Annotated in this window: 59 protein-coding genes, 1 tRNA gene and 2 pseudogenes (1 of these 62 running past the window's edge); 44 read left to right on the top strand and 18 right to left on the bottom strand. The window is 70.5% G+C overall.

The window, feature by feature from the left end; all coding sequences use genetic code 11:
* From ACFULQ_RS23645 to ACFULQ_RS23575, 15 genes are all read left to right on the top strand, one after another.
* Positions 1–728, top strand: the 3' portion of a protein-coding gene (locus ACFULQ_RS23645; protein ID WP_383546920.1) for a DUF4097 family beta strand repeat-containing protein. Its footprint begins 85 nt before the window's first position; 728 of the gene's 813 nt are visible here — the last part of the coding sequence; the start codon falls outside the window, past its left edge; the stop codon is at positions 726–728.
* A gap of 101 nt (positions 729–829) precedes the next feature.
* A complete protein-coding gene (locus ACFULQ_RS23640; protein WP_284437187.1) occupies positions 830–1,120 on the top strand; it encodes a hypothetical protein in 291 nt (96 codons plus the stop codon).
* Positions 1,117–1,977: a protein spdB gene (locus tag ACFULQ_RS23635; RefSeq protein ID WP_383546918.1), complete on the top strand. Its 861-nt coding sequence runs from the start codon at positions 1,117–1,119 to the stop codon at positions 1,975–1,977. Before ACFULQ_RS23640 ends, ACFULQ_RS23635 begins: the two co-directional genes overlap by 4 nt.
* The gene (locus tag ACFULQ_RS23630) at positions 1,974–2,345 is read left to right on the top strand and encodes an RRQRL motif-containing zinc-binding protein (RefSeq protein ID WP_383546916.1); all 372 of its coding nucleotides are present in this window, start codon (positions 1,974–1,976) and stop codon (positions 2,343–2,345) included. Before ACFULQ_RS23635 ends, ACFULQ_RS23630 begins: the two co-directional genes overlap by 4 nt.
* A gap of 83 nt (positions 2,346–2,428) precedes the next feature.
* Entirely contained in the window at positions 2,429–4,657 is a 2,229-nt protein-coding gene (locus ACFULQ_RS23625; RefSeq protein ID WP_383546914.1) for a cell division protein FtsK, read from the top strand.
* A gap of 141 nt (positions 4,658–4,798) precedes the next feature.
* On the top strand, positions 4,799–5,050 hold the full coding sequence (locus ACFULQ_RS23620; protein ID WP_383546913.1) for a hypothetical protein: 252 nt from the start codon (positions 4,799–4,801) through the stop codon (positions 5,048–5,050).
* A gap of 17 nt (positions 5,051–5,067) precedes the next feature.
* The gene (locus ACFULQ_RS23615; RefSeq protein ID WP_329597851.1) at positions 5,068–5,262 is read left to right on the top strand and encodes a hypothetical protein; all 195 of its coding nucleotides are present in this window, start codon (positions 5,068–5,070) and stop codon (positions 5,260–5,262) included.
* Between the two features lie 20 nt (positions 5,263–5,282).
* A complete protein-coding gene (locus ACFULQ_RS23610) occupies positions 5,283–5,750 on the top strand; it encodes a hypothetical protein (RefSeq protein ID WP_383546912.1) in 468 nt (155 codons plus the stop codon).
* A gap of 14 nt (positions 5,751–5,764) precedes the next feature.
* Complete coding sequence (locus tag ACFULQ_RS23605) at positions 5,765–6,052, top strand: hypothetical protein (protein WP_383546910.1); 288 nt, start codon at positions 5,765–5,767, stop codon at positions 6,050–6,052.
* 90 nt (positions 6,053–6,142) lie between these two features.
* Positions 6,143–6,901: a DNA methylase gene (locus ACFULQ_RS23600; RefSeq protein WP_383546908.1), complete on the top strand. Its 759-nt coding sequence runs from the start codon at positions 6,143–6,145 to the stop codon at positions 6,899–6,901.
* Complete coding sequence (locus ACFULQ_RS23595) at positions 6,898–7,776, top strand: bifunctional DNA primase/polymerase (RefSeq protein WP_383546907.1); 879 nt, start codon at positions 6,898–6,900, stop codon at positions 7,774–7,776. The genes ACFULQ_RS23600 and ACFULQ_RS23595 overlap by 4 nt, the downstream gene beginning before the upstream one ends.
* Before the next feature lie 64 nt (positions 7,777–7,840).
* A complete protein-coding gene (locus ACFULQ_RS23590; RefSeq protein ID WP_383546905.1) occupies positions 7,841–8,095 on the top strand; it encodes a hypothetical protein in 255 nt (84 codons plus the stop codon).
* An 11-nt stretch (positions 8,096–8,106) separates the two neighbouring features.
* On the top strand, positions 8,107–9,651 hold the full coding sequence (locus ACFULQ_RS23585; protein WP_383546941.1) for a YfjI family protein: 1,545 nt from the start codon (positions 8,107–8,109) through the stop codon (positions 9,649–9,651).
* Between the two features lie 338 nt (positions 9,652–9,989).
* Complete coding sequence (locus ACFULQ_RS23580) at positions 9,990–10,217, top strand: helix-turn-helix domain-containing protein (protein ID WP_383546903.1); 228 nt, start codon at positions 9,990–9,992, stop codon at positions 10,215–10,217.
* A gap of 85 nt (positions 10,218–10,302) precedes the next feature.
* Positions 10,303–11,580: a tyrosine-type recombinase/integrase gene (locus ACFULQ_RS23575; protein ID WP_383546902.1), complete on the top strand. Its 1,278-nt coding sequence runs from the start codon at positions 10,303–10,305 to the stop codon at positions 11,578–11,580.
* A gap of 117 nt (positions 11,581–11,697) precedes the next feature.
* Here ACFULQ_RS23575 and ACFULQ_RS23570 read toward each other — a convergent pair whose 3' ends face one another.
* The 3 genes from ACFULQ_RS23570 to ACFULQ_RS23560 all read right to left on the bottom strand — a co-directional run bounded on the left by ACFULQ_RS23570 (position 11,698) and on the right by ACFULQ_RS23560 (position 12,995).
* A complete protein-coding gene (locus ACFULQ_RS23570; protein WP_383546900.1) occupies positions 11,698–11,898 on the bottom strand; it encodes a DUF397 domain-containing protein in 201 nt (66 codons plus the stop codon).
* Between the two features lie 9 nt (positions 11,899–11,907).
* Entirely contained in the window at positions 11,908–12,414 is a 507-nt protein-coding gene (locus ACFULQ_RS23565) for a DUF6082 family protein (protein WP_383546940.1), read from the bottom strand.
* Positions 12,415–12,923: 509 nt separating this feature from the next.
* Positions 12,924–12,995: transfer RNA gene (locus ACFULQ_RS23560), tRNA-Cys, on the bottom strand.
* Between the two features lie 258 nt (positions 12,996–13,253).
* Here ACFULQ_RS23560 and ACFULQ_RS23555 point away from each other — a divergent pair.
* The 4 genes and pseudogenes from ACFULQ_RS23555 to ACFULQ_RS23540 all read left to right on the top strand — a co-directional run bounded on the left by ACFULQ_RS23555 (position 13,254) and on the right by ACFULQ_RS23540 (position 17,741).
* Complete coding sequence (locus ACFULQ_RS23555; protein WP_383546897.1) at positions 13,254–14,708, top strand: MFS transporter; 1,455 nt, start codon at positions 13,254–13,256, stop codon at positions 14,706–14,708.
* A 14-nt stretch (positions 14,709–14,722) separates the two neighbouring features.
* Positions 14,723–14,882, top strand: a pseudogene (locus ACFULQ_RS23550) (type II toxin-antitoxin system death-on-curing family toxin); the annotation flags it as partial.
* Positions 14,883–15,016: 134 nt separating this feature from the next.
* The gene (locus ACFULQ_RS23545) at positions 15,017–16,807 is read left to right on the top strand and encodes a DEAD/DEAH box helicase (RefSeq protein WP_383546895.1); all 1,791 of its coding nucleotides are present in this window, start codon (positions 15,017–15,019) and stop codon (positions 16,805–16,807) included.
* Positions 16,808–17,099: 292 nt separating this feature from the next.
* Entirely contained in the window at positions 17,100–17,741 is a 642-nt protein-coding gene (locus ACFULQ_RS23540; protein WP_031041623.1) for an IclR family transcriptional regulator, read from the top strand.
* A gap of 172 nt (positions 17,742–17,913) precedes the next feature.
* Here ACFULQ_RS23540 and ACFULQ_RS23535 read toward each other — a convergent pair whose 3' ends face one another.
* A complete protein-coding gene (locus tag ACFULQ_RS23535; protein WP_383546893.1) occupies positions 17,914–19,467 on the bottom strand; it encodes a PucR family transcriptional regulator in 1,554 nt (517 codons plus the stop codon).
* Between the two features lie 113 nt (positions 19,468–19,580).
* Here ACFULQ_RS23535 and ACFULQ_RS23530 point away from each other — a divergent pair, with 113 nt between their 5' ends.
* From ACFULQ_RS23530 to ACFULQ_RS23520, 3 genes are all read left to right on the top strand, one after another.
* On the top strand, positions 19,581–20,402 hold the full coding sequence (locus ACFULQ_RS23530) for a chorismate synthase (protein ID WP_383546892.1): 822 nt from the start codon (positions 19,581–19,583) through the stop codon (positions 20,400–20,402).
* Positions 20,399–21,508: an o-succinylbenzoate synthase gene (menC, locus tag ACFULQ_RS23525; RefSeq protein ID WP_383546891.1), complete on the top strand. Its 1,110-nt coding sequence runs from the start codon at positions 20,399–20,401 to the stop codon at positions 21,506–21,508. The genes ACFULQ_RS23530 and menC overlap by 4 nt, the downstream gene beginning before the upstream one ends.
* A 198-nt stretch (positions 21,509–21,706) precedes the next feature.
* Positions 21,707–22,498 carry a PDZ domain-containing protein gene (locus ACFULQ_RS23520; protein WP_383546890.1) on the top strand — a complete coding sequence of 264 codons (792 nt, stop codon included), beginning with the start codon at positions 21,707–21,709 and terminating at the stop codon, positions 22,496–22,498.
* Between the two features lie 59 nt (positions 22,499–22,557).
* On the opposite strand, the gene ACFULQ_RS23515 is transcribed toward ACFULQ_RS23520, so the two are convergent.
* The 3 genes from ACFULQ_RS23515 to ACFULQ_RS23505 all read right to left on the bottom strand — a co-directional run bounded on the left by ACFULQ_RS23515 (position 22,558) and on the right by ACFULQ_RS23505 (position 23,932).
* On the bottom strand, positions 22,558–22,740 hold the full coding sequence (locus ACFULQ_RS23515; RefSeq protein WP_383546889.1) for a hypothetical protein: 183 nt from the start codon (positions 22,738–22,740) through the stop codon (positions 22,558–22,560).
* 11 nt (positions 22,741–22,751) lie between these two features.
* On the bottom strand, positions 22,752–23,327 hold the full coding sequence (locus ACFULQ_RS23510) for an ArsR/SmtB family transcription factor (RefSeq protein WP_383546888.1): 576 nt from the start codon (positions 23,325–23,327) through the stop codon (positions 22,752–22,754).
* Between the two features lie 125 nt (positions 23,328–23,452).
* Positions 23,453–23,932: an Lrp/AsnC family transcriptional regulator gene (locus tag ACFULQ_RS23505; protein ID WP_383546886.1), complete on the bottom strand. Its 480-nt coding sequence runs from the start codon at positions 23,930–23,932 to the stop codon at positions 23,453–23,455.
* 126 nt (positions 23,933–24,058) lie between these two features.
* Between ACFULQ_RS23505 and hppD the strand changes: the two genes are divergently transcribed.
* From hppD to nthA, 4 genes are read left to right on the top strand one after another with little or no spacing between them, the layout of a single operon-like run.
* A complete protein-coding gene (gene hppD / locus ACFULQ_RS23500) occupies positions 24,059–25,204 on the top strand; it encodes a 4-hydroxyphenylpyruvate dioxygenase (RefSeq protein WP_383546884.1) in 1,146 nt (381 codons plus the stop codon).
* A gap of 41 nt (positions 25,205–25,245) precedes the next feature.
* Positions 25,246–25,527 carry a hypothetical protein gene (locus tag ACFULQ_RS23495; RefSeq protein WP_383546882.1) on the top strand — a complete coding sequence of 94 codons (282 nt, stop codon included), beginning with the start codon at positions 25,246–25,248 and terminating at the stop codon, positions 25,525–25,527.
* Complete coding sequence (locus tag ACFULQ_RS23490; protein ID WP_383546880.1) at positions 25,520–25,828, top strand: SH3-like domain-containing protein; 309 nt, start codon at positions 25,520–25,522, stop codon at positions 25,826–25,828. The genes ACFULQ_RS23495 and ACFULQ_RS23490 overlap by 8 nt, the downstream gene beginning before the upstream one ends.
* Positions 25,815–26,402, top strand: coding sequence for a nitrile hydratase subunit alpha (gene nthA, locus ACFULQ_RS23485; protein ID WP_383546879.1), 588 nt, complete (start codon positions 25,815–25,817; stop codon positions 26,400–26,402). The genes ACFULQ_RS23490 and nthA overlap by 14 nt, the downstream gene beginning before the upstream one ends.
* A gap of 10 nt (positions 26,403–26,412) precedes the next feature.
* Here the strand turns inward: nthA and ACFULQ_RS23480 are convergent, their stop codons facing one another.
* Entirely contained in the window at positions 26,413–27,918 is a 1,506-nt protein-coding gene (locus ACFULQ_RS23480) for a tetratricopeptide repeat protein (RefSeq protein ID WP_383546878.1), read from the bottom strand.
* Between the two features lie 92 nt (positions 27,919–28,010).
* On the opposite strand from ACFULQ_RS23480, the gene ACFULQ_RS23475 reads away from it, so the two are divergent.
* Positions 28,011–29,417: an FAD-binding oxidoreductase gene (locus ACFULQ_RS23475; protein WP_383546877.1), complete on the top strand. Its 1,407-nt coding sequence runs from the start codon at positions 28,011–28,013 to the stop codon at positions 29,415–29,417.
* 16 nt (positions 29,418–29,433) lie between these two features.
* On the opposite strand, the gene ACFULQ_RS23470 is transcribed toward ACFULQ_RS23475, so the two are convergent.
* Positions 29,434–29,910 carry an SsgA family sporulation/cell division regulator gene (locus tag ACFULQ_RS23470; protein WP_383546876.1) on the bottom strand — a complete coding sequence of 159 codons (477 nt, stop codon included), beginning with the start codon at positions 29,908–29,910 and terminating at the stop codon, positions 29,434–29,436.
* A 253-nt stretch (positions 29,911–30,163) separates the two neighbouring features.
* Here ACFULQ_RS23470 and ACFULQ_RS23465 point away from each other — a divergent pair, with 253 nt between their 5' ends.
* Both ACFULQ_RS23465 and ACFULQ_RS23460 read left to right on the top strand, forming a co-directional pair.
* Entirely contained in the window at positions 30,164–31,819 is a 1,656-nt protein-coding gene (locus tag ACFULQ_RS23465; protein ID WP_383546874.1) for an RDD family protein, read from the top strand.
* 89 nt (positions 31,820–31,908) lie between these two features.
* Entirely contained in the window at positions 31,909–32,541 is a 633-nt protein-coding gene (locus ACFULQ_RS23460) for an RDD family protein (RefSeq protein ID WP_383546872.1), read from the top strand.
* 144 nt (positions 32,542–32,685) lie between these two features.
* Here the strand turns inward: ACFULQ_RS23460 and ACFULQ_RS23455 are convergent, their stop codons facing one another.
* Positions 32,686–32,946, bottom strand: coding sequence for a hypothetical protein (locus ACFULQ_RS23455; protein ID WP_383546870.1), 261 nt, complete (start codon positions 32,944–32,946; stop codon positions 32,686–32,688).
* A 336-nt stretch (positions 32,947–33,282) separates the two neighbouring features.
* Here ACFULQ_RS23455 and ACFULQ_RS23450 point away from each other — a divergent pair, with 336 nt between their 5' ends.
* Both ACFULQ_RS23450 and ACFULQ_RS23445 read left to right on the top strand, forming a co-directional pair.
* Positions 33,283–35,631, top strand: coding sequence for an immune inhibitor A domain-containing protein (locus ACFULQ_RS23450; RefSeq protein WP_383546868.1), 2,349 nt, complete (start codon positions 33,283–33,285; stop codon positions 35,629–35,631).
* Between the two features lie 114 nt (positions 35,632–35,745).
* Positions 35,746–36,087: a hypothetical protein gene (locus ACFULQ_RS23445; RefSeq protein WP_356460900.1), complete on the top strand. Its 342-nt coding sequence runs from the start codon at positions 35,746–35,748 to the stop codon at positions 36,085–36,087.
* A 49-nt stretch (positions 36,088–36,136) separates the two neighbouring features.
* Here ACFULQ_RS23445 and ACFULQ_RS23440 read toward each other — a convergent pair whose 3' ends face one another.
* From ACFULQ_RS23440 to ACFULQ_RS23430, 3 genes are read right to left on the bottom strand one after another with little or no spacing between them, the layout of a single operon-like run.
* On the bottom strand, positions 36,137–36,928 hold the full coding sequence (locus ACFULQ_RS23440) for an ABC transporter permease (RefSeq protein WP_383546866.1): 792 nt from the start codon (positions 36,926–36,928) through the stop codon (positions 36,137–36,139).
* On the bottom strand, positions 36,925–37,905 hold the full coding sequence (locus ACFULQ_RS23435) for an ATP-binding cassette domain-containing protein (RefSeq protein WP_383546865.1): 981 nt from the start codon (positions 37,903–37,905) through the stop codon (positions 36,925–36,927). The genes ACFULQ_RS23440 and ACFULQ_RS23435 overlap by 4 nt, the downstream gene beginning before the upstream one ends.
* Positions 37,906–37,940: 35 nt before the next feature.
* The gene (locus ACFULQ_RS23430; RefSeq protein ID WP_383546863.1) at positions 37,941–38,612 is read right to left on the bottom strand and encodes a DUF4097 family beta strand repeat-containing protein; all 672 of its coding nucleotides are present in this window, start codon (positions 38,610–38,612) and stop codon (positions 37,941–37,943) included.
* Positions 38,613–38,837: 225 nt separating this feature from the next.
* On the opposite strand from ACFULQ_RS23430, the gene ACFULQ_RS23425 reads away from it, so the two are divergent.
* Entirely contained in the window at positions 38,838–39,575 is a 738-nt protein-coding gene (locus ACFULQ_RS23425; RefSeq protein ID WP_383546861.1) for a helix-turn-helix domain-containing protein, read from the top strand.
* Between the two features lie 234 nt (positions 39,576–39,809).
* On the opposite strand, the gene ACFULQ_RS23420 is transcribed toward ACFULQ_RS23425, so the two are convergent.
* Together ACFULQ_RS23420 and ACFULQ_RS23415 are read right to left on the bottom strand one after the other, a co-directional pair.
* A complete protein-coding gene (locus ACFULQ_RS23420) occupies positions 39,810–40,397 on the bottom strand; it encodes an isochorismatase family protein (RefSeq protein WP_383546859.1) in 588 nt (195 codons plus the stop codon).
* A gap of 98 nt (positions 40,398–40,495) precedes the next feature.
* Positions 40,496–41,842, bottom strand: coding sequence for a nicotinate phosphoribosyltransferase (locus ACFULQ_RS23415; RefSeq protein ID WP_383546857.1), 1,347 nt, complete (start codon positions 41,840–41,842; stop codon positions 40,496–40,498).
* A gap of 58 nt (positions 41,843–41,900) precedes the next feature.
* On the opposite strand from ACFULQ_RS23415, the gene clpS reads away from it, so the two are divergent.
* The 7 genes from clpS (at position 41,901) to ACFULQ_RS23380 (ending at position 46,774) form a co-directional block, all read left to right on the top strand.
* Positions 41,901–42,218: an ATP-dependent Clp protease adapter ClpS gene (clpS, locus tag ACFULQ_RS23410; protein ID WP_109498523.1), complete on the top strand. Its 318-nt coding sequence runs from the start codon at positions 41,901–41,903 to the stop codon at positions 42,216–42,218.
* 164 nt (positions 42,219–42,382) lie between these two features.
* On the top strand, positions 42,383–42,985 hold the full coding sequence (locus ACFULQ_RS23405; protein ID WP_383546855.1) for a DUF2017 domain-containing protein: 603 nt from the start codon (positions 42,383–42,385) through the stop codon (positions 42,983–42,985).
* Between the two features lie 350 nt (positions 42,986–43,335).
* The gene (locus tag ACFULQ_RS23400) at positions 43,336–44,781 is read left to right on the top strand and encodes an amino acid permease (RefSeq protein ID WP_383546854.1); all 1,446 of its coding nucleotides are present in this window, start codon (positions 43,336–43,338) and stop codon (positions 44,779–44,781) included.
* A 71-nt stretch (positions 44,782–44,852) separates the two neighbouring features.
* Positions 44,853–45,275, top strand: a complete 423-nt coding sequence (locus ACFULQ_RS23395; RefSeq protein WP_383546852.1) for a Mov34/MPN/PAD-1 family protein — start codon at positions 44,853–44,855, stop codon at positions 45,273–45,275.
* A gap of 79 nt (positions 45,276–45,354) precedes the next feature.
* Positions 45,355–45,450 (top strand): putative leader peptide, encoded by a 96-nt coding sequence (locus ACFULQ_RS23390; RefSeq protein WP_020138976.1) that lies wholly within the window; start codon positions 45,355–45,357, stop codon positions 45,448–45,450.
* Between the two features lie 88 nt (positions 45,451–45,538).
* Complete coding sequence (locus ACFULQ_RS23385; RefSeq protein ID WP_383546850.1) at positions 45,539–45,817, top strand: MoaD/ThiS family protein; 279 nt, start codon at positions 45,539–45,541, stop codon at positions 45,815–45,817.
* 6 nt (positions 45,818–45,823) lie between these two features.
* Positions 45,824–46,774, top strand: coding sequence for a PLP-dependent cysteine synthase family protein (locus ACFULQ_RS23380; protein WP_383546848.1), 951 nt, complete (start codon positions 45,824–45,826; stop codon positions 46,772–46,774).
* Positions 46,775–46,882: 108 nt separating this feature from the next.
* On the opposite strand, the gene ACFULQ_RS23375 is transcribed toward ACFULQ_RS23380, so the two are convergent.
* The gene (locus ACFULQ_RS23375) at positions 46,883–47,335 is read right to left on the bottom strand and encodes a type II toxin-antitoxin system PemK/MazF family toxin (protein ID WP_383546847.1); all 453 of its coding nucleotides are present in this window, start codon (positions 47,333–47,335) and stop codon (positions 46,883–46,885) included.
* A 234-nt stretch (positions 47,336–47,569) separates the two neighbouring features.
* Between ACFULQ_RS23375 and ACFULQ_RS23370 the strand changes: the two genes are divergently transcribed.
* Entirely contained in the window at positions 47,570–48,322 is a 753-nt protein-coding gene (locus ACFULQ_RS23370) for an MBL fold metallo-hydrolase (RefSeq protein ID WP_383546845.1), read from the top strand.
* Positions 48,323–48,393: 71 nt separating this feature from the next.
* Here ACFULQ_RS23370 and ACFULQ_RS23365 read toward each other — a convergent pair whose 3' ends face one another.
* On the bottom strand, positions 48,394–49,701 hold the full coding sequence (locus ACFULQ_RS23365) for a PTS transporter subunit EIIC (protein WP_383546843.1): 1,308 nt from the start codon (positions 49,699–49,701) through the stop codon (positions 48,394–48,396).
* A gap of 100 nt (positions 49,702–49,801) precedes the next feature.
* Positions 49,802–51,107, bottom strand: a pseudogene (locus ACFULQ_RS23360) (PTS transporter subunit EIIC).
* Here ACFULQ_RS23360 and ACFULQ_RS23355 point away from each other — a divergent pair.
* The 4 genes from ACFULQ_RS23355 to rdgB all read left to right on the top strand — a co-directional run bounded on the left by ACFULQ_RS23355 (position 51,106) and on the right by rdgB (position 53,442).
* On the top strand, positions 51,106–51,468 hold the full coding sequence (locus ACFULQ_RS23355; RefSeq protein ID WP_383546841.1) for a glucose PTS transporter subunit EIIB: 363 nt from the start codon (positions 51,106–51,108) through the stop codon (positions 51,466–51,468). The pseudogene ACFULQ_RS23360 and the gene ACFULQ_RS23355 overlap by 2 nt on opposite strands.
* 61 nt (positions 51,469–51,529) lie before the next feature.
* The gene (gene rph / locus ACFULQ_RS23350; protein WP_383546839.1) at positions 51,530–52,267 is read left to right on the top strand and encodes a ribonuclease PH; all 738 of its coding nucleotides are present in this window, start codon (positions 51,530–51,532) and stop codon (positions 52,265–52,267) included.
* A gap of 145 nt (positions 52,268–52,412) precedes the next feature.
* Positions 52,413–52,817 (top strand): hypothetical protein, encoded by a 405-nt coding sequence (locus ACFULQ_RS23345; protein ID WP_383546837.1) that lies wholly within the window; start codon positions 52,413–52,415, stop codon positions 52,815–52,817.
* Positions 52,818–52,839: 22 nt separating this feature from the next.
* Positions 52,840–53,442, top strand: a complete 603-nt coding sequence (gene rdgB / locus ACFULQ_RS23340; protein ID WP_383546836.1) for an RdgB/HAM1 family non-canonical purine NTP pyrophosphatase — start codon at positions 52,840–52,842, stop codon at positions 53,440–53,442.
* Positions 53,443–53,576: the final 134 nt, after the last annotated feature.

Here is a 53,576-nt window from a genome sequence, read left to right as displayed (position 1 = left end):
TCGACCCGGCGCTGAAGCAGGCGCGCATGGTGCTGACAACGGAGGCGACCTCCGGCCCGTCGGCCGATGCGATCCGCGACACCACCGTCAGCCTCACCGGGCAGAACCTTCGGGTCCGCGTCCCCGACGTGGCCGGCGGCATGGGTGGTAGCACCACGATCCGGGTGGGCGGCAACACCATGACGTTCTCTGGCGGCAACGGCGTGCAGATCGTGAACGGCAACGTCCACATCACCGGCCACGGCGGCGGCAAGGTGTTCGTCAACGGCCGCGAGGTCACCGCCACCGGTCCGGCCGGGGACGCGGTCACCCCGATCACCGCCGCGATCCACCTGCCCGCCAAGTCGGTGGCCGCGATCAGTACCAACAGCGCGAACACCGTCGTCACCGGCACGCTCGCGCGGCTGGAGTACGACGGCACCTCCGGAACGCTGACCGCTGAGCGGGTCGGCGACCTGGAAGCCGTCGTCACGTCCGGCAGCGTCATCGTCGGCGAGGTCAGCGGCCCGCTGGACATCAACCTCACCTCGGGCAACGTCAACGTCGGCGCCTACAGCGGCCACTGTGCCCGGCTGAACCTCACCTCCGGCAACGTCCGCATGGCCGCGACCGCGCAGGCCACCGGCCGTCTGTCCGTGAACGCCACCTCCGGCAGCGTCCGCGTCACCGGCGCGGGTCACTTGGACGTCCGCCGTCGGGTGACCAGCGGCCACGTGCAGATCAGCTAGTCCCCTCACTCCCCTTCTTCGTGGGGCGGTCGCACTCCCGGACAGGACAGCCGACCGCCCCGCTTCCCCGACGTAGCACTGAGGAGAGACCCACCATGCGTATGCGCACTTTCGTCGCCGGCCAGGAAGCGCACGGCGACCTGGAGTTCGCGGAACTGGCGCTCGGTATCGACGTCGACCTGTTCCGGGGCCCGCTGGAGTTCGAGACGGACGGCGAGCGTGCCGCCCGTCAGGACGCGGCCCGTGACGTCCTCGCCGACCTGGTTGCGGAGGCGGAGGCCGGTGACGAGATCGCCGGTTGGGACGCCCTGTACGCCGACGCGCTGACCCGCACTGTGCCGTTCCTGCGTTCCGTGCGCGGCCACCGGGCCGGGACGGGGGAAGCGGCATGAGGGCCAAGACCGTACTGCCCGCCGTCGCGATGACGGCGGTGTCCATGGTGCTCACTCTGGCCGTGGTCATGATGTGGCTGGGCACGGCCGTGCCGTGGCCGGTCGCCCTGGTCGTCGGACTCGGCATCGACGGGGGATGGCTCGCCACCCTCGCCTACGAACGGCGCCTCGCCGCGCAGGGCGACCACAGCCGGATCGTCACCGCGGTCGGCTGGTTCTTCGGTCTGATCGCGGCCGGTGTCCTGGTCGCCCACGCGCTGACCGCCGAACAGTCGGCCGGCGCGTGGCTGGCCGTGGCGTGGCTGCCGATCGCCGCGAAGGCGCTGTGGCTGGTTCACGGACTGTGGGAGCGCACCGCGCTCACCACCGCCGCCCTGGACGCGATCCGGGGCATTCAGCAAGAGGCGCGGGATGAGGCGGCCGTGGCGCGGGCCCGGCTGCGGGCGGACGCGGCGACCGAGGAGACCCGGCTGACGGCCGTGACGGGGGCCGGTGCCCGCGTCGCCCGCGTACAGGCCAAGACCGCAAAGACCCTCTCGCGGGCGTGGTCGACGCTGGAAGAGGCACGGCAGGGCGAGGACACCGGCAGGGCGCTGACCAGCGTGACGAGCCGCGTCCCACCCGACGTCACGCCCCGCTGGGAGCTCCCGGTGTGGGGTCCCACCGAACCGGTCCCCGCCCTGTCTCTGGAGTCGGGCCCGGCGCTCACCGACGCGGCCCTTGACGCGCTGGTCGACGGGATCACCCACAGCGAGACCCCGGCTCTGTCGTATCGCGAGATGGCGGCCCGGTTTCGCCAGGCCGGTCATTCCGCCTCCGAGGTCCGGTTGCGGGCCGCGTGGAAGCGCGTGGCGTGAGCGTGCGGTTCTGGGACCCGGACGGCATCAAGTTCGGTATCCCCACCTACCCGTGGCGCCTGGCCCCGGACGGCTTGGCCACCCGCCGACAGCTCCGCATCCGTGGATTGCGCCCGGGTGGCCAGGACATCGCGGCGCAGGTCCTGCGCCGGCGTCGCCGTCGGGAGCCGCTGACCGCGTACCTGTACCGCGTCGACCTCGCCCTGCCGGTGCGGCCGATGACCCCGGCCCGGTGGGCGGCCCTCGCCAAAGCCAATGCCGCTCGCCGCCGCTGCCCCGAGTGCCACCAAGACGCCGGATACGTCATCCCGCCCACGCTCGGCATGTGCGTGACCTGCGTCTATCCCGAGGAACAGCGCGCCGCTTGAACCACCCCGGCTCCCGGGTCCGGCCGCCCACCTTCCACAGCAAGCCGACCGGACCCTTCGACTCCCCAAGGAGTGCGTACATCGTGACGGAAAACCCCGAGTTCCCGCCCCGGGACGACCCGGAGACCACCGACGAACGGACGGCTGAGGTACTGCCGTTCCCGCTGAAGAAGAACGACCCCGCGCCGGCCGCCGCTCCCAGCGAGGGCGAGGCCAAGCCGGGGGAGTGGGAGGCCGAACTCCCCGACACCGACGACCCCGAGGCCGAAGGGCTGACCGACGGGGCGCCGGTGGACCCGCCGCGCGAGGTCTACCCGCCCTCGGCCGCGGAATGGATGGAGGCCAAGGACAAGGCCCGTCTGCCGGTCCTGCCGGACTGGGTCAAGCTGCCTGACCAGCGCACGGCGGTGCGTAAGTGGGCGGTGCGGCACTACTCGGCTGTGGTCGGCTACCACGCCGTGCGCCTGCCCTGCATCTACACCCCGAAGGTGCTGTTCTACTCGCCGCGTGGGGCGTGGCGCTGGTCGGCCGCGATCGGCCGGTGGGTGTTCGACGCGGAGGGCAAGTCGCTGCGGCTCGCGTCGGTGGCGAACGAGGACGCGGCGGAGTACCTGAAGCTGTCGCGGCAGCGCAACGACCGCGTCCGTCTGCGGGGCATCGTCGCCTTCCTTGGCGGAGTCGTCGGCCTCACCGCCGCCTTGACCCTGTTCGTCATGGCGCCGTCCTGGCTGCTGTTGCTGGCCGTGGCGACACTGACGACCACGCTCGGGGCGGTCGGAGCGCCGGCCGACCGGCCGCTCATCGACATGGCCAAGGTGACCTTCCGCAAGCGGCGGCTGTCCAGTGACATCGTCATCCGCGCGCATGAGGCGTCCGGGCTGACCACCAAGGATCAGACCATCGCGTTCCCGCGGCCGATCGGCCGGGACGGCGACGGTTGGCGGGTCGTGGTGGATCTGCCATACGGCAAGACCTTCGAGGACGCGGTGAAGGCTCACGCCCGGCTCGCCTCCGGTATGGACATCGCCCCCACTCAGCTCTTCCTCGACAAGGACGAGACGAGCGGGCGGCGGGTGTCGTACTGGATCGCCGACCGTGACCCGCTCGCCGTCCCGTCGGGCAAGTCCCCGCTGCTCGGGGCAACCAGGGTGGACTTCTGGAAGCCGTTCCCGTGGGGTGTCGACGAGCGCGGCAACCCGGTCATGGCCACGATGCTGTGGCTGTCGCTGCTGGTCGGCGCCGTCCCGAGGCAGGGCAAGACGTTCTCTGCCCGCACGATCGCCCTGGCCGCCGCGCTGGACCCGTACGTGCGCCTGTACGTGTTCGACGGCAAGGCGTCCCCGGACTGGCGCAAGTTCGCGCTGGTCGCGCACCGCATCGGGTTCGGCATCGTGCCCAAGAACGGGTTCGACCCCGTGCAGCACCTGCTGACCTCGCTGCGGGAACTCAAGGCGGACGTCGAAGACCGCTACCACCGGCTCTCCGAACTGCCGCTGCACGTCTGCCCGGAGGGCAAGCTCACCCCGGAGATCAGCCGGGACAAGAAGCTGAACATGCCCCTGACCCTGTTCGTGATCGATGAGGTGCAGGAGTACCTGACCCACCCCGAGCACGGCAAGGAGATCCTGTCCCTCATGGTCTACCTCGCCCGGGTCGCCCCCGCGGTGGGTGTCTCGGTGATGACGGCGACGCAGAAGCCGGACGACAAGGCGTGCCCCTCCGAGCTGCGTGACCAGCACCAGGCCCGGTTCGCGCTGCGGGTCGGCGCCTACCAGGTCTCCGACACGATCCTCGGTGCTGGGTCCTACAGCGAGGGCTTGGACGCATCCAAGCTGCTCAAGTCCCACAAGGGCGTTGGCCTGCTCAAGGGCATGTCCGATGACTCCGGGATCGTGCGCACCTACCTCGCCGACGGCCGCGACGCCGAACGCATCCTCACCCGCGCGGCAGCGCTGCGCGAGGCGGAGGGCACGCTGACCGGTGACGCGGTCGGCGAGGCCCCGGCCCCGGAGGTGTCCGCGACGATCCTGGACGACGTCGCGTCCGTGCTGGGCAAGGGCGAGGCCAAGGTGTGGTCCGAGACCATCGTCGACCGCCTCGCCGACCTGCGCCCCGACGTCTACGGCCCGTGGGCCGAACTGGAGCCCAAGCCCAAGGCCGAAGCGCTCACCGCAGCGCTCAAGCCGTTCGGCATCGGCACCATGCAGATCAGCCGACGCATCGACGGCGAACAGGTCAACAAGCGCGGCATCAAGCGCGACGACATCGCCACCGCGATTACGCAGCGCAACGAAAAGCGGGACGCCGGATAGGCCTCACAGCCTGCTACCGGTAGCGGCATGCGTCGCTACCGGTAGCAACCCTGCTAGCGACCAAAACCGCCCCTGATCAGGCCGCTAGCAGATAGCAGCCCACCTGCAGAAACCCCCGAAAACCCGCCTGAGAGGCCCCTGATGAGCCTTCCCCTCCTTACTGTCGCCTGCCTACTCGCCGTCACACTCGGTTACAGCGTCAAGTGCTGGCTGAGCCCGTTCGGCGACTGCCGCCGCTGCCACGGCATGGGCCACGGCTTCAAGACCGACCGCAAGGGCCGCACCAAACGCGGCAAGGACTGCCGCCGCTGCGACGCCACCGGCAAGCGCATACGCGTCGGCCGCTGGATCTACAACCGCGCCGCGCGCACCTACCGCGCCGGCACCCGCTGACCCCCTCCGGAGGACCGATGGTCATCACCATCCCGCTCGTTCTGCTGCTCGGCATCGGCGCTCTTCTGCTGCTGCGCTTCAAGGCCGTCGGCTTCGGCGCGGCCGTCGCCGTCGCCCTGTTCGGCTTCTACCTCGCCAACACCGGCGCGGCCGACACCGTCAACCAGCTCGTTGCCGCCGTCACCGGCGCCCTCGCCGACATCGGCCGCTGACCCAAAGGGAGACCAGCACCGTGAACGAACCCACCGCGTACGACCGTCCGGCGGGGCACACCACGGCGGCCGTGGAGGTCCACACCCCCACCCCGATCGCCCCCACGCACACCACCCCGCTCGTTCCCGTGCAGCCGGGCGCGATCCCGTCCGTGGCGAGCATCCTTCTGCCGGACGGCCGCGTCGTCACCGGCTACGCCATCAACTCGGCGCAGCCCGAACCCCTCGCCGCCAAGCCGCTCGTCTCCCGGGCGGCCGTCAACGTCGCCCTCGAGGGCGTCGGGTTCCTCGCCGTGTGCGGCGGCCTGCTCCTGCTCACCACGTTCATCACCGCCCTGACGGCGCTGATCACACAGCTCATCACCCTCGCCGCCGTCATCTTCGGCGGATACGTCGCCGTGCAGATCTTCAAGCCCAGCGAGGCCAAGAGCGGCAACACCTTCCACATCCGCAAGGCCGTGTTCAAGCGCAACCACTTCAACGGCTGACAGGAGAACCGTTCATGCCCCGACTGCGCATCCAGGTCGCCTACTGGCCCCGGGCCCTGATCCTGACCGACACCCCCAACCCCAACTGCGCCGACTGCAAGGGCGAGAGCGGGTTCACGTACGACTACGGCGACCACACCGGCGAGTACGCCGGTACCAACTGGGAGCCCTGCGGCTGCTGGAACGAGACCCGGCGCTGGGTCCTGCTTCCCCTGCCGCGCCGGCCCCGGTGGCTGCGTCGCCGTGACAGCGGCCGAGACCCGTGGGGGCCCGGCGGCTACAGCAACGAACCGCCCTTCTAGCTCTGCCCGTGGGCGGCGGCACTCCCGGACAGGACAGCCCGCCGCCCACGGTCTCCGTATCCCGACGTAGCAGAACAGGAGACCTACAGCATGACCCAACCGCGCGCTTTCGGCGAGGGCCTCATGGCCCTTGCCACCCGTTCGGGGCGAGAGTCCCGGCCGCGTCTGCTGGATCTTTTCTCGTGTGCTGGTGGTGCCGCCGTGGGCTACCACAGGAGCGGGTTCGCGGTCGACGGCTGCGACATCGCCGACCGCCCCAACTACCCCTTCCCCTACCACCACGGCGACGCGCTCACCTACCTCGCCGCCCTGATCGAGTCGGGCGAGATCCGGCGGTACGCGTTCGTTCACGCCTCCCCGCCGTGCCAGCACGGATGCGCGCTCACCGTGGGCACCAACGCCTCGCAAGGATGGGGCCGCTCCCATGTCGACCTCGTGGCGCCCACCCGAGATCTCTTGGACGCGACCGGTCTGCCGTACGTGATGGAACAGCCCAACGGCCGCGCGAAGATTCGCAAGGATCTGACGCTGTGCGGCGAAATGTTCGGGCTTGGAGTGATCCGGCACCGCAACTTCGAGTTGGGCGGATGGACGGCCGCACGGCCGGCGCACGTCCCGCACCGTGGCCGCGTACGTGGCTACCGGCACGGCCGCTTCTACGACGGCCCCTATGTCGCCGCGTACGGCAACGGCGGCGGCAAGCCCACCATCCCTGAACTCCAGACCGCCATGGGCATCACGTGGACCGACGTCCGCGAGGAACTGACCGAGGCGATCCCGCCCGCCTACACGGAGTTCATCGGCCGCGCCTACCTCACCACCACGGCGACGCTGGGGGCGGCGGCATGAGCGCGACCACCGAACCCCTGCACGTCGCCCTCGCCCTCGCGGCGGCCGGCGTCCCGGTCCTGCCCCTGCGACGCGGCAAGGTCCCGTTCGGCAACTGCCGCACCTGCAAGGACAACGCATGCGGCGGACGGCCCCACATGAAGGCGGCCGGTCCCTGCCGGTGCCCCGCACCGTGCCACGCATGGGCCGCCGCCACCACCGACCCGCACGTGATCACCTCGCCCACGTGGGCGACCGTGTGGCGTGAGGCGGTGGCGATCGCCTACCACCCCGGAGGGGCCGGGCTGACCGTCGTCGACCTGGACAACGCGGCGGCCGTCGACTGGGCCCGCGCCACCCTGCCCGCCACCCGCATCGTGCCGACCACGCGCGGCGAACACTGGCTCTACCTGGGTGCCATGCCGTCGGCGAACGCGGTCCGGCCCGGTGTGGACGTCAAGTCGCTAGCACAGTACGCCCGTTGGCTCGGTCCCGGAACCGGCCGCATGGCGCCTCTGACGGCCGCCGTGCGCGCCCTGGTGGTGAAGGAAGACACCACCCCCGCCCCGCGCGGGGTGGCCTCTTCTCTCCCCGTCCGCGCCCCGTGGTCGCGAGAGGTTGCCACAGGGTGCCGTCACACCGGCGCCTATGTCCGCGCCGGACTGGAACGCGGCCTCGCCCTCGTACGCGCGCGCACCGAATCCGGCGCAGGCTCACAGGCGTTCGGCGTCGCCCGGTTCCTCGCGGCACAGCACACCGCGTGCCCGGGGCCGTGCGGCCTCGCCGCGATCGGCGAGGAGATCGTGACCGCCGCCGTCTCCGTCGGCGTCCCCGAGGCGTACGCGCGCCGCGCGGTCGCCAATGGCCTTGAGGCGGCTGTGGAGCGCGCGGCATGAAAAAGCATCCCGAAACTCCACGAACGGCCCTCAGGGCGCCGCACAGGGCACGCTACGGCCGACCGTGGGCGAACCGAAGGGCGCCGCCCGCAAGGGCGTCCTTTCTGCTGTTGGCTCTGACCCGCACACGGTCACCGTCACCGGCATCGCCCCGGGACTCCACCTCCAGTTGGAGGGCATCCCCGTCGCCGACTGGCTCTGTGCCTGCGGGCAGCACGAACGCGCCCGGGGCCGCGCCGCCGTTGCCCGGCTGACCGCCCGCGTCATCGTCGGCATCTGCCCCCACACCATCACCGCCGAAGGGAGGACGGCCTCATGACTCCACAGCCTGTGGACAGCCCCGACCTGTGGGCCGGACTGCCCACCCTGGAAGACCCGCCCGGCGAGGACGCGGCGCCGGAGGTGTGGGAGGACCCCATTCCCCTCACCGGCCGCCGCGAGCGCCCGCCTTTTCCCGCCCACGTCCTGCCCGCCTGGCTGGGGGAGTTCGTGACCGCCGTAGCTGAGGAGACGCAGACCCCGGTGGACCTAGCCGGATCGATCGCGCTGGCCGTGCTGGCCACGGCGGCCGGCGGCCGGTCCGTGGTCCACGTGCGCGGCAACTGGCGCGAGCCCACCAACCTCTACACCGTGGTCGCGCTCCCGCCCGCCAACCGCAAGTCAGCCGTCTTCGCCCTGCTGACCAACCCCCTGTATGAGGCGGAGAAGCAGCTCAAGACCGCGATGAAGCCGGTCATCGTGGAAGCGGAGCTGACCGCCCGCCTGGCCAAGGAAGCGGCCGACAGGGCCGCCGCCAAGGCCGCGTCCGCCGACGGCGACAAGCGCGACGACATGGTGGCCACCGCCGTGGGCCTCGCTCAGACCGCCGACACGCTCACGGTCCCGGCCGAACCGGTGCTGCTGGCCGATGACTCGACACCCGAGACGGTCACCTCCCTCATGGCCGAACAGGGCGGGCGGCTGTCGGTGATGAGCGCTGAGGGCGGCATCTTCGACATCATCGCCGGCCGCTACTCCGGCGCCCCCAACATGGAAGTCTTCCTCAAGGGGCATGCCGGGGACCGGCTGAGGGTCAACCGGCAGACCCGCCGCGAGTACATCGACGCCCCCGCCCTGACCATCGGCCTCGCCGTACAGCCAGACGTCCTCAAGGACATCGGCAAGGTGAAGGGATTCGAGGGACGCGGCCTGCTGGCCCGCTTCCTGTACTCCCTGCCGGTGTCCACGGTCGGTGACCGAGAGATCATCACCGACCCGGTGCCGGAAGAGACGTCCGCCACCTACAGCGCCCGGGTCATTGATCTGACGCTGTCGCTGGCGGAGTGGACCGACCCGGCCGTCATCCAGCTCACCCCCGAGGCGGACGCGGGCCTGATCGCCTATCAGAAGCGCATCGAACCGCAGCTCAAGGCACGCGGGGGCAAGCTGGGCCACATCTCCAACTGGGCCGGAAAGCTTGCCGGGGCGACCGCCCGCATGGCCGCGCTGCTGCACCTCGCCGCACACGGCGGCAACGGCTACGCCCACCCCGTCACCGCCGACACCATGAACGCGGCCATCGAGTTGGGGGACTATTACACCGCCCATGCACTCGCCGTGTTCGACGTCATGGGCGCCGATCCGGTCCTGTCCCGCGCCCGCAGCGTCCTGGAAGCGCTGCGAGACAACGGATGGGAGGACGTCAGCCGACGGGACGTCTTCAGCGGCCTGTCTCGCAGCGAGGTTCCCACCGTCGCCGACCTGGAACCGGCCCTCGCATTGCTGGAAGACCACGGATACCTACGGTCCTACCAGCCGGAGCGCACCGGCAAGCGCGGACGTCCCCCGGCACCTCGCCTACAGGCCCATCCGTCATTGCGCCACGGAGGCCGGTGAATCCCGTCCGCGCACACAACCCCCTCGCACAAATCGCAAAATCGCAGAAAACACCGGGCACCCCCGCTGACCTGCGACGGGCCCCATGCCGACCCCGGACGGGGGCTCGTCGCACAATCCCGTGATATTCCGCAAAAAACCGAGCACCACCCCGCCCACGGGACCGGCTGTCGTCCGCCCCTGATTTTTGCGGAATATCGCGGGTTTCTGCGGAGCGTCGCCCGTCACCACCCGTACGCCGCATCACCGCAGGTCAACGGCCCTCCATCGGGTTTCTGCGGATTTTGCGGTTTGTGCGGCGGCACTTGCCCATGAACTCAGCCTCACAGGAGTGAGCCGTGGACGAACCCACCACCCTTCCCCTCGCCCCGACCGAAGACCCGACTCTCGTCCTCCTCAAGGTCGAAGAGGCCGCCCGTCGACTCCGCATCGGCCGGACCACGTGCTACGCGCTCATCCGCTCCGGAGAGCTGGAGTCCGTACCCGTCGGCCGCCTCCGTCGCGTCCCCGCCGACGCGCTGGCCGTATACGTCGCCCGCCTCCGCGCCGCCCAACGCGCCGCTTAACGACGCCCGGGGCGGCGGCACTCCCGGACAGGACAGCCCGCCGCCCCGGTTCCCATCCCGACACGCAAGAAACAGGAGCCTGCCTGTGGCAGAGGACAAGAAGAAGCGAACCCGACAGCCCAACGGCCGCAGCTCGATCTACTTCAGCAAGGACGGCAAATGGCACGGCCGCGTCACCGTCGGCATCCGCGACGACGGCACGCCGGATCGGCGCCATGTCGAACGCAAGACCCGCGCCGAAGTGACCGCCGCTGTACGCGAGTTGGAGAAGCAGCGGGACGCCAAGACCGTGAAGAAGCCCGGCAAGGCGTGGACAGTCAAGGCGTGGCTGACGCACTGGATTGAGAACGTCGCGCCCCTCGCCGTCAACGACAACACGATGGTCGGGTACGGCGTCGCCGTGCGGAAACACCTGATTCCCGGTTTGGGGGCTCACCGTCTCGACAGGCTCAAGCCCGAGCACATCGAGGCTTTCTACGCGAAGATGCAGGCCAACGGCAGCAAGCCCGCTACCGCTCACCAGGCGCACCGTACCCTGCGCACTGCCCTCAATGAGGCCGTTCGGCGCGGTCATCTCGGCAAGAACCCCGTTCAGTTGGCCAAGGCGCCGAAGACGGGGGAATACGAGGTGGAGCCCTACAGCGTCCAAGAGGTACAGCGGTTGCTCAAGGCCGCTGACCAGCACCGCAACTCCGCTCGCTGGGCCGTCGCCCTCGCCCTCGGACTGCGGCAGGGGGAGGTGCTCGGTCTGAGGTGGGAGGACGTGGACCTTGACGGTGGGTTCCTTGTGGTCCGGCGTAGTCGGCACCGGCCGCAGTACGCCCACGGGTGCGTGGACCCCTGCGGGCGCAAGGCGGCCGGATACTGCCCGCAGAGGCGTCGCACGAACCCGGAGTTGGCCACCACCAAATCGCGCGCCGGCCGCCGCGCCGTAGGTCTCCCCGAACAGCTCGTTGACCTACTCCGCGCCCACCTCAAGGCGCAGGAAGAGGAGCGGCAGGCGGCCGGAAAGCGATGGGTCGAGAACGGCCTGGTATTCCCGGACGAGCACGGCCGTAGCCCGTCCCACCGCCGGGATTGGTCCGAGTGGAAGGCTCTTCTGGCAGAGGCGAAAGTGCGGGACGGGCGTCTGCACGACGCACGCCACACGGCCGCGACGGTCCTGTTGATCCTCGGTGTCCCCGAGCGGGCCGTCATGGGGCTCATGGGATGGTCGACCACTGCCATGGCTGCCCGGTATCAGCACATGGTGGACGCCGTGCGGGCTGATGTCGCGAGGCAGGTAGACGGTCTGATTTGGAAGACCGAGACGAAGCGGGCGGACGATACCGGCGACGGACTGCCAGGTAGTTCCTCTGTCTGATGATGAACTGAGAGCGGCAGCTCGAAGCTGCCGCTCTCTTTATCCCCCCTCTTTCTACAGTGGGGGATAGCTGCCTTGCGGGCCTGTGTAGCATGCTTTAGAAGATTCAGGCTATTCCTAAGTCGGAACTGGTTCACCACTTGAGAGGTCAACGATAAAATGGAGCCAAGCCCTTGTCGTGAGACGCATTTTTGTGTTTTCTGAGTCACCAGGGGCGTGCTTTGAGTCTCGCACGTAAACGCTAGAACCTATCCACCGCACCTCAACGCATGCATCCGCTCCCCCGCCGCAGAATGATGACCTTACCCATGGCTGCATTGATCGCTCCTACTCAGGGTCTGCTGCATCAACACAAAAGAACTGTGAAGATGGCAAGGGTGGCCCTTCGGCCTCGGCCTCTTGGAAAGCTCGATCCATGATCTCCAGAAAGCTCTTCCCCTTTCGGCCCCCGGTCGCCCCTATGTCCTTCCAGCTGGCGCCCCAAGTGGCCCAGTACTCGCGTCCAATATCTCCTCGGAACAGTCGGATTGCGAGCAGCGGTAAGATTTCGTTACTGCTGCGAAGTCGGTGTTCCGTGTACCAAAAACTCAGAATCATATTCACGTAGACAAACTGGCGCCATCGCTCCTGTGTTATGGGGTGTGGGTGGGGGCCCCAACAGACAAGAAGGGACGGGTCGTCGAAGGCCCGCAATAGAAGACCTTGCTGTGTCGCCCGGCTGGCTTCGATGTGGCTGATATGTGCTTGTCGTGCTTGGTAACCCAGGGACGCGATCGCCCCCAGTAGTGCAATCGCGGATAAAGGGACAGAGATCGCCGCATAAGTTTGACTCATCTCGCTGAGTTGAGCCCAATCCATTCCAGATGGTGCTATCCAGCGCAACAGGAATGGCGAGTAGATTATTAGTGCAATAGTGCACAGTCCTGCTGCAGCCCAGATGAATAAGCGCCTTAGGCTGGAATGGTACACGTCTCACCCCTCCGTTTCTCGGTCGGGAATGGGTATGATGCCTGAATTTGTTGGGGTAGGCAAGATGACGTCCAATCGTGGCTCTCGCGGCAGGAATGAATGGTGGGGCCCGTGGGCCAGGAATGGCTTACGAGGTCATCCGGCATCCATGTGGCGGAGAGCCCAAAGCTGCCCCCTGGCTTCGGGCTGGTTCGACCGTCGTCCGTGCACGGCCGAGGTTGCTGAGCTCGCCTGAGCGGTGCCCGCGTGAGGTATGGCGCGGCGGTAGCAGAGTCGCTGAGTATGGCAATTGAGACGGGAACTGAGACGGACTACCGAAAGGGCGACACCCATGGAAGGGTGCCGCCCTTTCGTTCTGCCTGGTCAGGCGCTTGAGGCCGTGGCGGGAATCGAACCCACGTAACTCGCTTTGCAGGCGAGCCCCTAAACCACTCGGGCACACGGCCGTCACCGGGCTTGGTCGTGTGGTCCGTTGCGAGCACACGGCCGGGTCGGTGGGAGTGGAGGCTCCCTGTCGAGCTCGGTGAGATGACCGTATGGCGGGGGTGCGGGTGTACTCAAGGGGAGCGTGGGGGCTGCAACGGGACTGCCATACGCCGTTCATGAAGGGGGGCCGGGGCGGGGTGGTCGTACGACCAACGTCTCAGGGCTACCTGGGCTTTTGACAGGGGTCAAGTCGGGGTGTGGGCCTTACGCTGGCCCGCATGGCAGCCCTGGAACCGCGTGGTGTCGGTGTCGACGATGATGCTGGAGTTTCGTTCGGTTGTGAGAGTGCGGAGGGGGTGCTGGGGGCCTCCTATCGGGCGCTCAGCGTCGGGATCGTGTCCGTCGTCGTGCTGGTTGCCTTTGAGGCGACCGCTGTCGGGACCGCCATGCCTGTTGCGGCGCGGGAGTTGGACGGGGTCGGGCTGTACGCGTTCGGGTTCTCCGGGTACTTCACGACCAGCCTCTTCGGGATGGTCGTCAGCGGGCAGTGGGCCGATCGGCGGGGGCCGGTCGGGGCCCTGACCGCGGGGATCGCCGGGTTCGGGGCCGGGTTGTTGCTGTCCGGGACCGCCGGGGCGATGTGGTTGTTCATTCTCGGGCGGGCCGTGCAGGGGTTCGGGGGCGGGCTGGTCATCGTCGCGCTGTACGTCGTCGTCGGGCGGGCCTATCCCGAGCGGTTGCGGCCCGCGATCATGGCGGCGTTCGCGGCGGGGTGGGTCGTGCCGTCCGTCGTGGGGCCGCTCGCGGCCGGCGCGGTGACCGAGCAGCTCGGCTGGCGCTGGGTGTTCGTCGGCATCCCGGTGCTGGTCGTCTTCCCGCTGGCCCTCGCCCTTCCGCAGATACGGCGACGGGCTGCGGGACCGGTGGCCGGCAAGGCCCCCGGCGGCGTCGACCGGCGCCGCATCCGGCTAGCCCTCGGGATCTCCCTCGGCGCCGGGCTCCTCCAGTACGCCGCCCAGGATCTGCGGCCCCTCTCCCTGCTCCCCGGTCTCGTCGGCGCCGCGCTGCTCGTGCCGGCCGTGCTCGGGCTGCTGCCCCGCGGCACGTACCGGGCGGCGCGCGGGCTGCCCTCCGTCGTGCTGCTGCGCGGGGTCGCCGCGGGGGCCTTCGTCTCCGCCGAGTCCTTCGTGCCGTTGATGCTGGTCACCCAGCGAGGGCTGTCGCCGACGCTCGCCGGGTTCTCGCTGGCGGCCGGCGGGGGGACCTGGGCGCTGGGGTCGTGGGTGCAGGCCCGGGCGCGGGTGGAGCCGTACCGGGAACGGCTGATGACCGCGGGGATGGTGCTCGTGGCCGCCGCGATCGCCACCGCGCCGAGTGTGCTGATCCACTCCGTGCCGGTCTGGACGGTCGCCGTCGCGTGGGCCTTCGGCTGTTTTGGGATGGGGCTGGTGATCTCCTCGACCAGCGTTCTGCTGCTCCACCTCTCCGCCCCCGAGGAGGCCGGCAGCAACTCCGCGGCCCTCCAGATCTCCGACGGCCTCTCGAACGCCCTGCTGCTGGCCGCGGGCGGGGCGGCCTTCGCGGCGATGGGCGGGGGTGCGGTGAGTCATACGGTGACGGGCGCGTCCGGCACCGGGCATCCCGGCGCCTTCGCCGCGGTGTTCCTGCCGATGGCGGGGGTGGCGCTGGTGGGGGCGTGGGTGACTACGCGGTTGCGGACGCCACGTTCGTGAGTGGTAGCAACTCGACGGGAACGGTGTCCTGTGTCGTCTTCCTGGCGATGTACGACGTCCAGTTGCGGGCGGACATCGACGCGGCCGAGCGGCTGGTCATCGCGGTGGCGAACCGGTGGTGTGGACGAGGTCAAGGCCATCTCCGAGGCTCTGCGGGACCTGTCCGAGCGGTGATGTGACCTCCGTCCCACCCCCACCCGCCCCGGCCCCGTTCGCGCGTTGACACGCGGGGGCCGCCGGTAAGGTGACCCGGTCGTCGTACACCGCCGTAGAAGACACCGCCCAGCCGCTCGACCCCGACGGAGACCGTGACTACCACCGCCGCCTCCTCCCATCACCTTTCTCCGGCCTTCCCCGGCCGCGCCCCCTGGGGTACCGCCAACAAGCTGCGTGCCTGGCAGCAAGGGGCGATGGAGAAGTACGTCCAGGAGCAGCCGCGTGACTTCCTGGCCGTCGCGACTCCCGGTGCAGGCAAGACGACCTTCGCCCTCACCCTCGCCTCCTGGCTGCTGCACCACCACGTCGTGCAGCAGGTGACCGTCGTCGCGCCGACCGAGCACCTGAAGAAGCAGTGGGCCGAGGCGGCGGCGCGGATAGGGATCAAGCTGGACCCCGAGTACAGCGCGGGGCCGCTCGGCAAGGACTACCACGGCGTCGCGGTCACCTACGCGGGTGTGGGCGTACGGCCCATGCTGCACCGCAACCGCGTCGAGCAGCGCAAGACCCTCGTCATCCTCGACGAGATCCACCACGCCGGTGACTCCAAGTCCTGGGGCGAGGCCTGCCTGGAGGCCTTCGAGCCGGCCACCCGAAGGCTCGCGCTCACCGGTACGCCCTTCCGGTCCGACACCAATCCCATCCCCTTCGTGACGTACGAGGAGGGGAACGACGGCATCCGGCGGTCCGCCGCCGACTACACCTACGGCTACGGCAACGCGCTCGCCGACCACGTCGTGCGGCCCGTCATCTTCCTCTCCTACAGCGGGCAGATGCGCTGGCGGACCAAGGCCGGTGACGAGATCGCCGCCCGGCTCGGCGAGCCCATGACCAAGGACGCGATCAGTCAGGCCTGGCGTACGGCGCTCGACCCGCGCGGTGAGTGGATGCCGAGCGTGCTGCGCGCCGCCGACCAGCGCCTCACCGAGGTCAGGAAGGCCATCCCGGACGCGGGCGCGCTCGTCATCGCCTCCGACCAGGACTCCGCCCGCGCCTACGCCAAGCTGATCCGGGAGATCACGGGCACGAAGGCCACGCTCGTCCTCTCCGACGACGCCGGTGCCTCCAAGCGCATCGACGACTTCAGCGCGAGCAACGACCGGTGGATGGTCGCCGTACGCATGGTGTCCGAGGGCGTCGACGTCCCCCGGCTGGCGGTGGGGGTGTACGCCACGACCATCTCCACGCCGCTCTTCTTCGCCCAGGCCGTCGGCCGTTTCGTACGGTCCCGGCGGCGCGGCGAGACCGCCTCCGTGTTCCTCCCGACCGTCCCCGACCTCCTCACCTTCGCCAACGAGATGGAGGTGGAGCGGGACCACGCCCTCGACAAGCCGAAGAAGGAGGGCGAGGAGGACCCGTACGCCGAGTCCGAGAAGGAGATGGAGGAGGCGAACAAGGAGCAGGACGAGGACACCGGCGAGCAGGAGCAGTTCTCCTTCGAGGCGCTGGAGTCCGAGGCCGTCTTCGACCGCGTCCTCTACGACGGCGCCGAGTTCGGTATGCAGGCGCACCCGGGGAGCGAGGAGGAGCAGGACTACCTCGGGATCCCGGGCCTCCTCGAACCCGACCAGGTGCAGCTGCTGCTCCAGAAGCGGCAGGCCCGGCAGATCGCGCACAGCCGCAAGAAGCCGGACAGCGAGGCCGACCTCCTGGAGCTGCCCGCCGAGCGGCGGCCCGTCGTCTCGCACAAGGAGATGATGGAGCTGCGCAAGCAGCTCAACACCATGGTCAGCGCCTACGTCCACCAGAGTGGCAAGCCGCACGGCGTGATCCACACCGAGCTGCGGCGGGTGTGCGGGGGGCCGCCGAGCGCGGAGGCGACGGCGGGGCAGCTGCGGCAGCGGATCGCCAAGGTGCAGGAGTGGGCCACCCGGATGCGGTGAGCGGGGCACCTGTCCCCACGGGCGAGCATTTCAGGACAAACAGACTGGTTCGTACCGGCTGCTGCCCGGATTCTGGACGGAGGCTTCCGCTGAGCGAACCCGCTTCGCTACTGTCCCGCTACGCACACGCCCCGTGGCAGCGCCGCCGCGGAGCGCAGCCGTGAAGCGACGCGGCCCGGAACAGACCGGGCCGCCGGCCGATCGGCGGCCTCTGAAGCGCGTCACCGACGGGACCTGGTGACGCACCGCCGCGAGGGGGCTGCCGACCTCACCACTTGGAGGAGTGGGCGTCGTGACCGCGGAGACCTCTCAGACGCTTGACCGGGGACTGCGCGTCCTCAAGCTCCTGGCCGACACGGACCACGGGCTCACCGTCACCGAGCTTTCCAACAAACTGGGCGTGAACCGGACCGTGGTGTACCGGTTGTTGGCCACGCTGGAGCAGCACGCCCTCGTACGGCGGGATCTGGGCGGTCGTGCCCGGGTCGGGCTCGGGGTGCTGCGGCTGGGGCGCCAGGTGCATCCGCTGGTACGGGAGGCCGCGCTGCCGGCGCTGCGGTCGCTGGCCGAGGACATCGGGGCGACGGCGCATCTCACGCTGGTCGACGGTGCGGAGGCGCTCGCCGTGGCCGTCGTGGAGCCGACCTGGACGGACTATCACGTGGCCTACCGCGCCGGTTTCCGGCATCCCCTGGACCGCGGTGCCGCGGGCCGGGCGATCCTCGCCGCCCGGCAGCAGGGCTTCGGGGAGCCGGGGTACATGCTGACGCACGGCGAACTGGAGGCGGGGGCGAGCGGTGCGGCCGCGCCCCTGCTGGGGGTCACCGGCGTCGAGGGCAGCGTGGGCGTCGTGATGCTGGCCGACGCGGTACCGGAGCGAGTGGGACCCCGGGTGGTGGACGCGGCCCGCGAGGTCGCGGAGGCACTGCGCTGACGTCAGGGGGGCACTGCGTTGGCGTCAGCGGGGGCGTCAGCGGGGGCGTCGGCGAGGGCACGGCGTCGGCCGAGGCTCTGCGCCGGCGACCGCGGACGTCCGATACCCCTGCCTTCCTGGCCTCCGTCAGCCCCCGGCCCCATCGGCCCCGCCCCCGATCCCCCCGCCCCCATCAGCCGCGCATCGGCCCCAACCCAGCCAGCACCCTCAACTGCAACCACAGCACCAGGCGTTCGTCCGGGTCGTCCAGGTCGATTCCGGTGAGTTGGCGTACCTGTCTCAAGCGGTAGCGGCACGTGTTGGGATGGACGGCGAGCAGTTTCGCCGCCCCCGCCATGTCGCACCCCGCGTCGAACCAGCACACCAGCGTGCGTGCGTGGTCGGTGCCGTGCTTCTCGTCGTGGGCCAGCACCCTCCGCCACGAACCCGCGCTCAACTCCCGTCGCTCACCGAGCACTTCGGCGAGGCGCAACAGGGTGACCCGGGGCCGGACCTCGTCGACCGTGGCCACCGGCAGCGAAGGGCCCAGCAGCCGCAGCACCACGTCGGCGTCCGCCCGCGAGCCCGCCGCCTCCCCGAGCCCCGCCACCACCGCGCCCAGCCCCGCCCGCACCGGCACCCTCAGCGCCTGCCCGGCTCCCGCCACGATGTGCTCCGCCAGCCGCCGGTGCCGGCCCCCGGCGTCCGCCCCGACCGCCGGCAGCACCGCGTACACCACCCCGTCGACCAGCACACACGCGTGCCGCCCGTAACGGGCCTCGCAGTGCAGCCGTACGACGTCCAGCAGCCGCAGCCCGGTCTGCTCGGCGTCCGGGAGGCCGGCCGCATCCAGCGCGAACGCGGCCACCCGCAGCGGCCCCTCGACGCCCAGCCGAGCCGCCGACTCGGCCGCGTCCGCCGTCCCGTCCAGCACCCGGCGCAGCAGATCGCCGGCCCGGTGCCGGGCCAGTTCCTGGGCCGCACGCGCCCGTAGCAGCAACAGCGCAGCCGTCGACGCTCCCTGGACGAGCGTCTGAGCCGCGTCCGCCGCGAGGGTGCCGTCGTCCACGACCCACACCGAGCCCAGGGTCTCCCCGCCGGCCCGCACGGCCACCGCGAGGCGGGGCAGGGCGCCCTCCCGGAGCGCGGGCAGCCGGACCGGCGCGTCGGCCGCGAACAGCGTCCGGTACTGCTCGGCGTTGCCCCGGCCGGTCGGCACCTGGAGGCCCAGGATGCCCTGGCGGCGGTCCTCGTCGACCGGCTGCCCGGGGACCGTGGAGTAGGCGAGGATCCGCCGGCGGGGGTCCTCGACCGCGGTGGCCCCGCCGGTCGCCGCCGCGATGGCGTCGGCCAGCGCGAACAGGTCGCCGTGGCCGCCCGCCGACGGTACCGGGCGGGCGCCGATCGCCGAGGCGAGCAGCAGGTGCGCCTGGTGCCAGGCGGTGTCCTCGGGGACCGACAGCAGCGCCACTCCGTACGCCTGCGCCTCGGCCGCCGGGCCGTCGGGGCCGCGCACCACCAGACCGGTCATCCCGGCCGCCGCGGCGGCCCGCACCAGCGGCCCGGCCGCCGCCGCCCGCGTCCCGACCGCCAGCAGCAGCGCGCCCGGCGCCCGGGGGAGCGGGGCCTCGGCGTCGTGCAGGAGGACCTCCGTGACCGGGGTGCCGAGCCCGGCGGGGGCGGCGTGCAGGCGCAGCGAGGTGCCGCCGACGACGTCGAGGAGGTCGCCGAGGGTGCAGGCGTCCATGGGTGCCCCCAGCAGATGCTTTGGCCAGTCTTTGGCCGATCTTCAAACGAACGTACGCATCTGTTGTACGACCGCACAACCCCGTGTGTCCGGTCGGCCCCGACACTCGGCTCATGACCGCAGTGAGCATCCGTACCGTCCACGACGTCGCCGGCCTCGACGCCGTCAGCGCGTACTTCGGCGAGGTGTGGCGGACCCCGCGCACGGCCCCGCCCTATCCGGCCGAGGTGCTGCACAGCCTGGTCCACTCGGGCGGCGCGGTGCACGCCGCGCACGAGGGGGACCGGCTGACCGGGGCCGCCGTCGCCGTGTTCGGGGCGCCCGCCGCCAAGGAGGCGTACTCGCTGGTCGCCGCCGCGGAGCCGGGGCGCGGGCAACTGGTGAAGGAGGCCCAGCGGGCGTGGGCGCTCGGTCTCGGCGCCCGCACCATGCGCTGGACCTTCGACCCGCTGGTCGCCCGCAACGCCCGCTTCAACCTCGTCAAGCTGGGCGCGACGGCCACCGAGTACCTCGTCGACTTCTACGGCCCCATGACGGACGGCGTGAACAGCGGCGACGAGAGCGACCGGCTGACGGTGACGTGGGAACTGGCGGCGCCGAGGCGGCCGTACGACGACGGTGGTCGGTCCGATCTGTCGTACGACGGCGGTGATCGGTCCCATCTGTCGGACGGCAGCGGTGATCGCGAGGCCGCGCCCGCCACGCACCGCGGCCCCGACGGCGCCACCCTCGCCCGGCGCGACCTCGCCGGCCGGCGGATCTGGTGCCGGGTCCCGGACGACGTGGTCAAGCTGCGGGCCGCCGACCCGGTGCTCGCGCTGCGCTGGCGGCGGGCCGTGCGCGAGGTGTTCACGGAGGCTTTCGGACAGGGGTTCCTGGCTACCGGGATGTCCCGCGACGGTTGGTACACACTCACCCGGGAGGACACGGAATGAAGCTCGAACGCGTCGAGGTCGTCCATGTGGAGATCCCGCTGGTCAGCCCGTTCCGGACCTCCTTCGGCACGATGACGACCAAGGACACCTTCCTGCTCCGTGTCGTCACCGACACCGCCGAGGGCTGGTCGGAGTTCGCCGCCGATCCGCGGCCGCTGTACTGCTCGGAGTTCGTGGCCGGCGCGGAGCTCGTGCTGCGGGACTTCCTGGTGCCGCGGGTGGCGGCGCTGCCGGAGCTCACGGCGGCCGCGGTGGGGTCGGCCATGGCGAGGATCAAGGGCCACGAGCTGGCGAAGGCGGCCCTGGAGACGGCGGTCCTGGACGCGGAGCTGCGCTCGTACGGCATGCCGCTGGCGGTGTATCTGGGCGCGGTCCGCGACCGGGTGCCGGCGGGGGTGTCGGTGGGGATCAAGGAGTCCGTGCCGGAGCTCCTGGAGGCCGTCGAGGGGTATCTCGACGAGGGGTACGTGCGGATCAAGCTGAAGATCGAGCCCGGCTGGGACCTCGAGCCGGTACGGGCCGTGCGCGAGCGCTTCGGCGCCGGGCTGCCCCTCCAGGTCGACGCCAACACGGCGTACACGCTCGCCGACGCGGAACACCTGCGGCGGCTGGACGAGTTCGGGCTGCTGCTGATCGAGGAGCCGCTGGAGGAGAACAACCTCTACGGCCACGCACGGCTCCAGGAGCGGCTGTCGACCCCCGTCTGTCTCGACGAGTCCCTGCACAACGCCCGCGACACCGCCTCCGCGATCGCGATGGAGGCCTGCCGGGTGGTCAATGTGAAGCCCGCGCGCGTGGGCGGCTATCTGGAGGCCCGCCGCATCCACGACGTGGCCCGCGCGCACGGCGTACCGGTGTGGTGCGGCGGCATGCTGGAGACGGGCATCGGCCGCGCCCCGAACCTCGCCCTCGCCGCCCTGCCCGGCTTCACCCTCCCCGGCGACACCTCCGCCTCCGCCCGCTACTTCGCCGAGGACCTCACGGAGCCGTTCGTCCTGGAGGACGGCCACCTGCCGGTGCCGCGGACCCCGGGCATCGGCGTCGAGCCGCTTCCCGACGCCCTACGCCGCTTCACGCGCGCGAGGCGGGATCTGTACGGGAGCTGACCGGCCCATGAGGCAGGGGGCGCGCCTCGCGGGAGGGATCCGTACGGGGACTGACCCGGCTCGTGGGGCGGGATCTGTGCAGGGTGGACCGGCTCGCGGGGCGGGATCCGTGCAAGGGCTGACCGGCCCGTGAGGCGGGATCTGTGCAGGGGCTGACCGGCTCGTGGCCGGAAGTGACCGCCGCGTTAGATTGATCCCGTGCTCTCACGCCTCACGCGCCCCCAGGCCGTCGCCGTCTGTGCCCTGCCCGTCGTGGCGCTGGTCGCCACGGCCCTCTTCGCGCCGCTGCCGTTCTCGCTCGCGCAGCCCGGCCTGACGGCGAACGTCCTCGGCGACAACCAGGGCACACCGGTGATCACCATCTCCGGCGCGCAGGTGCGTCCGACGAGCGGACAGCTGCGGATGACGACCATCGAGGCGACCGGCCCCGACACCCACGTATCGCTCGGGGACGTCTTCGACAGCTGGTTCCGCAAGGACCGTGCCGTCATGCCCCGTGACGCCGTCTATCCGAGCGGGCAGAGCGTCAAGGAGATCGAGCAGCACAACACCGAGCAGATGCGCCAGTCCCAGGACGCGGCGACCGAGGCGGCGCTGAACTACCTGAAGCTGAGCGACAAGAAGGTCAAGGTCACGCTGACGCTCGCGGACGTCGGCGGGCCGAGCGCGGGCCTGCTGTTCACGCTGGGGATCATCGACAAGCTCGACGGCGACGGGTCCGGGGGTGAACTGACCGGGGGCCGGACCATCGCCGGGACCGGCACGATCGACGCGGACGGCACGGTCGGCGCGGTGGGTGGCGTGGCGCTGAAGACGCAGGCCGCGAAGCGGGACGGGGCGACGGTGTTCCTGGTCCCGAAGGCGGAGTGCGCCGACGCCAAGGGGGAGCTGCCGAAGGGGCTGCGCCTGATCCCGGTGACCTCCCTGAAGGGGGCGGTGAGCGCGCTGACGGCGCTGGAGAGCGGCAAGGGGTCCGTCCCCGCCTGCTAGGCGCCGATGCTCCGGTGCGCCCGTGCTCCAGTGCGCCGCTGTTCTAGTGCCCCGCTGCTCTAGTGCGCCAGGACCGGCCTCGGAGCGGCCAGCCGGAGTCCGACCTCCACGAGGGTCCAGCCGAGGCGGGTCCGGATGGCGTACGGCTGCCTGGCCTGGGCCGCGAGCCGGTAGGCGTCGGCCTCGGCGCGGAGGTCGGCGGCGCGGGTGTGGTGCTGGGACAGGTAGGTGTCGTAGTGCATGGCGGGACCCCTCAGCTCGTCTCGGTCGGGAACAGGTGCGTGTGGACGCGTACTTGCTCCGCGCCGGGGTCCTCGTCGGTGACCCGGCCGCGGTAGTCGTTGATCAGGGCGTGCATCCTGCCGATGAGCTCGGCGGCCAGCTCGGGGGTGAGCTGGAGCGTCATGTCGCTCATGTCGGAGCTCTGGGCCCACTCGGAGGACCAGCGGTCCCAGGTGCCGAGCCAGCCGGACAGCTCGCGGGCGTGTGAGGCCGCGACCTCGTGCAGATAGATCTCGGCCATGCCGAGCACTTCAGGTCCCGCGCCCTCGAACTCGGTGGCTTCGAAGGTCAGTCCCTGGTCCACGGCCTTCCACCACCGCTCGCGCCCCTTGCCGTGCTCCGGGGCGTCCGTGATGAAGCCGTGCTCGGCGAGCTGGCGCAGGTGGTAGCTGGTCGCGCCGCTGGACTCGCCCAGTCGCTCGGCGAGCATCGACGCGGTGGCGGGACCGCGGCGGCGCAACGCGTTCAGCAGCTCCATCCGCAGGGGATGGGCCAGCCCGCGCAGTGAACGGGCGTCCAGTTTCCGTGTCTTCGGCTCTTCCGGCATGCGTACAAAGGTAGCTATGCAAAGAGCTCTTTGCAACACCTTTTTTGCATGGACTTCTTTGCAAGGGCTTCTTTGGAACCCGACGCACCCGACGCACCCGGCGCATCGAGCCGCCGCCGTCGCGGTCAGGCCCGGACCGAGTCCTCCGCCGCCTGCTCCACCAGCGGGATGATCCGCAGCGGAACGGGGTTCTCCATGACGATCGCCGTGGAGGCCCGGACGATCCCGTCGAAACCGACGACCCGGTCGATCACCCGCTGGAGATCCGCGTTGGAGCGGGCCACCAGCCGGCACAGCATGTCCCCGCTGCCGGTGGTGGTGTGCAGCTCCAGCACCTCGGGCACGGTCGCCAGGTGCGCCCGTACGTCGGCGCCCTGCCCCTGCCGGATCTGGAGCGTGGCGAACGCGGTCACCGGGTAGCCGAGCGCCGCCGGATCGACCTGCGGACCGAATCCGCGGATGACTCCGCTCGACTGAAGCCGGTCCAGCCGGGCCTGCGCGGTCCCCCGGGCCACCCCCAGTCGCCGGGACATCTCCAGCACCCCGATCCGCGGCTCGCGCGCGAGGAGCACGATGATCCGTCCGTCCAGCTCGTCGATCCCCACGAGGGCCTCCCCATCCGATGGTCATCCTGTACAGAAAGGCCGCCGACACGGCCGTACGACTGAACACATTGTTCAGCGATGACGCGAACTATTGCGCACCTTGCAGAGTGGGGCCAGGCTTCCCGCATGACGCAGACCACACACCACACTCCCGACACCGCCCGGCAGGCCGATCCCTTCCCGGTCAAGGGAATGGACGCGGTCGTCTTCGCCGTCGGCAACGCCAAGCAGGCGGCGCACTACTACTCGACCGCCTTCGGCATGCGGCTCGTCGCGTACTCCGGACCGGAGAACGGCAGCCGCGAGACCGCGTCGTACGTCCTCGAGAACGGCTCCGCCCGTTTCGTGTTCACCTCCGTCATCAAGCCCGCCACCCCCTGGGGCCACTTCCTCGCCCAGCACGTGGCCGAGCACGGCGACGGCGTGATCGACCTCGCGATCGAGGTCCCGGACGCCCGCCGCGCCTACGACTACGCCCTCGAACACGGCGCCCGCCCGGTGGCCGAGCCGTACGAGCTGAAGGACGAGCACGGCACGGTCGTCCTCGCCGCGATCGCCACCTACGGCGAGACCCGCCACACCCTGGTCGAGCGCACCGGCTACGACGGCCCCTACCTCCCGGGCTTCGCCGCGGCCGCCCCGATCGTCGAGCCGCCCGCCCACCGCACCTTCCAGGCCATCGACCACTGCGTCGGCAATGTCGAGCTCGGCCGGATGAACGAGTGGGTCGGCTTCTACAACAAGGTCATGGGCTTCACGAACATGAAGGAGTTCGTGGGCGACGACATCGCCACCGAGTACAGCGCCCTGATGTCGAAGGTCGTGGCCGACGGCACCCTCAAGGTGAAGTTCCCGATCAACGAGCCCGCCATCGCCAAGAAGAAGTCCCAGATCGACGAGTACCTGGAGTTCTACGGCGGCGCCGGCGTCCAGCACATCGCGCTGAACACCAACGACATCGTGCAGACCGTACGGACCATGCGCGCGGCCGGAGTCCAGTTCCTCGACACCCCCGACTCCTACTACGACACCCTGGGCGAGTGGGTCGGCGACACCCGCGTCCCCGTCGACACGCTCCGCGAGCTGAAGATCCTCGCCGACCGCGACGAGGACGGCTATCTGCTGCAGATCTTCACCAAGCCGGTCCAGGACAAGCCGACCGTGTTCTTCGAACTCATCGAGCGGCACGGCTCGATGGGCTTCGGCAAGGGCAACTTCAAGGCCCTGTTCGAGGCCATCGAGCGGGAGCAGGAGAAGCGCGGAAACCTCTAGCCGTACGTCTGCCGCCTGCTCGTTGCTCGTAGGCTGGCCCCATGGCCAGGATCAACGACGTGGGCGGCACGCAGGGATTCGGCGCGATCGACACCACCGACGACACCGAGCCCTTCCACGCGGACTGGGAGGCCCGGGTCGTCGGGCTCTACAACACCCTGCGCGCGCAAGGGGCCTTCAACACCAACGAGTTCCGGGACGCGATCGAGTCGATGCCGCCGGGCGAGTACCTGGCGGCCTCGTACTACGAGCGCTGGTTCACCGCGATCTGCGCGCTGCTGGAACGCAAGGGCGTGATCGGGCCGGGTGAGCTCGATGACTGACGCGCACCCGGCGGCCCCGGACCGCTTCCCGCCCGGCACCAGGGTCCGCACCTACCGCCACGACCCGCCGCACCACACCCGCCTGCCGAGGTACGCGCGCGGCAAGCGGGGCGTGGTCGTCGAGCCGGAGGGCCCGGACGAACTGGCCGACGTCAGCGCACAGGGGCGCGGCGACGCACCCGTCGAGCAGATCTACGCGGTCCGCTTCGAGGCCCGCGACCTGTGGGGCGAGGGCGACCACCACGTCGTACTGGACCTGTGGGAGAGCTATCTGGAGGAGGACCCCGATGACGAGCGGTGACCACCACACCGACGCCACGATCGCCCGGCGGGTACGGCGGCTTGAGACCCTCCTGGAGGAGAAGGGGCTGATCACCGGCGAGCGCCTGGACGAGGCGATCGACGCGTTCCTCGCGGAGTCCTCCCCGGCCAACGGCGCCCGGGTCGTGGCCCGCGCCTGGACCGACGACGCCTACCGGGCCCGGCTGCTCGCGGACGGCACGGCCGCCGTCCGTGAACTCGGCTACATGGAGGGCTCGTTCCAGCGCCTGCGGGTGGTCGAGAACACCGAGTCCCGTCACAACGTCGTCGTCTGCACCCTCTGCTCCTGCTACCCGCTCCGCCTGCTCGGCCCGTCCCCCAGCTGGTACAAGTCCGAGGCCTACCGCTCCCGGGTGGTGCGCGAACCCCGCGAGGTCCTGCGGGAGTTCGGCCTCTCCCTGCCCGCGTCCGTGGACATCACGGTGTGGGACTCCAGTGCGGAAACCCGCTACCTGGTGCTGCCCCGCAGGCCGGACGGCACGGAAGGACTGGGCGAGGAGGAACTGGCGGCCCTGGTGACGAGGAACGCCCTCATCGGTACGGCCGCGGTCTGACACGCGACGGTCACCGGTACGGCCGCGGTGTGACTCCTTCCGCGTCCATCTCCGGCAGGCCCTCCTCCGGCACGTCCCCCAACGCCGCCAGCGCCTGCTCCGCCGACGGCGCCCACAGGGGTGAGAACCAGGGGTTGATCCGCAGCGCCTCCTGGAGGTGCCGGCGCGCGGGCGAAGGCTGTCCCAACTCCCCCTCGATCATGCCCAGGTGGTACATGTACGGCGCGCTGCGCACCCCGCCCCCGTGCACCCTGTCCGTCGCGATCCGGGCGTACCGCACCGCCTCCTCGTTCTCGCCCGCCCGGTGCAGCGCCCACCCCAGCGCGTCCGCCACCTCGATCCCCGGCTGCCGCACCCACTCGGCCCGCAACCGCCGTACGGCAGAGGCCGGTTCACCGTGGTCCGCCTCGAACCGCCCCAGCACCAGCTCCTCGTCGGCCCCGCCGCCCGCCGCCCTCCGCACCGCCGCCCGCAGCAGGTCGTACTGCGCCCGGGCCGCGTCCCACAGCCCCATGGACTCGTACAACTCGCCCAGTTCCAGGGCGTACTGCGGCAGCGGCTGCTTCGCGAGAGCCGCCCGGTACGCCTGCACGGCCCGCGTCCGACGGCCCAGCGCCGCCAGCGCCCGGCCCCGCCCGGCCTGCGCGGCCCGTTGGTCGGGGTCGACGCGGAGGGCCTCCTGGAAGTGCCGCAGCGCCTCCTCGCGGTCGCCGCGCTCGAAGGCCAGCTGCCCGCCCCGCTCCAGGTACGCGGCCCGCTCGGCCGGTGTCCGGGCCGTGGCCGCCGCGTCGGACAGGGCGGCCGCCGCGTCCTCGCGCCGGCCCCGGTCCCGGTACACGGCCGCCGCCCTGGCCATGACCGCCGGTCCCGACCGCAGCTCCAGCAGCAGCTCCAGCGTCCTGCCGACCGCCTTGTAGTCACCGAGACCCGTGTACGCGTCGATCAGCACCGGATACGTCGTCCACCGCTTCGGCTCCAGCTGCCGGGCCTCCTCGCCCCAGGCCAGGGCCGCCCGGAAGTCCCGGCGGGTGTTCGCGAGGGCGCCCAGACCGGCGAGGGCCTCCGCGGTGCGCCGCACCTTCAGGGAGGTCCGCAGCGCGTCCTCGGCCTTCGGATAGAACGCCGTGTCGGCCGTCCGGCGCCCCTGTTCGGCGTACGCCGTCCCGAGCACCGCCCACGACCCGGCGTCCCGCGGCTGCCGGCGCAGCAGGCTCTCCCGCTCACGGATCAGCACCGCCAGGTCGGGCAGCGCGGCCGGCACCCCGCCGGCGACCGCCGTCAGCGCCTGGGCGCCGGGGGCCGGAGCGGGAGCGTGGGACGCCGGGCCCCCCGAGGGCGGCAGCAGCATCAGCGTCGTACCGAGCACCGCGCAGCCGGCGACCGCGGCGATCACGTACCGCAGCTGCGACCGGGCCCGCCGCGTCCCCCGCCGTGTCTCCTCCCCGCCGTCCTCCGTGAGCGGTTTCTCCGTGACCGGTTTCTCCGTCGCCGGGTTCTCCATGGCGCTGTTCTCCATGGCGCTCACTGTGCGTCAGTACGACGACCGCCCCCCGGCACGCGGCAGCTGCCGCAGACGGGGTTCACACCGATGGCCCCCGGTGCGACGCTGTGATCATGAGCCGTATCGAAGCGCCCCTCGACGAGGTCACCGGCAACCTCGTCGACCGTCTGCTGAGTGGTCTGCCCGCCGAGACCGTCCTCGTCGACCCGGACGTCACGGCCTCCTACGCCAATGACATGGCGAGCTTCTGCCCGGCCGGCGCCCCGGCCGTGGTCGTGCTGCCGCGCACGGTCGAGCAGGTCCAGCACGTCATGCGCATCGCCACCGAACTGCGCGTCCCGGTCGTCCCGCAGGGTGCCCGCACGGGCTTGTCGGGCGGGGCCAACGCCTCCGACGGCTGCATCGTGCTCTCCCTGACGAAGATGGACCGGATCCTGGAGATCAACCCGGTCGACCGCATCGCCGTCGTCGAACCGGGGGTCGTCAACGCGACCCTCTCCCGCGCGGTCAACGAACTCGGCCTCTACTACCCGCCGGACCCCTCCAGCTGGGAGATGTGCACGATCGGCGGCAACATCGGCACCGCCTCCGGGGGACTGTGCTGCGTGAAGTACGGCGTGACGGCGGAGTACGTCCTCGGCCTCGACGTCGTCCTCGCCGACGGGCGGCTCATGTCCACGGGCCGCCGTACCGCGAAGGGGGTCGCCGGATACGACCTGACCCGCCTCTTCGTCGGCTCCGAGGGCTCGCTCGGGATCGTCGTCCAGGCGACCCTGGCGCTCAAGCCGCAGCCGCCCGAGCAGCTGGTGCTGGCCGCGGAGTTCGCCTCCGGCGCCGCCGCCTGCGACGCGGTGTGCCGGATCATGGAGGGCGGGCACGTGCCGTCCCTCCTCGAACTGATGGACCGTACGACGGTCAAGGCCGTCAACGACCTCGCGCACATGGGGCTCCCGGAGACCACGGAAGCCCTGCTGCTGGCCGCCTTCGACACCACGGACCCGGCGGCCGACCTCGCCGCCGTGGGCGCGCTGTGCGAGGCCGCGGGCGCCACCCAGGTCGTCCCGGCCGACGACTTCGCCGAGTCCGAACTCCTGCTCCAGGCCCGCAGGCTGTCCCTCACCGCCCTCGAAGCCGTCAAGGGCACCACGATGATCGACGACGTGTGCGTGCCGCGCTCCCGGCTCGGCGAGATGCTCGAAGGGACCGAGCGGATCGCCGAGAAATACCAGCTCACCATCGGTGTCGTCGCCCACGCGGGGGACGGCAACACCCACCCCACGGTCTGCTTCGACGCCGGTGACCCCGACGAGTCCCGGCGGGCCCGTGAGTCCTTCGACGAGATCATGGCCCTCGGCCTGGAGCTCGGCGGCACCATCACCGGGGAGCACGGGGTGGGCGTACTGAAGAAGGAGTGGCTCGCCCGCGAGATCGGCCCGGTGGGGGTGGAGATGCAGCGGGCCGTGAAGGGCGTCTTCGACCCGCTGGGGATCCTGAACCCCGGCAAGCTGTTCTGAGCGTGCGCGCCAAGCCTCACTCCCCGTCCGCCGACTCGTCGCCCGGCCACGGGTCGCACAGCCACATGTCGTCGGCCGGGGTAGGGGTCAGCAGCTCGGCGAGACCGTCGTCGATGCCGAGCTGCTCCGCCTCGGAGCCCGGCGGGACCACCCTCAGCGTGCGCTCCAGCCAGGCCGAGACCTGCGCGGCCGGGGCCTCCAGGAGGGCGTCGCCGTCGGGGGAGCTCAGCGCCATCAGCACCAGGCCGCGGCCGTCGCTCTTCGTCGGCCACACCCGCACGTCCCCGTGCCCGCACGGGCGGAACACCCCCTCCACCAGGAGTTCGCGGGCGAAGGTCCAGTGCACGGGGTGGTCCGAGCCGACGTGGAAGGTGACGTGGACGGCGAAGGGGTCGTCGCTGCGGTAGCTCAGCCGGGCCGGGACCGGGATGCTGCGCTCGGGCGACAGGATCAGTCTGAGCTCCAGTTCGCGCTCAACCACGGTGTGGTGCATGTCGTTCGTTCCTCTCTCGGCTCCGGAGCGGGTCCTGTGGTGGGCCCGTACGAGGGAGAGGGGGCGGGGGCCGGGATCATTACGCGGGTTCGGCGAACTTTTTTCCGGCGGTACCGCGGGCGGTGGTACCACGGGCGGTGCCGGGTCGTGCGCAAAAGGGGTGGGTCCGGTGGGACTGGCGGTGGGTCCTGCGCCGGTCTGATAGATGTGGACCCCCCTCTATTGACCCCCGAGCAGATACGGGACGACGGACATGAGCGCCCCAACCCCGGCACCCGGTGACGACAGGCCCCGCGAGGGCTACTACCCGGACCCGTCCATTCCTGGATATGTCCGTTACTGGAACGGCGCTTCCTGGGTGCCGGGCACCAGCCGTCCCGCTCCGGCGGACGGCGAACCGCTCGCACCTCCGCAGGGCTCGGCTTCCGGCCCGGCTCCGGTCGAGGAGACCGGCCCGCACTTCTTCGACGAGGACCCGGTGGGCGAACCGGGCCACGCCGACGCCCAGCACGGCAACCGCCCCGAGCCCGCCTCCGCGTGGGCCGCCGACCGGGCCCACCAGGCGGGCTTCGGCGGCGACCAGGACCGCAGGGTCTCCTGGGGGTCCCCGCAAGGCGCCGCGCAGGCTCAGCAGGGTGCCGCGTACGGCGGAACTCAGCAGGACGGGGCGGTGGGCGGGCCGCAGGGCGCTCAGCAAGGTGGGGCGCACGGCGGGGCGCAGGGTGCCCGGCAGGGCGTACCGCAGCAGGGCGGTCCGCAGGGAGCCGACCCGAGGATCGCCGCCACGGGACAGCCCTCCGGCGGGGGCGCTCCGGCCCAGCCCGACGGCCACGCGAACCGCACCGACGGCACCGCGACGATCCCGCCCGCCGAGCCGGACGAGGACGGCGGCACGCGTGTCTTCCGCAGGCCCGCTGCGGGAGCCCCCGCCCCCGATGACGGCACCATGACGTTCCGCGCGCTCTCCCCGCGCACGGCACAGCAGGGCGGGGGTCCCGGGGCGCAGAACGGAAGCACGCCCGGACCGGCGTATTCCGGCCCCACCGCACAGGGCGGCCCCGGCACGCCCGGCACAGGCGCATCGGGCGGCCCCGGCTTCGGGGCCGGCAAGGCCGCCGCCGAGCGGGCCGCGGCCGCCGGTGCGGCGGGCGCGCAGGGCGCCGCCTCCGCCGCCACGGCCCTGTCCGGCCCCCAGCAGTCCACGCCCCCCTCCGGCCCGCAGACGGCCCCTCCGGGCGTGCCGCACCAAGGGCAGCCGCCCGCCGGTACTCTGCCGCCCGCCACCCCCATGAGCGTCGGCTCCGGTGGCGGTCAGCCCTCCTGGGCCCAGCAGGTGCACCGGCTCGCCGGGCCCGACGAGGAGCAGCCCGCGCCCTGGAAGCCGCCGGTGGAGGACATCTTCCAGGCGGCCGCCCGCCGCCAGGCCGCAGCGCGCCCCGCGGGCCTGGGCAAGCGCCTGGCCGCCCGTCTCCTCGACACCCTCGTCGTCGGCGCCGTGACCGCCGTGGCCGCCGTCCCCCTCGGCACCAAGGCCGCCGACCACATCAGCGAGAAGGTGGACGCGGCCAAGCTCTCCGGCGAGACCGTGACGGTCTGGCTGCTGGACGGCACCACGTCGGTGTACCTCGCCGTCGTGGTCGCCGTGCTCCTGGTCGCCGGCACCCTCTACGAGGCGCTGCCCACCGCCAAGTGGGGCCGCACCCTCGGCAAGAAGCTGCTCGGTCTGGAGGTGCGGGACATCGAGGGCCACGAGCCCCCGGCCTTCGGCGCGGCCCTGCGTCGCTGGCTCGTCTACAGCGTGCCGGGACTGCTCGGCATCGGTCTCGTGGGTGTCCTGTGGTGCCTGTTCGACCGGCCGTGGCACCAGTGCTGGCACGACAAGGCCGCGCATACGTTCGTGGCGGGCTGACCGGGTCCCGCGAACGGCGTACAGGATTCGGTACTCCGGACGGCCGCTCGCCGGATGCGGAGCCGGGGGGTTCGCGGTCGACTCGGGCCATGAGCAGTGAACCGCCCCCCGACTCCGGCCGGCAGCCGCCGGATGACGACCCGTTCAGGAAGCAGCCCCCGCCTGCCGAGGGCTCGGGATCGCCGTACAGCACTCCGCCGCCCCCGTCGTACGGCGGAGGTCCCTACGGCGGTGGTGACCCGTACGGCAGCGGCCCCACCGACCCGCTCGCCGGCATGCCCCCACTGGCCCCCAGCGGCCGGCGCACGCTCGCCCGCATCATCGACATGATCCTGGTGGGTATCGTCGTCTGGCTGCTCACCTGGGGCTTCGGGGTGAACGAGTACGACGTCAGCAGCGACAACATGCAGTACGGCAAGTCGCTCGCCCAGTCGGCGCTCGCGGCGGTGCTCTACATCGCCTACGACACCGTCCTGATCACCCGGTCCGGGCAGACGCTCGGCAAGAAGTGGCTCGGGATGCGGGTGGCCAACCTCGACAACGGCTCCACGCCCTCCGTGCAGAGCACGCTGACCCGCTCCGCGGTCCTGTGGATCCCGTTCGCCTTCTGCTGCGCCTGCATCTGGACCGCCATCTCGGGCGGCTGGAGCTACTTCGACAAGCCCTACAAGCAGGGCCTGCACGACAAGGCGGCGAAGACGGTGGTGGTCAGCACCGGCTGATCACGAGCCGGTCCTCGCGTCCGGCGCGGACCGCGGACCGCGAAACGCCGACCGCGAGACGCCGCCGACGGCAACGCGGCCGTGGTCCGGCTCGGCCCGAAGGACTCGGGCGATCCGGACCACGCGGCTCGGTGAAGGCGGTCTTCAGGCGGCGGTCTTGGAGCCCGTGGCCACGGCCGGCACGGGTTCCTCCGCTGTCCGCTGGGCGGGCTTGCGCAGCGCCACCACACGGGACTTGGGCTGCGGAACCGTCAGGGCGACCAGGAGGCCGAGCGCGAGCGCTGAGACGGCGATGATCGCGATCCCCACGGTCGAACTCGTCTGTGACAGCAGCAGCATGGCGAGCGTCGAGAAGATGACGGTGATCGAACCGTAGGCGAGCTGTGCGGCGGTCGGACGAGGCATGGCAATCGGTCCTCGGAATTGGGGATCCACGGGGGGTGTCGGCCTGGCATTCCGCCGACATCCGGGCGTTCCGCCAATCGACTCTAATCGCCTGTGTGCCCGAGTGGAACGAACGGTAAGCGTGACCTAACCAACAGTGCCGGAGCACAGGGGGCGCACGGAGTCATGGCGTCCACCAAGTGGACATCTGTGCGCGCCTGTTCTGTTGCGGTCATGTGTCCGCAATGCGAACGCCCGCTTCCGATAATGCATTTGACGGGTGCAAGTCAAGGTCTGTCTTTTCTCCCCAACCTTTAGTCAAATACCGGTCACTTGCCTGATAGGGGAGAGGTACAAGTGACGGACAGATCCTGGACGTTCAGGACGGCCGCGACGGTCGTGGCGATAGCCGCGGCCTCGGCCACGTTCTCGACGTTCGCCGTGGCACAGGCCGCGGAGAAGCCCGCGGGCACCCCCGCGGTGGACCGGCAGGACCCGCAGCCTGCCAAGGCCAGGGAGCACGACTTCGACGGCCCGTACAGCCGCACGCAGGACGCCCAGCGTGAGGAGGCGCTCCAGCAGGTCATCGCCGGACAGGCGACGGTCAAGGAGAAGGACGGCTCGAAGGTCGTCCAGCTCAAGAGCCGCAAGGGCGACAGCAAGTACGTCGAGCTCGGCCGCGAGAAGACCGACAAGATCTTCACGATCCTCGTCGAGTTCGGCGACCAGGTCGACCCCCGCTACGGCGGCACGCCCGGCCCGCTGCACAACAGCATCGAGGCGCCGGACCGCGCGACGAACAACAGCACCGACTGGCAGGCCGACTTCGACCGGGCCCACTACCAGGACCTGTACTTCGGCGACGGCAACGCCACGCTCAAGTCCTACTACGAGAAGCAGTCCTCGGGCCGCTACTCGGTCGACGGCGAGGTCACCGACTGGGTCAAGGTGCCCTACAACGAGGCCCGTTACGGCTCCAACGACGCCGCCACCGGCGCCTGGTACGCGGTCCAGGACGGCGTCAACGCCTGGGTCGCCCAGCGCGAGGCCGCCGGCGACTCGGCCGCCGAGATATCCGCCGAACTCGCCGAGTTCGACCAGTGGGACCGCTACGACTACGACGGCGACGGCGACTTCAACGAGCCCGACGGCTACATCGACCACTTCCAGATCGTGCACGCCGGCGAGGACGAGTCCGCGGGCGGCGGCGCCCAGGGCGCGGACGCCATCTGGGCGCACCGCTGGTACGCCTTCGGCACCGACAAGGGCGTCACCGGTCCCGACACCAACAAGCGCGGCGGCACCGAGATCGGTGACACCGGCGTCTGGGTCGGCGACTACACCATCCAGCCGGAGAACGGCGGTCTGGGCGTCTTCGCCCACGAGTACGGCCACGACCTCGGCCTGCCCGACGAGTACGACACCTCCGGCGGCGGCGAGAACTCCACCGGCTTCTGGACGCTGATGTCCTCCGGCTCCTGGCTCGGCACCGGCAAGGACGCGATCGGTGACCTGCCCGGCGACATGAACGCCTGGGACAAGCTCCAACTGGGCTGGCTGGACTACGAGGTGGCCAAGGCCGGCAAGCGCTCCGGCCACAAGCTGGGCGTCGCGGAGTACAACACCAAGAACCCGCAGGCCCTGGTGGTCCAGCTGCCGAAGAAGTCGGTCACCACCGAGGTGACCGCCCCGGCGCAGGGTGCCACCCAGTGGTGGAGCGACACCGGCGACGACCTCGAGAACACCCTGACCCGCACGGTCGACCTCACCGGCAAGTCGGCCGCCTCCCTCACCCTCGACGGCTGGTGGGACATCGAGCAGGACTACGACTACCTGTACGCCGAGGTCTCCACCGACGGCGGCGCCAACTACACCCCGATCGACGGCACGTTGGCCGACGGCACCGCGATCCCGCGGGACGGCAGCGGCAAGCCGGCCCTCACCGGCTCGGTGACGGCGTACCAGAAGCTGACCTACCCGCTGAACGCCTACGCGGGCAACAAGGTCAGCCTGCGCTTCCGTTACGCCACCGACGGCGGTACGTCCCTCAAGGGCTTCGCCGCCGACGAGATCACGGTGACCGCGGACGGCACGGCCCTCTTCTCGGACAACGCGGAGAGCGCGGACGCGGCCTGGACGGCGAAGGGCTTCCGCCGGGTCGGCGCGTCCTTCACCGACGAGTACGCGCAGTACTACATCGCCGAGAACCGCCAATACGTGTCGTACGACAAGGTGTTGAAGGTCGGTCCCTACAACTACGGCTTCTCGACGACCCGTCCGGACTGGGTGGAGCACTACGCCTACCAGAACGGCCTGTTGATCTGGAAGTGGGACACCTCCCAGAAGGACGACAACACCAGCGCGCACGCGGGCCGGGGCCTGATCCTGCCGATCGACTCGCACCCGACCCCGCTGAAGTGGTCCGACGGCACGCTGATGCGCAACCGCATCCAGGCCTACGACTCCACCTTCGGCTGGTACCCGACGGACGGCATGACGCTCCACAAGGCCGACGTCGCGACGAAGATCAAGTCCCAGCCGGGTGTCCCGGTCTTCGACGACGGACGCTCGACGTACTACGACGAGACCAACCCGCTCGCGGGCGTCAAGATCACTGACACCAACACGCGGATCACGATCGTCAAGGAGCCCCTGAACGGCTCGACGATCACGCTCCAGGTCGGACCTTCGGCAAAGAAGAGGTAAAGTAGCAGTTCAGAAGCGTATCGGCGGCAACCCCTGGCGGGTTGCCGCCGACTCGTGTTTAGGTGCGTCCTGTGGCTTCCTTATTGACACCGACGCACACGGGGGTGTGACTGCATGGCCGCAGGAGGTTTCTGCAAGCTGCCGAACGGCACGGTGGTGGTGGCGTTGAACCTGCCCCGACCGCCCGCCGCCGGCTGCGGCAGCATGCGGGTGCTCGTCCACGCCCAGAACCGGGCGCGCGCCCTGACCAGGCTGCGCAACCTGGGCCTGCGCGCGGTCTACCTGCGGGGCAACGCGGCGCCCCCGAGCCCCGACGAGATCACGGCCGTACTGCACCACCCGGACGGCCTCATATGGCGTACCGCCCCTGACAACGCTGTCTCGGGCGGTCCCGAGCTCGCCCAGGAGCTGTGGCACCCGATCAGGATGCTGAGGCGCCCCGCGGCACCGGCATGACGATCCCCCCGAGGGCGGCTGCCCTCGGGGGGATCCCCGTCCCCGGGAGTTACCGCGGGTCCTGGTCGAACTTGGAGGTGGACCAGCGGTAGCCGAGCACCGCCAGCCCGAGGCACCAGGCGAGGGCGATCCAGCCGTTGTCGCCGATCTCGGTGCCGAGGAGGAGTCCGCGCAGGGTCTCGATGGCCGGGGTGAAGGGCTGGTACTCGGCGATCGGCTGGAACCAGCCGGGCATCGCGTCGACCGGGACGAACGCGCTGGAGATCAGCGGCAGGAAGATCAGCGGCATCGCGTTGTTGCTCGCGGCCTCGGCGTTCGGGCTGACCAGCCCCATGCCGACGGCGAGCCAGGTGAGCGCGGTGGCGAAGAGCACGAGCAGCCCGAAGGCCGCGAGCCACTCCAGGGCACTGGCGTCGGTCGAGCGGAAGCCGATGGCGACCCCGACGGCCCCGACCAGGACCACGCTGATCACCGACTGGAGCACACTGCCGACGACGTGCCCGACGAGCACCGAACCGCGGTGGATCGCCATCGTGCGGAAGCGGGCGATGATGCCCTCGGTCATGTCGTTGGAGACGGAGACCGCGGTCCCGATGGTGGTGGAGCCGATGGTCATCAGCAGCAGGCCCGGGACCAGGTACGCCACGTACTCCGAGCGGTCCGCGCCACCGCCGCCGATGCCCGCGCTCATGGTGTCGCCGAAGACGTACACGAAGAGCAGCAACAGCATGATCGGCGTGAGCAGCAGGTTCAGGGTGAGGGAGGGGTAGCGCCGGGCGTGCAGGAGGTTGCGCCGCAGCATGGTGGAGGAGTCGCGGACGGCGAGGGAGAGGGTGCTCATCGGACGGTCTCCTTGGGCTGGTGCGGCTGGTGCGGCTGGTGCGGCTGGTCGCTGCTGTCGGTGAGGGCGAAGAACACGTCGTCGAGGTCGGGGGTGTGCACGGTCAGCTCGTCGGCGTCGACCCCGGCCGCGTCGAGCAGGTCGAGAAGGGCGCGCAGCTCGCGCTGGCTGCCCCCGTTGGGGATCTGGAGCGTGAGGCTCTCGTCGTCCGGGGTCGCCTCGGGCAGGGCGGAGCCGGCCGTCCGGTAGGCCTCCGGGTCGGTGAAGCGCAGCCGTACGTGGCCGCCGGGCACGAGCCGCTTGAGCTCCTCCGCGGTGCCCTCGGCGGCGATCCTGCCGTCATGCAGCACCGCGATCCGGTCGGCGAGCTGGTCGGCCTCGTCCAGGTACTGCGTGGTGAGGAAGACGGTGACCCCGCCGGTGACCAGCTCGCGGATGATCTGCCACATGGAGTGCCGGGACCGCGGGTCGAGGCCGGTGGTGGGTTCGTCGAGGAAGATGATCCGCGGCGCGCCGACCAGGGTCATGGCGATGTCGAGGCGGCGCTTCATGCCGCCGGAGTAGGTGGAGGCGGGTTTCTTCGCCGCGTCCGTGAGGTCGAAGCGCTCCAGCAGTTCGGCGGCCACCCGCCGTCCCTCGCTCCTGGAGAGGTGGTGCAGGTCGGCCATCAGGAGCATGTTCTCCTCGCCGGTGATCAGACCGTCCACGGCGGAGAACTGCCCGGTGACCCCGATCGCGGCCCGCACGGCCTGCGGGTCCCTGGCCAGGTCGTGGCCGCCGATGTGGACGGACCCGGTGCCCGGGTCGGCGGAGATCAGGGTGGAGAGGATCTTGACGGCGGTGGTCTTGCCGGCGCCGTTCGGGCCGAGCAGGGAGAAGACCGTGCACTGCGGGACGGCCAGGTCGACACCGTCGAGGACGGTCTTGTCGCCGTAGGACTTGCGCAGCCCGTTCGCCGCGATGGCCAGGTCGGTCATGAGGAGTGCTCCTTTTTCGGTGGCGGCGAGGGTGTTCAGAGGCCGCGGGCGGTGATGTCGCCGTGGCTGGTGGTCGCGCGGATGCGCAGGTCGGCCGCGGCGCCGTCGGCGTTCCTGAGCGTGTTCTCGATCCGGCCGTAGCCGGTGCCGGCGTCCAGGGAGGCGGACGCGCCCGGGGCCGCGTCGACCGAGATGTCACCCCGCTGGGTGGTCAGCACGGCCGTGCCGCGCACTGCCTCGGCGATCCGGATGTCGCCTCGCTGGGTGCTGATCTCCGCGGGGCCGCCCAGCCGGCCGACCGAGATGTCGCCGTCGGAGGCGGTGAGGCGGACGCTCGCGGCCTCGTCGATCTTGACCGGGCCGTAGGCGCCCTCGACGGTCACGTCACCGAGGCGTCCCACGGCCCGGAACTCGGCGGCGGCCGCCCTGGCCTCGACGCGGGAGCCGGCCGGCAGCTGGACCGTCACCTCGACGGAGCCGGAGGGGCCGACGTACTGGTTCTTCGCGGCCGGGGCCGCGATCCGCAGGACGCCGTCCTCGTAGGAGACCTCGATCCGTTCCGCCGCCTTCACGTCGCGGCTCTTGCCGGCGTCGGCGGGCAGCACCTCGACCGTGCTGTCGGCGCGGTCGGCGGCGATGACCTGGATCCGGCCGGCGGGGATGTCGAGGACGGTGCTGACGGGGGTGGTGGTGGCGAACTTCTGCATCGTGGGCTCCTGCGCTCGTCGCTGTTTCCGATGACGGAAAAGCTACGTTGCGTTCATGATTCTGGCAACGACTAAGTTGCAAGTAATCACCGTAGATGCAGCTCAGAGCCTAGATTTCATTGCAACGGGCCGGAAAGTAATGCAACGAGAGAGCGGTCGGTCGTTGCAATAGAATGCGAATGAAAGCTATGCTGACGGCACCACGGACCACGAAGGAGAACCGCGATGCCGGGAGGCCGACTCACCCAGCAGGAACGTCAGCAGATCGCGCTGGGACTGGCCGACGGCCTCGCCTACGCGGAGATCGCCAGACGCCTGGACCGGCCGACCTCGACCGTGACCCGCGAGGTCATGCGCAACGGCGGCCCCACCGCCTACCGCGCCGACCTCGCCCACCGTGCCACCGAGCACCGCGCCCACCGGCGCAGGCAGGCCACGCCCCGGGGAGCGGAGGTGGCCCCGCAGGCTCACGGGCGGGACGCGGAGGCGGTGCGGGCCTACGAGGAGACGCTGACCACCGTCTTCATGCAGTCCGGGATGCCCAAGATGATGGCCCGGGTGATGTCCTGCCTGACCATCAGCGACCCGGGCAGCCTCACCGCGGCCGATCTGGTGCGGCGCCTCACGGTCAGTCCCGCGTCCGTCTCCAAGGCGGTCGCGTTCCTGGAGAGCCAGGGGATGGTCCGGCGTGAGCGCGACGAACGCCGGCGTGAGCGCTATGTCGTGGACGACGACATCATGTACGAGGCGATGATGGCCAGCGCCCGGTCCACCGCCGAGGTCGCCGAGACCGCCCGCCAGGGCGTCGGGGTCCTCGGCTCGGGCACCCCGGCCGCCACCCGCCTGGAGAACATGGCCCGCTTCCTCGACTTCGTCTCCGAGAGCATCGTCCGAGCCGCCGACCAGGCCCGCGCGGTCCTCCACACCAGGCCGGAGACGGGCCGGCGGGACACGGACGGCTAGGGCGGGCCCGCCGTCGCCCGCGGCTCTCCAGGACGTGTTCGGGGAGGGGGGCCGGGTCTGCTCCCACCGCCGCAGGGGCCACGTCCACCGACGACCGGTCCCTGTCGCATGGCCGCGGCAGGCGTTCCACCGGAGCCGGAGCCCGGGCCCGGTACGCGGGCGTCCCGCCCCCGATTCACCAGCTGTGCGGGCCCGGTTCCTCCACTGCCGACCCCCGGCCCCGCCGCCCCCGTGTCACACCACCGGCTTCCCCGTGAGTTCCACGCCCGCCTCGCGCATCTCCTCGATCGCGCGCTCGGTGGTGGTCTCGGCGACGCCTGCGGTCAGGTCGAGCAGGACCTGGGTGCGGAAGCCCTCCCGTGCCGCGTCCAGCGCCGTGGCCCGTACGCAGTGGTCCGTGGCGATCCCGACCACGTCCACCTCGGAGACCTCCCGCGCCCGCAGCCAGTCGGCCAGCGCCAGGCCGTTCTCGTCGGCGCCCTCGAACCCGCTGTACGCCGCCGCGTACGCCCCCTTGTCGAACACGGCGTCGATCGCGCCCGAGGCCACGGCGGGCGCGAAGTTGGGGTGGAACCCGACCCCCTCCGTGCCGGCGACGCAGTGCGCGGGCCAGGAGTGCACGAAGTCGGGGTTGTCGGCGAAGTGGCCGCCGGGCGCGATGTGGTGGTCCCGGGTGGCCACCACGTGCTGGTAGCCGGAGCCCGCCGCCTGCCCGATCAGCTCGGTGATGGCGGCGGCCACGTCGGCGCCGCCGGCCACCGCGAGGCTGCCTCCTTCGCAGAAGTCGTTCTGCACGTCGACGACGATCAGGGCGCGGCGCATGGTGGGTGTCCTTCGACTGTTGAGTGAACTTACGAGCCTAGAGACTTCGGGCACCCGGCGGGAGGGGGTATGGCCGGGCGCGTTCGGGACGACAGCCGCTAGCTACCCGCGCGCCCGTTGACGTACTCCGTCGGAATGACGGGTTCCCCGCGCGACAACTGGGTCGCCGACAACGGCAGGTTGGCCCGCGCGGTCGCATGCCGGTCCCGTACGACGTCCAGCGGCTCCCGGCCCACCACCTCGCCGCTCCTGACCAGCTCCACCAGCAGCTGCCGGTCCGCGAGCGCCGGCGGCACCGGGCCCGTGCCCACCACCTCGGCCTCCGCGATCCCCTCCGCGTCCAGCCGCCGTGCCGCCCACTTGCGGCCGCCGATGGAGGTCTTGCCGCCGGACGACTTCTTCGCGACCGGGATCAGCGGCGCCTTCGGGTCGTCCGACTCGGCCCGCGCGACCAGCTTGTAGACCATCGACCCGGTCGGATGCCCGGACCCGGTCACCAGCTGGGTGCCGACGCCGTACGCGTCCACCGGGGCCACGGCCAGCGAGGCGATGGCGTACTCGTCGAGGTCGGAGGTGACGATGATCCGGGTGCCCTTCGCCCCCAGCTCGTCCAGCTGCTGCCGTACCCGATGGGCGACCAGGAGCAGGTCGCCGGAGTCGATGCGCACGGCACCCAGCTCGGGGCCGGCCACCTCCACGGCCGTACGGACGGCCTCGGTGACGTCGTAGGTGTCGACGAGCAGGGTGGTGTTGCGGCCCAGCGAGTCCACCTGGGCCTGGAAGGCGTCCCGCTCCTGGTCGTGCAGGAGGGTGAAGGCGTGGGCGGAGGTGCCGACCGTGGGGATGCCGTAGCGGAAGCCGGCGGCGAGGTCGGAGGTGGTGGCGAAGCCGCCGACGTAGGCGGCGCGGGCGGCGGCGACGGCGGACAGCTCGTGGGTGCGGCGCGCGCCCATCTCGATCAGCGGGCGGTCGCCCGCGGCGGAGGACATCCGGGAGGCGGCCGCGGCGATCGCGGAGTCGTGGTTGAGGATCGACAGGATGACGGTCTCCAGGAGCACGCACTCGGCGAAGGAGCCCTCCACCCGCATGATCGGCGAGCCCGGGAAGTACACCTCGCCCTCCGGATAGCCCCAGATGTCACCGCTGAAGCGGTAGGAGCCGAGCCAGTCCAGGGTCTCCTCGTCCACGATGTTCCGCTCCCGCAGGAAGCCGAGGACGTCCGCGTCGAAGCGGAAGTTCTCCACCGCGTCGAGCACCCGGCCGGTGCCCGCGACGACGCCGTAGCGCCGCCCGTCCGGCAGCCGTCGGGTGAAGACCTCGAACACGCTCCGCCGTTCGGCGGTACCCGCCTTCAGGGCGGCCTGCACCATCGTGAGCTCGTACTGGTCCGTGAAGAGCGCCGTCGAGGGAACGTCCACCGGCAGCCCAAGGTCCGCTGTGTTCATAACAACGGATGCTACCCCACTTCGCGTCAGTGTGACGATTTGTGGTGCCCGTGGCAGCATGGGCCGTGTGACGTCACCCGCTCCCGTAGAGATCGAACGCACCGAGTCGGCGGAAGAGGTCTTCGCCGTCCCCGAGCCGGACGTCCCCTGGGTCACGATCGTCCACAACGACCCGGTCAACCTCATGAGCTACGTGACCTATGTCTTCCAGACGTACTTCGGCTACACGAAGGACAAGGCCACCAAGCTGATGCTCGACGTCCACCACAAGGGCCGCGCGGTGGTCTCCAGCGGAACCCGCGAGGAGATGGAACGCGACGTGCAGGCGATGCACGGCTACGGCCTGTGGGCCACCCTCCAGCAGGACCGGAAGTAGCGGATCCGCGCCGTGGGCGTCCTCCGGAACCGCCCCGGCCCCGCGGGGGCCGGCGTGCGCGCCGCCGCCCGCGCCGGCTCGCGACCGCACGCACCGGACTCCGCTCGAACCCGCTCAAGAAGCACCGCTCCGCACGGCCGACCTGATCCCGAGGACACCCCCTGATGCCCGGAACCTTCGAACCGATCCCCGGTGGCGGCGCGGCCGTCGCCCTCGACGACGTCGAGATCTCCATCATCCGGTCGCTGGCAGTCCAGTTGCTGGAGCTCATCGGTCCGGGACCCGCCGAGGACGCCCCCGACGACCCGCTCGCCGAGCTCTTCGCCGAGGGGCCGAGCGAGCCGCCCACCGACCCGGTGCTCAAGCGGCTGTTCCCGGACGCCTACAGCGACCCCGAGGGCACCCCGCAGGCCAAGGAGGCCGAGGAGCAGCGGGCGTACTCCGCGGAGTTCCGGCGCTACACCGAGAACGACCTCAGAGCCGGCAAGCGCGACAGCGCCCTCGCGGTGATCCGCACCCTGGACGCGCTGCACTCCGCCGGCGAGGGCGGAGCCGTCCTCAAGCTGTCGACCGCCGAGTCCAAGCAGTGGCTCGGCGCCCTCAACGACCTGCGCCTCGCGATCGGCTCCCGCCTCGACATCACCGACGAGGAGGACACCGACCTCCTCTACCGGCTCCCGGACGAGGACCCGCGCAAGCCCATGGTGATGGCGTACCTCTGGCTCGGCGGCCTCCAGGAGACCCTCGTGACGACCCTTATGCCGTGAGATGTGACGGTTCTGTGTTCGCTCAGAGGACGCTCAAATCCGGATAACGATCACGTCACCACGCTGACGGCTTTCGTTCCACCCCCGCGCCCTTTGTCCGCTTCTCCCTGTGCCCTGCGCCACATCGCGCCCGGGTGATCTCTGTTGCGGCCGTGATAAATCTTCACGACCGCCCGGCCGAACACCACCCTTATGTTCGGCCGGGTGCGCCACAGCGCCGGTAACCGCCGGTCTGGCTCAGTGGACCCGGGGAAGCCCGAGCCCGCTCACTCCATCAATCCGGGGGGATCGAAACCCGATCCGAGGCCGACGAGAGGCCCGGGTCGGCATGGAGAAAGGCGCACCACACCATGACCTCCGCTCAGGTCGACACAGGCTCGGGCCCCGGGTCCGAGAAGGCACCCGAAGAGGGGTACGAGCGCGGACTCGGCAGCCGCCAGGTCCAGATGATCGCGATCGGCGGCGCCATCGGCGTCGGCCTCTTCCTCAACGCCGGGGCGAACATCGCCAAGGCGGGTCCGAGCCTCATCCTGATGTACGCCCTCGCCGGCGTGATCATCTTCTTCATCATGCGGGCCCTCGGCGAACTGCTGCTCTACCGGCCGGTCTCCGGCTCCTTCGCGGAGTACTCCCGCGAGTTCCTCGGCCCCTTCTTCGGCTACTTCACCGGCTGGACGTACTGGCTGATGTGGGTCGTCACCGGCATGGCCGAGCTGACGGCCGCCGCGATCTACATCCACTACTGGTTCCCCGGCATCCCGCAGTGGGTGACGGCCCTGGTCTTCCTGGTCGTCCTCTTCGTCGCGAACCTGATCTCGGTGAAGCTGTTCGGCGAGATCGAGTTCTGGGCGTCGATGATCAAGGTCACCGCGCTCATCGGCATGATCGTGATCGGCCTCGGCGTCCTCACCTTCGGCTTCAGCAACGCCGGTGACACCGCCGCCGTCTCCAACCTGTGGGAGTTCGACGGCTTCTTCCCCCACGGCATCGGCTCGTCCCTGATGACCCTCCAGGGCGTCATGTTCGCCTACCTCGCCGTCGAGCTGGTCGGCGTCACCGCGGGCGAGTCCGAGAACCCCGAGAAGACGCTCCCCAAGGCGATCAACACCCTCCCGTGGCGGATCGCCCTCTTCTACGTCGGCGCGCTCACCGTCATCCTCTGCGTGGTGAAGTGGACCGAGTTCAGCGAGGGCGTCAGCCCGTTCGTCAAGGCGTTCGCGATGATCGGCATCCCCGCCGGCGCCGGCATCGTCAACTTCGTCGTCCTCACCGCGGCCCTGTCGTCCTGCAACTCCGGCATGTACTCCACGGGCCGCATGCTGCGGAACCTCGCCGACAGCGGAGAGGCCCCCGCCGTCTTCGGCAGGCTCTCCTCCACCAAGACCCCCGCGCTGGGCATCACCGTCTCGGTGCTCTTCATGGGCATCGGCGTGGTCCTGAACTACGTCGTCCCGGAGAAGGCGTTCTCCTACGTCACCTCGGTGGCCGTCGGCGCCGGCATCTGGACCTGGCTCATGATCCTGGTCAGCCACGTCCTGTACCGCCGCGCCGTCGAGGCGGGCCGGCTGCCCGCCTCGTCCTTCCCGGCGCCGGGGGGTGCGGTGGGCTCCTGGGTCGCCATCGTGTTCCTGCTCTTCGTGACGTGTCTGATCGCGAAGGACTCCGAGTCCCGGATCAGCCTGTACGTGCTCGCCGTGTGGGCCGTCGCCCTCGGCATCGGCTGGCTGGTCCTGAAGGCACGGAACCCCGAGATCACGGACCGGCAGAAGCAGGAGTCCGAGAAGGTCGCCGCCTAGGACGTCCGGCATATGGGCTGCCCCGTACCACTCCTCGGTACCGGGCAGCCCTTCTGCTTATCCTGACCACCATGCTGACCATCACCCAGGCCCTCGTGGACCAGATCGTGGCGCACGCGCGCAAGGACCACCCCGACGAGGCGTGCGGAGTCGTCGCGGGCCCGGCCGGGTCGGACCGCCCGGAGCGCTTCATCCCGATGCTCAACGCGGCGATGTCCCCGACCTTCTACGAGTTCGACTCCGGCGACCTCCTCAAGCTCTACCGCGAGATGGACGACCGCGACGAGGAGCCGGTGGTCGTCTACCACTCCCACACCGCGACCGAGGCCTACCCGTCCCGGACCGACATCTCCTACGCCAACGAGCCCGGCGCCCACTACGTCCTGGTCTCCACCGCGGACACCGATGGCCTCGGCGACTTCCAGTTCCGCTCGTTCCGGATCCTGGAAGGCGAGGTCACGGAGGAGGAGGTCACGGTCGTGACGGCCTACTGATCTCGCAGTTCGGTCAGAATTCATCCAGCATGCGAGATCACACTCCGGGACCCGGACCGGGAATCGATACGATGAGCCCATGGTTCTGAACGACGTGAGCGAGAAGGCGCCGAGCATCCTGCTCGTGGCGCGGCTGCACGTCGACCTGTGCAGGCTGAACAGCGCCATCTGTTGACGTTCCCTGCCGCCGTACGGCCGTGAGCCGCGGCGCGCGTCGCCGTGCGCCCACCGACCAGAACACTTCCCGACAGGAGCCCGCCACCATGGCCATCGAGGTCCGCATCCCGACCATCCTCCGCACCTACACCGACGGCCAGAAGGCGGTGGAGGGCAACGGGACCACCCTCGCCGAGCTCTTCGCCGACCTCGAGACCCGGCACGCGGGCGTCCAGGCCCGCATCGTGGACGGCGGTGAGCTGCGCCGCTTCGTCAACGTCTACCTGAACGACGAGGACGTCCGCTTCCTCGACGGCATCAACACCAAGCTCAGCGACGGCGACAACGTCACGATCCTGCCGGCCGTGGCCGGCGGCATGGCCTGATCGTCGATGCGTTACGACTCCCCGCTGGCCGCGGTGGGCAACACCCCTCTGGTGCGCCTGCCGCGGCTCTCGCCGTCCGCCGACGTCCGCATCTGGGCCAAGCTGGAGGACCGCAACCCCACCGGCTCGGTCAAGGACCGTCCCGCCCTGCACATGATCGAGCAGGCGGAGAAGGACGGCCGGCTGACCCCGGGCTGCACCATCCTGGAGCCCACCTCCGGCAACACCGGCATCTCGCTGGCGATGGCGGCGAAGCTCAAGGGCTACCGGATCGTCTGCGTGATGCCCGAGAACACCTCGCAGGAGCGCCGGGACCTGCTCGCCATGTGGGGCGCCGAGATCATCTCCTCGCCCGCCGCGGGCGGCTCCAACACCGCCGTACGGGTCGCCAAGGAGCTGTCCGCCGAGCACCCCGACTGGGTGATGCTCTACCAGTACGGCAACTCGGACAACGCGGGCGCCCACTACGCGACCACCGGCCCGGAGATCCTCGCCGACCTCCCCTCGGTCACCCACTTCGTCGCGGGCCTCGGCACCACCGGCACCCTGATGGGCGTCGGCCGCTACCTGCGCGAGAACAAGCCGGACGTGAAGATCGTCGCCGCCGAGCCGCGCTACGACGACCTGGTCTACGGGCTCAGGAACCTGGACGAGGGCTTCGTACCGGAGCTGTACGACGCCTCGGTGCTGACCACCCGCTTCTCCGTCGGCTCCGCGGACGCCGTCACCCGCACCCGCGAACTCCTCCAGCAGGAGGGCATCTTCGCGGGCGTCTCCACGGGCGCGGCGCTGCACGCGGCGATCGGCGTCGGCACCAAGGCGGTCAAGGCGGGGGAGCCCGCCGACATCGTCTTCGTCGTGGCCGACGGCGGCTGGAAGTACCTGTCGACCGGCGTGTACACGGCGGCCACGACGGAGGAAGCCATCGAAACGTTGCATGGTCAACTCTGGGCGTGATCAGCCACCCCAGGGGCGCGGGGCTGTGTTGAATACGCGGCTCCGCCGCGTGGGCGCGACCAGCCCCCACCGGCCCGTGGACAGATAACCGGCCCCACCAGCGGAGCGCTACGTCGCCAGGTGACGGACCTGGTCCCACAGGACCGGGTCCACCACACCGGCCTTCCGGCGGAAGTCACCCACCCGCACCTCGCGCAGCTCGTCCGTCTCCAGGAAGCTCGCGCGCCCCCGCGCGTCGCCCACCGAGCCCGGCGGCAGCGGGATCACCCCGGGCCGTTCGTCGTGGTACTTGCTGGTGATCTTCGCGACGGTGGCCCGTCGGCCGTGCACCGCCAGCACGAGACACGGCCGGTCCTTGGCTCCCGGCCCGTCCTCGTACGGCACCTCCGCCCACCAGATCTCGGCGGGCCGCGGCCGCACCCCCGTCGTACGCCCGGCCGGCCGAGTCGTACGGTCCGCGCGACCCCGGGGCCGGTGCCCCCGTCCCCACCCGTCCACGAGCGTGGCGACCAGCGCGAGAAGTACCACCGCCGCGAGCGCGAGCCACCAGGACGTGTCCATGAGGACGACGGTACCGGCGCGCGATCTGCCCCGCGCGCCCTCTGTTCAAGCCGTTAGCACGGTCACACTCCCCATGCGCCCCCGGTCCAGCCGAACCGGTGACAGCACAGGTGAGTTCGCCCACAACAGCCCTTGGCGGAGGAGCGACCGGAGGTTTTGCGCCTTACGCTCGACAAACCGCACGACCCCCGTCCCCATCCCAGAAAAGTTCCCGCCCGCGGAGGTTTCTGCTTTATGAAGCTCACCGTCGTCGGCTGCTCGGGGTCGTTCCCGTCCGCGGAATCGGCCTGCTCGAGCTACCTCGTCGAGGCCGACGGCTTCCGGCTGCTTCTCGACATGGGCAACGGTGCCCTTGGCGAGCTGCAGCGCCACTGCGGTCTCTACGACCTCGACGCGATCTTCCTCAGCCATCTGCACGCCGACCACTGCATCGACATGTGCGCGTACTTCGTCGCGCGCTACTACCGCCACGACGGCGGCCGCTGCGACCCCATCCCGGTCTACGGCCCCGAAGGCACCGAACACCGTCTGACCACGGCCTACGCCGACACCCCCACCGCCTCCTCCATGAGCGAGGTCTTCGACTTCCACACGGTCAAGCCGTCCACCTTCGAGGTCGGTCCCTTCACGGTCCACACCGAGCGCGTGGCGCACCCGGTGGAGGCGTACGGCATCCGCGTCGAGCACGGCGGGAAGTCCCTGACGTACTCCGGCGACACGGGGGTGAGCCCCGCGCTGACCGAACTCGCCCGCGACACCGACCTGTTCCTGTGCGAGGCGGCCTTCACGCACGGCAAGGAGAACATCCCCGACCTGCACCTCAACGGCCGCGAGGCGGGTGAGACCGCGACCCGGGCCGGCGCCCGCAGCCTGGTCCTCACCCACATCCCCCCGTGGACCGACCCCCAGGTCAACCTCGCCGACGCGCGCGCGGTGTACGACGGCCCGGTGTCCCTGGCGGCGCCGAGACAGTCGTACGACATCTAGCCCTACGACATGCCGAAGGCCCCCGGAGAGGTTCAGGACTCCGGGGGCCTTGGCATGCGGCACGGCTGCTCCTACGCCTTGGTGAGGTCCTCGACCTCCTCCTCGGGCTCGCGGCCGGGGGTGGGGAGGTTGAACTTGGTGATGGCGAAGCGGAAGACGACGTAGTAGATCGCGCCGAAGGCCAGGCCGACCGGGATCAGCAGCCAGGGCTTGGTGGAGATGCCCCAGTTGATGAAGACGTCGATGAAGCCGGCCGAGAAGCTGAAGCCCATGTGCATGCCCAGCGCCCAGGTGACGGCCATCGAGACCGCGGTGAGCACCGCGTGGATCGCGTAGAGGACCGGCGCGATGAACATGAAGGTGAACTCGATCGGCTCGGTGACACCCGTGAAGAACGAGGTCAGCGCCATCGACATCATCATGCCCAGCACGGCCTTGCGGCGCTCGGGCCGGGCGGAGTGCGCGATCGCCAGGGCGGCGGCCGGCAGACCGAACATCATGATCGGGAAGAAGCCGGTCATGAACATACCGGCGCTCGGGTCACCGGCGAAGAAGCGCGGCAGGTCGCCGTGGAAGGCGGTGCCGGCGGAGTTGGTGAAGTCGCCGATCTGGAACCACGCCACCGAGTTGACGAACTGGTGCATGCCGATCGGGATCAGCGCGCGGTTGATGAGACCGAAGAGGGCGGCGCCGAAGGAACCGAGGCCGGTCATCCACTCGCCGAAGTTGGTGATGACGTTGCCGATGGGCTCCCAGCCCAGGACGACCAGGACGCCGAGGACCGTGCCGAGGGCGGCCGTGATGATCGGGACGAGCCGGCGGCCGTTGAAGAAGCCGAGCCAGTCGACCAGCTTCTTGCGGTGGTAGCGCTGCCAGAGGACGGCCGTCAGCAGGCCGAGGATGATGCCGCCGAGTACGCCCGGGTTCTGGAAGCTGGCGGACTGGGCGGCCTCGGTGCCCTTCTGCCAGAAGCCGCCGCCGAGGCCGGTCGCCGTGTAGGTGGCGCCCTCGTGGCCGTCCTTGATCGGGTACTGGTGGATCACCGCGTAGTAGGTGAGGAAGCCGACCACCGCGGCCAGCGCCGTCGAGCCGTCGGCCTTCTTCGCGAAGCCGATGGCCACGCCTATGCAGAACAGCAGCGGCAGACCGAAGGAGCTGTCCAGCAGAGCGCCGCCGGCACCGGCGAACACCTTCGCCACGTCGGCGGGGATGTGGAACCGCTCCTGCGAGTCCGCCTGCCCGAGCCGGAGCAGCAGCCCCGCGGCCGGCAGCACGGCGATCGGTAGCTGAAGGCTTCGGCCAACCTTCTGCAGGCCCTGGAACAGGCCTGATCCCCACTTCTTCGCGGGTGGCGCCGTGGGCGCGGTGGCGGTGCTCATAACGCTTCCTCCATCGGGTGGTCTACACCACTCAGTGGTGTAGACCTGTTGTACACGATGGGGGCGTTATAAGGAACCCGTCAGTTCTGCAACCGGAGGACTACAGCTTGGTGACGTCCTCGACCTCCTCCTCCGGCTCCCGGCCCGGGGTCGTGAGGTCAAATCTGGTGATCGCGAAACGGAAGATCACGTAGTAGACGGCCGCGAAACACAGCCCGATCGGGACGATCGCCCACGGCCTCGTCGCGAGATTCCAGTTGATGATGTAGTCGATCAAGCCGGCCGAGAAGCTGAAGCCGTCGTGCACCCCGAGCCCCCACGTCACCGCCATCGACACACCCGTCAGCACCGCGTGCACCGCGTACAGCAGCGGCGCGACGAACAGGAACGAGTACTCGATCGGCTCGGTGATCCCGGTCACGAACGAGGTGAGCGCGACCGACAGCATCAGACCGCCGACCTCCTTGCGCCGCGCCGGCTTCGCACAGTGCGTGATCGCCAGCGCCGCCGCCGGCAGCGCGAACATCATGATCGGGAAGAACCCGGAGAGGAACTGCCCGGCGTGCGGATCGCCCGCCAGGAACATGTTGATGTCGCCGTGCACCTCGGGTGCCGTCCGGCTTCGTGTACGTCCCGAACTGGAACCAGATGGGCACGTTCAGGAACTGGTGCAGCCCGATCACCAGCAACGCCCGGTTCGCCACACCGAACAGCCCCGAACCCCACGCCCCCGCGCCCTTCAGCCAGTCGCTGAAGCTCTCAAGACCGTCACCGATCGGCGGCCACACCCACAGACACAGCGCCGCGAACACGATCGCCACGAACGCCATGATGATCGGCACCAGCCGGCGGCCGTTGAAGAAGCCCAGCCAGTCCACCAGCTTGGTGCGGTGGTACCGCTGCCAGAAGAACGCCGTCAGCAACCCCATCACGATGCCGCCGAACACCCCCGGATTCTGGTACGTGAACGCCACCACCGTCTGATCGACCGTCGCCTGGCACCCGATGTTCGGCAGCGCCTTCGCCCCGCTCGGACAGTCCTCCGGGAACTGCCGGAGCACCGTGTAATACACGAGGAACCCGGCCACCGCCGCCAGCGCCGTCGACCCGTCCGCCTTCCTCGCCATCCCGATGGCCACACCCACGCAGAACAGCAGCGGCAGCCCCAACTGACCGTCGAGCAGCGCCCCGCCCGCCCCCGCCATCACCTTGGAGACGTCCGTCCAGCCCAGCCCCTCGTCCCCGAACACGTCCGGCTGCCCCAGCCGGTTGAGGATGCCCGCGGCCGGCAGCACCGCGATGGGCAACTGAAGGGAGCGGCCCATCTTCTGCAGCCCCTGGAACGCCGACTGCCAGCGGCGACGCGCGGGAGAGATCTCGGTCTCGGCACTCTGGGGCTGGCTCATGAGTTGGCTACCGCCTGTCAGGTGGTGTAGACCAGTCACGGACGATTGGGCTGTTGTGACGTCATCCTTGAGGACGAACAGTGCAATCGCTCGTGAAGTTGGGCCAACTGCGCATGAGGAGAACGGCATGGCGACCAAGGCGGAGAAGATCGTCGCGGGACTCGGCGGCATCGACAACATCGACGAGATCGAGGGCTGCATCACGCGCCTGCGCACCGAGGTCCACGACGCGGCCCTCGTCGACGAGGCGGCCCTCAAGGCCGCCGGCGCCCACGGAGTGGTCAAGATGGGCACCGCGATCCAGGTCGTCATCGGCACCGACGCCGACCCGATCGCCGCGGAGATCGAGGACATGATGTGACAAGCCGCGGGGTGAGCTGAGCACGCCGAACGTTCACCCGGGAGGCCGATAGGCTCGGCTCATGTCTCGAATCGACGGCCGCACCCCCGAACAACTCCGCCCGGTCACCATCGAACGCGGCTGGAGCAAGCACGCCGAGGGCTCCGTCCTCGTCTCCTTCGGCGACACCAAGGTCCTTTGCACCGCCTCCGTCACCGAAGGCGTCCCCCGCTGGCGCAAAGGCAGCGGCGAGGGCTGGGTGACCGCCGAGTACTCCATGCTGCCCCGCGCCACCAACACCCGCGGCGACCGCGAGTCCGTCCGCGGCAGGATCGGCGGCCGCACGCACGAGATCAGCCGCCTCATCGGCCGTTCCCTGCGCGCGGTCATCGACTACAAGGCGCTCGGCGAGAACACCATCGTCCTCGACTGCGACGTCCTCCAGGCCGACGGCGGCACCCGCACGGCCGCCATCACCGGCGCCTACGTGGCCCTCGCCGACGCCGTCGCCTGGGCCCAGGGCAAGAAGCTGATCAAGGCCGGCCGCCGGCCGCTGACCGGAACCGTCAGCGCGGTCTCCGTCGGCATCGTCCGCGGAGTCCCCCTCCTCGACCTCCGCTACGAGGAGGACGTGCGCGCCGACACCGACATGAACGTCGTCTGCACCGGCGACGGCCGCTTCGTCGAGGTCCAGGGCACCGCCGAGGCCGAGCCCTTCGCCCGCGAGGAGCTCAACTCCCTCCTCGACCTCGCCGTGCTGGGCTGCACGGAACTCGCCGCCCTCCAGAGCAAGGCGCTTGACACGGTCCTCGAAAGGTAAAGGGAACGCCAAGAAGGGTGGCCGGCAGGGGCAACCCCACCGGCCGAACCGGCGTCTTCAGCAGTACGGGCGCCCGCTGTGCACAACGGGCGCCCGGCCAAGCAACGGGGGCCTCCTGAGGCCTGCCCAAAGGAGGAACAGATCCATGGCCGCGAGCAGACGCCGCCGAAGTCGCCGTATCACCATCGCCGCCGCGGTGGCCGCCGCAGCACTCACGGTCGGACTGACCACCGGCTGTGACGCCGTCAGCAAGGCACTGGACTGCGTCCAGACCGCCGAGGCCGTCGCCGACAGCGTCACCGACCTCCAACAGGCCGTGGAGAACGCCTCCAACGACCCGACGCAGATCGACGAGGCCCTCGCCTCCATCGACCAGAACCTCGACGAGATCGGCGACAAGACCGACAACGCCGACGTCAACAAGGCGGTCGACGACCTCAACACGGCCGTGAAGAACGTCCGTACGGCGGTCCAGAACGGCGACGAGACCCCGGACCTCAGCCCGATCACCGACGCGGCGGGCGAGTTGACGAAGGTCTGCACCCCCTGACGCCCACTGGATACTGGTGGCCATGACCCGCCTGATCCTCGCCACCCGCAACGCCGGGAAAATCACCGAGCTCCACGCGATCCTCGCCGACGCAGGCCTGCCCTTCGACCTCGTCGGCGCGGACGCGTACCCCGAGATCCCCGACGTCAAGGAAACCGGCGTCACCTTCGCGGAGAACGCCCTGCTCAAGGCCCACGCGCTGGCCCGGGCCACGGGCCTGCCGGCGGTGGCCGACGACTCGGGCCTCTGCGTGGACGTCCTCAACGGCGCCCCCGGCATCTTCTCGGCCCGCTGGTCGGGCCGGCACGGAGACGACCGCGCCAACCTCGACCTCCTGCTGGCCCAGCTCTCGGACATCGCCGACGAACACCGGGGCGCCCACTTCGCCTGCGCGGCGGCCCTGGCGCTGCCGGACGGCACGGAGCGAGTGGTCGAGGGCCAACTCCGAGGCACCCTGCGCCACACCCCCGCGGGCACGAACGGCTTCGGCTACGACCCGATCCTCCAGCCGGAGGGCGACACGAGAACCTGCGCGGAACTGTCCCCGCAGGAGAAGAACACAATCAGCCACCGGGGCAAGGCATTCCGGGCACTGGTGCCGGTGGTGCGGGAGCTGTTGGGCTGAACCGGGAGAGGGGCCACCCCGCTGGGGGGGCCCCCCACCCATTGTGCGGCCCGGGGGGCACGAACCCCCACCGGGGTGTACCCCCAGGGGCCCAAAACCAACAGTAAATCCCCGTGCAAAAACGCCCCGCCAAA

It is taken from the genome of Streptomyces sp. NPDC057253, assembly GCF_042669125.1.
In the GTDB taxonomy this organism is placed as follows: domain Bacteria; phylum Actinomycetota; class Actinomycetes; order Streptomycetales; family Streptomycetaceae; genus Streptomyces.
Note: the sequence above shows the minus strand (reverse complement) of the source record. Positions and strands in the feature narration are given on the sequence as shown.

Excerpts from the sequence above, each read along its gene's own strand:
- ACFULQ_RS23355 (WP_383546841.1), top strand. The coding sequence starts at position 51,106 with ATGAGTTGGCTACCGCCTGTCAGGTGGTGTAGACCAGTCACGGACGAT.
- ACFULQ_RS23615 (WP_329597851.1), top strand. The coding sequence starts at position 5,068 with ATGGTCATCACCATCCCGCTCGTTCTGCTGCTCGGCATCGGCGCTCTT.
- ACFULQ_RS23420 (WP_383546859.1), bottom strand. The coding sequence starts at position 40,397 with ATGCGCCGCGCCCTGATCGTCGTCGACGTGCAGAACGACTTCTGCGAA.
- ACFULQ_RS23375 (WP_383546847.1), bottom strand. The coding sequence starts at position 47,335 with ATGGACACGTCCTGGTGGCTCGCGCTCGCGGCGGTGGTACTTCTCGCG.
- ACFULQ_RS23515 (WP_383546889.1), bottom strand. The coding sequence starts at position 22,740 with ATGCACTACGACACCTACCTGTCCCAGCACCACACCCGCGCCGCCGAC.
- ACFULQ_RS23535 (WP_383546893.1), bottom strand. The coding sequence starts at position 19,467 with ATGGACGCCTGCACCCTCGGCGACCTCCTCGACGTCGTCGGCGGCACC.
- ACFULQ_RS23390 (WP_020138976.1), top strand. The coding sequence starts at position 45,355 with ATGGTTCTGAACGACGTGAGCGAGAAGGCGCCGAGCATCCTGCTCGTG.
- ACFULQ_RS23605 (WP_383546910.1), top strand. The coding sequence starts at position 5,765 with ATGCCCCGACTGCGCATCCAGGTCGCCTACTGGCCCCGGGCCCTGATC.
- ACFULQ_RS23600 (WP_383546908.1), top strand. The coding sequence starts at position 6,143 with ATGACCCAACCGCGCGCTTTCGGCGAGGGCCTCATGGCCCTTGCCACC.
- rph (WP_383546839.1), top strand. The coding sequence starts at position 51,530 with ATGTCTCGAATCGACGGCCGCACCCCCGAACAACTCCGCCCGGTCACC.
- ACFULQ_RS23570 (WP_383546900.1), bottom strand. The coding sequence starts at position 11,898 with ATGCAGCCATGGGTAAGGTCATCATTCTGCGGCGGGGGAGCGGATGCA.
- ACFULQ_RS23415 (WP_383546857.1), bottom strand. The coding sequence starts at position 41,842 with ATGAACACAGCGGACCTTGGGCTGCCGGTGGACGTTCCCTCGACGGCG.
- ACFULQ_RS23480 (WP_383546878.1), bottom strand. The coding sequence starts at position 27,918 with ATGGAGAACAGCGCCATGGAGAACCCGGCGACGGAGAAACCGGTCACG.
- ACFULQ_RS23460 (WP_383546872.1), top strand. The coding sequence starts at position 31,909 with ATGAGCAGTGAACCGCCCCCCGACTCCGGCCGGCAGCCGCCGGATGAC.
- ACFULQ_RS23555 (WP_383546897.1), top strand. The coding sequence starts at position 13,254 with ATGGCAGCCCTGGAACCGCGTGGTGTCGGTGTCGACGATGATGCTGGA.
- ACFULQ_RS23425 (WP_383546861.1), top strand. The coding sequence starts at position 38,838 with ATGCCGGGAGGCCGACTCACCCAGCAGGAACGTCAGCAGATCGCGCTG.
- ACFULQ_RS23470 (WP_383546876.1), bottom strand. The coding sequence starts at position 29,910 with ATGCACCACACCGTGGTTGAGCGCGAACTGGAGCTCAGACTGATCCTG.
- ACFULQ_RS23640 (WP_284437187.1), top strand. The coding sequence starts at position 830 with ATGCGCACTTTCGTCGCCGGCCAGGAAGCGCACGGCGACCTGGAGTTC.
- ACFULQ_RS23635 (WP_383546918.1), top strand. The coding sequence starts at position 1,117 with ATGAGGGCCAAGACCGTACTGCCCGCCGTCGCGATGACGGCGGTGTCC.
- ACFULQ_RS23395 (WP_383546852.1), top strand. The coding sequence starts at position 44,853 with ATGCTGACCATCACCCAGGCCCTCGTGGACCAGATCGTGGCGCACGCG.
- ACFULQ_RS23490 (WP_383546880.1), top strand. The coding sequence starts at position 25,520 with ATGACTGACGCGCACCCGGCGGCCCCGGACCGCTTCCCGCCCGGCACC.
- rdgB (WP_383546836.1), top strand. The coding sequence starts at position 52,840 with ATGACCCGCCTGATCCTCGCCACCCGCAACGCCGGGAAAATCACCGAG.
- ACFULQ_RS23430 (WP_383546863.1), bottom strand. The coding sequence starts at position 38,612 with ATGCAGAAGTTCGCCACCACCACCCCCGTCAGCACCGTCCTCGACATC.
- ACFULQ_RS23595 (WP_383546907.1), top strand. The coding sequence starts at position 6,898 with ATGAGCGCGACCACCGAACCCCTGCACGTCGCCCTCGCCCTCGCGGCG.
- ACFULQ_RS23365 (WP_383546843.1), bottom strand. The coding sequence starts at position 49,701 with ATGAGCACCGCCACCGCGCCCACGGCGCCACCCGCGAAGAAGTGGGGA.
- ACFULQ_RS23400 (WP_383546854.1), top strand. The coding sequence starts at position 43,336 with ATGACCTCCGCTCAGGTCGACACAGGCTCGGGCCCCGGGTCCGAGAAG.
- ACFULQ_RS23620 (WP_383546913.1), top strand. The coding sequence starts at position 4,799 with ATGAGCCTTCCCCTCCTTACTGTCGCCTGCCTACTCGCCGTCACACTC.
- ACFULQ_RS23385 (WP_383546850.1), top strand. The coding sequence starts at position 45,539 with ATGGCCATCGAGGTCCGCATCCCGACCATCCTCCGCACCTACACCGAC.
- ACFULQ_RS23495 (WP_383546882.1), top strand. The coding sequence starts at position 25,246 with ATGGCCAGGATCAACGACGTGGGCGGCACGCAGGGATTCGGCGCGATC.
- ACFULQ_RS23530 (WP_383546892.1), top strand. The coding sequence starts at position 19,581 with ATGACCGCAGTGAGCATCCGTACCGTCCACGACGTCGCCGGCCTCGAC.
- ACFULQ_RS23510 (WP_383546888.1), bottom strand. The coding sequence starts at position 23,327 with ATGCCGGAAGAGCCGAAGACACGGAAACTGGACGCCCGTTCACTGCGC.
- ACFULQ_RS23565 (WP_383546940.1), bottom strand. The coding sequence starts at position 12,414 with ATGAGTCAAACTTATGCGGCGATCTCTGTCCCTTTATCCGCGATTGCA.
- ACFULQ_RS23435 (WP_383546865.1), bottom strand. The coding sequence starts at position 37,905 with ATGACCGACCTGGCCATCGCGGCGAACGGGCTGCGCAAGTCCTACGGC.
- ACFULQ_RS23380 (WP_383546848.1), top strand. The coding sequence starts at position 45,824 with ATGCGTTACGACTCCCCGCTGGCCGCGGTGGGCAACACCCCTCTGGTG.
- ACFULQ_RS23440 (WP_383546866.1), bottom strand. The coding sequence starts at position 36,928 with ATGAGCACCCTCTCCCTCGCCGTCCGCGACTCCTCCACCATGCTGCGG.
- hppD (WP_383546884.1), top strand. The coding sequence starts at position 24,059 with ATGACGCAGACCACACACCACACTCCCGACACCGCCCGGCAGGCCGAT.
- clpS (WP_109498523.1), top strand. The coding sequence starts at position 41,901 with ATGGGCCGTGTGACGTCACCCGCTCCCGTAGAGATCGAACGCACCGAG.
- ACFULQ_RS23445 (WP_356460900.1), top strand. The coding sequence starts at position 35,746 with ATGGCCGCAGGAGGTTTCTGCAAGCTGCCGAACGGCACGGTGGTGGTG.
- menC (WP_383546891.1), top strand. The coding sequence starts at position 20,399 with ATGAAGCTCGAACGCGTCGAGGTCGTCCATGTGGAGATCCCGCTGGTC.
- ACFULQ_RS23465 (WP_383546874.1), top strand. The coding sequence starts at position 30,164 with ATGAGCGCCCCAACCCCGGCACCCGGTGACGACAGGCCCCGCGAGGGC.
- ACFULQ_RS23455 (WP_383546870.1), bottom strand. The coding sequence starts at position 32,946 with ATGCCTCGTCCGACCGCCGCACAGCTCGCCTACGGTTCGATCACCGTC.
- ACFULQ_RS23345 (WP_383546837.1), top strand. The coding sequence starts at position 52,413 with ATGGCCGCGAGCAGACGCCGCCGAAGTCGCCGTATCACCATCGCCGCC.
- ACFULQ_RS23370 (WP_383546845.1), top strand. The coding sequence starts at position 47,570 with ATGAAGCTCACCGTCGTCGGCTGCTCGGGGTCGTTCCCGTCCGCGGAA.
- ACFULQ_RS23405 (WP_383546855.1), top strand. The coding sequence starts at position 42,383 with ATGCCCGGAACCTTCGAACCGATCCCCGGTGGCGGCGCGGCCGTCGCC.
- nthA (WP_383546879.1), top strand. The coding sequence starts at position 25,815 with ATGACGAGCGGTGACCACCACACCGACGCCACGATCGCCCGGCGGGTA.